This is a genomic window from Gracilibacillus sp. D59 (genome assembly GCF_052246695.1).
Taxonomy (GTDB): domain Bacteria; phylum Bacillota; class Bacilli; order Bacillales; family Amphibacillaceae; genus Gracilibacillus.
On record NZ_JBQQCK010000005.1, the window covers coordinates 230,686 to 288,356 of the forward strand.

Sequence of the window (57,671 nt, forward strand, 5' to 3'; positions counted from 1 at the left end):
TACCGCGTTCATAAATGCAAAGATTAACGGCATTGCTGCCAGAAATATCATCGTTGTACCGTGCATTGTGATTAACTCGTTATAAAAACCTGCACTTACAAAGTCGTTCATCGGTTTTACTAATTGCCATCTAATAGCTAATGCTTCTAAACCACCAACGATAAAGAAGAAACCACCAGCTATTAGGTACATAATAGCAATCTTTTTATGGTCTACTGTTGTTAAGTAATCCCATAAAGTGGCACCGAGGCTTTTTTTGTTTGTAGCTACCATAGTACTCACGTTAAGTTAACCTCCCTTTAGTTATCTTTTGCTTCGTTTTCTCTAAATTGTTGAACACTGTCTACTGGTTTGTCAGTTGCTTTTAATTCCATTAAGAAATCAGCGATTTTTTCCGCTTCTGCTTCACCAATTGAATTATCCTTAAGATATGGTGCATCTAACATACCATTGCCTGGTTTTACTTCTCCAGGATTAACAATCCATCTAACTATTTCTTCTTTACTGAAGTCACTAATTCCAGCAACCTTTGTACGGTTACCAAAATCTGCTAAGTTAGGAGCGATAACTGGATGGTTCGCACTTGCGTCTATCGCGTGACAGCTTAAACAACTATTTTCAAATAATTGTTGCCCTTCTTGAGCAGTAGCAGTCTTAGCTGTGTATTCAGGATCAGTATTTTTCATACCCTCTACCCACTGATCATATTCTTCTTGACTTACTACTACAATTTTAAAGTCCATTAATGAGTGAGAATCACCACAGAACTCTGTACATTTACCCCAGTAAACGCCTTCTTCATAAGCTTCAATGTACATTGTGTTTTCGTTTTCGGGACTAACATCCATTTTACCTGAAATGGACGGTACCCAGAACGAGTGAATTACATCACTGGACATCATGTTTAGATAGATTTTTTCGTCCACAGGAATATAAAGTTCCTGGCTCGTTTGAATTTCCTCATTTGCATATTCGAAATTCCACCAGAATTGCATACCTGTTACATTGACATTAATACTGTCTTCTTTCGCTGATTCATCTGCTAAATCATATGTACTAGCAATAGTCGGAACAGCAATAATAATTAATAGTAATATTGGAATAACTGTCCAAACCACTTCTAACGTTTTATTCCCTTCTGTTTGCTTAGGAATATGATCTTCTTGCCCTTTTCTCTGGCGATATTTTAGAATGACATACACATAAATAGCCATTACGACAACAAAGACCACAATCATTACAAGTATTGAAATGATAATGACATTCAATGATTGCTCTGCCCCATATCCTTTTGGTACTAATGCAGTTAAATTGTCTTTACCGCACGCTGAAAGTATGATTACCAAAAAAGAAAATAATGACAGAGTTCGGATTTTTCCCATCCAATCTTTCATGTTTAACCCTCTCTTTCTTTTTAACTTAATTTATTATTAGAAAAACTTGAATTAAATCAAGTTCTACTTACAAAATTTACATCATTATAACAAATTTCCCGGTAAAGTTATAATAATCATCGAAAAGAAAATAATTGTTAAATAAAGTAACGAATAAATAAACATTTGGTTGGACCACTTTTTATTTTCAATAGTGAATAACCCTTTTATTGCTAAGGCTAACCAACCTATATTTAATATTGTCCCTAACAGGACAAAAATAAATCCTAATTCATGTAATAAAAAAGGGATCGGTAATAAACATACTACATAAACAATCATTTGTCGTTTTGTAATGTCGAATCCATGTACTACTGGTAACATTGGTACGTTAGCATCTCGATAATCATCCACCTTCTTCATCGCTATAGCAAGAAAATGCGGAGTTTGCCATATAAAAATCAGCAAAAACAACATCCAAGCTATAACATGCAAATCAGGGTCAACTGCTGACCATCCGATTAGAGGAGGTATTGCCCCCGATAAACTTCCAATCGCGGTATTGATCGTATATCGACGCTTCGACCACATAGTATATAATACGACATAGCTAAACCAACCGATCAAACCAAAAATTGCTGTTTGAACAGAAGCTAAAGACAATATTAATACACCTACTACTGATAACGAAATACCAATAATTAATATATGTGATAAATCGATAGTTCCAGTTACTGTAGGGCGTTTTTTTGTTCTTTGCATCACCTGATCAATGTCTCTGTCATAATAATTATTAATGACACATCCACCAGCTATTACAAATGCTGTACCTACAAGTGTTACTAATAAAACATGCCAGTATTGAGATAAGGAGGCACCTGTATAGAATAAGGCTAACCAAAATCCTGCAAATGCAGTCATTGTATTCGAATTTATAATACCGACTTTTATCAATGATTTTAGTTCAGACCATTTATACAAATATCCATCTGTATTTGTTGACAAAATCGGTTCATTCGAAGAAAACCCCATTTTATCCATCTTATTTGTTACCTCCTTTCCATCATTTCAAAACATAAAAGTTTGCTAATTTTACACAATACTTATCCATTATAAACTTTCAAACAATGATATTGTACCATGTATTTTAGTGCTTCGCTATTTATGTCGACTATTGATTTTGAAATTTGACATTTCTGTGAACAATCAATTCAAAAAGTACTTAGTCGACACGAATATAGTTTTATTTGTTATAATAAATAAGATTTTGATTTCACTTCATTCTACTATACCCTATTTATTTCTAGCATAATACATAAATACTTTGCAAGAGTTTTTTTCAATAAAGTAAAGTGTTAAGCTTCTTATATTATCTAAGAAAGGATAGGCAGAAAGAATCTTAGTAGAATGATCTAAAGTTTATTGAGGTGTAGTAATGATGAAATTTCTAAAATATTTATCAGTATTATCAACATTAGCGATGATTTTCGTTCTTGTAGGTGGTGCATTAGTAACAAAAACAGAATCTGGAATGGGCTGTGGTGCTAATTGGCCCTTCTGTTATGGTGCTTGGTCAATGGAAATGCTCATTGAGCTAAGTCATCGTATTGTATCATCAGGTGCAGGACTATTAGTTCTGCTATTATCCATTATTTCATGGAAGAAAATCGGACATATTCGCGAAACAAAGTTTTTGGCATTTGTCTCTATCTTTTTTCTTGTCGCACAAGGCTTAATTGGGGCAGCAGCAGTTTTGTGGTCGCAATCTGACTTCATTTTAGCTTTACACTTTGGCATTTCCTTAATATCATTTGCTGCTGTATTACTGTTAACATTGTTAATATTTGAAGTCGACCAAAAGTTTGATGCCGATTCATTGATCATTTCTTCATCATTTCGCAAACAATTTGTCTGGTTAACTATTTACATTATGGTAGTTGTCTATACAGGCGCTCTGGTTAGGCATATGGATTCGAGCCTGGCATGTACTAGTTGGCCCTTTTGTGATGGTGGTCAACCTCTGAGTTTGGACTATCATTTAGGTCAATGGGTACATATGGGACACAGGGTGCTAGCTGGAATCGCATTTGTTTGGACATGGGTGATTTTTTTCAAGATCAGACGGCATTACCGGAATAGTCGAGTAATGAAACAAGGCTGGGGTATCGCAACTACCTTCATTACCATTCAAGTGATGTTAGGTGCACTTGTTATTTTCACAACCGGTAACCTGTTTATCGCACTGTTACATGCATTATTTATTACATTGTTTTTCGGATTATTATGTTACTACTTATTATTATCTTACCGGAGCATAAAAAAAACACTAAAAAAATGAGATAAATCATCAAATTACTCACGATGGATATTTTGAAGATATCTATTTCTGATTGCGGTAAGATTTATATTCCTTGTGTTTCCTTTCACGTTATCAGAACACTATTTCTAAGCTGCAGAACAATACGACACTCCTAGGGAGACTCACGAGATGAAGATCCACTTGGTAAAGTGCTTTTCGTTGCCAAATTAGCTAAAAGCCTGAGTTCCCGTAAAGGGAGTATTTTCGCAGCGACGATCAATCATTCATTCAGTTCTATCAATTCTTTACATATAAAAGAAAAAGCAAAGCCTCATCGGCTTTGCTTTTTTATGATGAATAGTTTTTTCTTAACCTACCTGAAGTTGCAGTTTTTGGAATCTTATTTTCTTCAGTGACTGCTGCTTCCTCATTAAATCGCTGATAATTTACATGTCGAGCAATATTATTTAAAATGCCCACAGAGAAAAGTAATACTATCAAGGACGATCCACCTGCACTCACAAATGGTAAAGGTACACCTGTAATCGGTAATAAGCCACTAATTGCACCTAAATTAATTACCGCTTGAATCCCTACCATGGAAGATATCCCAATTGCTAGAAGACTTCCAAAAGGATTCTCACATTTCCTCGCTATAAATAGCCCTCTTAATACAATAATGCATAAATTCACTAGTACAAATAACACACCAAATAACCCTAGTTCCTCTGAAATAACAGCCATAATAAAATCACTTTCTGCTTGTGTTAAATAACCTAACTTCTGGATACCTTGTCCGATTCCAACCCCAGATAAACCTCCTGTACCAATTGCTATGTATGATTGAATAAGCTGATAACCCCCATCATCAGGATCCTCAAATGGGTGATAAGCCCCCGTAAACCTAGATATTTTTTCATCTGTTACCATATTAAAACCTACCGCAAGTAAAACAATTAAACCTATTAAGATCAATAAAGATAAATGTTTAAACTTTATTCCTGAACTAAAAATAACGGTACAGGCAATAGCAAAAACGATTGCTGCAGTTCCTACATCCGGTTGCTTGATAATTAGTGCTAAAAGAGCACTAGTTATTATTAACGGTGGCAACACCGCCTTAAAAAAATCTTCAATATAAGCCAGTTTTTTTGTATATATAGCAGATAAATAAATAATTAAACCAATTTTAACAAACTCAGATGGCTGAGCTGACATTGAACCTATAGCCAACCAAGATTTTGAATTGTATATAGTCACACCAAATAATTCAACTGCCAGAAGGCCAATAAACATTAAAAGTACAATCCATTTCGTTAACTTTAGATACAAGGTATATCTAAAATAGCTAGCAAACAAAAATACAACTATGCCAATAGCTAACCATGTACCTTGTTTCAAAGCTAATGAATAGGCTGGGTCACCCTGTAATACAGAAGTAACCATACTTGCACTATAAATCATTACTACACCAAAGGCAGATAATAATAAAGGTGATATCATCAATAAGAAGTCGAATGTTTTTGTTTTTTGTTTCATAACGAATACCTCAGAATCTTTAAAATTATTATTCTCATTTTAGCATATTAAAGTCAGCTTTTAACATAGGACCATTTATATAAATCTGCTTTAAATACAAAAACCTTGCCTAACCAGACAAAGTTTTTCGAGTGTTAACCTATTATGCTTTCTGTGATGCCTCATGCAAGACATTCAACTGTCTTTCAAGATTGTCTAATAATGTTTTTCCATCTTCTTCACGTATTAAATTTAACCTTACAGCAAAATCTATTTCTCTGGATAAACCAAACATTTGTGTATCCAGAACTTCCTCATACAATGGGCACTGTGGCATTGTTAAATTATCTATCTGAACTTTAATTAATTGCAATATTTTATCGGCATCTGCCTTTAGAAGGGCATAGGCTTGCTCCTCTTTACTTAAAGCCACTTCAGGTATCAACTTAATCCCCTCCGTATACAAACTTCTACTATTAATATTATCGTGAAACGAACAAAAATGCAAGATTACACTAGATAACAAGACTATTAATTTCTGTTTTTATATGTAATGATTTTCCTGACTAAATGAAAATATAAGAAATAGTGGATGTGGAATGCATTTTCTCCTATTGTTTGCTATCCTAAGAAGTAACGTAAAAATGAAGAGGTGAAGTTAAATGATCATTCAAATTAAGGGTAATGTGAAATATCCAATAACACTAGACCCAAGTGTATGGATTTTTGATGACAGAAAAATAAAATTAGAAGAGGCATTCACACCTTCTACTGTACCAAATGAGGATGTAATCGAATCAAATAGCAAACTAAATAAGCCACCAGTAAATCACAGTATAAAAAAATATAACAAAAAGGAATTGTTAGAGCATTCCTATCTTATGCCGATCAAAGAATTTATAGAAACTGCTGAAGTAGATGAAAATGCCTCAGTAGCTATTTTAAAAACAGAAGATAACGAACATACTCTTTCAATAGATGAATTATTAGCATCCTTATTATTATTTTCCATTGATGGTAAACAAATAAAAGAACATGGACCTGCTTATTTATATTTCGGAGATGGTTCTAATCAGGATGACCCGATAATGGGAATCATTGCTATTGAATTTAAATAATATAAAGTTCTGTCCTTTCTTCTTTCTCGATAGTATATTTTATTAATTTCAACAAAAAATATACAGAGAAGAAGGAGGGATTTTTTATGAAATACATTTATCTGTTGTGCTTTTTTATGTTATTGATTGGTTGTCAGCAAGATGTCCAAGATAATAATTTAGCTCAGAATTCAGATAACTTTGGTGCAGTTCAAGTAAAGAATTCTGATCCAACACCGACTGATGATATGGATAACCAAGAAAAAGCGCAATATCTCGCCAATCTGGCAAGTAATGTACCAAATGTTAATAATGCATCTGCTTTAATCACTAATCGTGGAGTTATTGTCAGTATTGATGTGGATGAAGATTTAGACCGTTCACGTGTGGGATCGATTAAATTTTCTGTGTTGGAAGCATTAGAACATGATCCTTTTGGTAGAAAAGCAATTATTGTAGCTGATGCTGACTTACATGAACGATTACAAGGTATGGGCAAAAAAATACAGGAGGGTCATCCAATAGAGGCTATTACTGAAGAATTAGCAAATATCACGGGTCGTTGGATGCCAGAATTGCCTTTAAATGAAAAGCAGTCGGATAATACAGATCAAAATAAACAAATTATCAATGAAGGTGAACAACAGCAACTTGAAAAAATTAATGAGGAGCAATCCAATCACCAAAAAGATCGTTAAATGCATTCATACATGTTGTGATGTTAATGCATAACATTGCTTTAAAAAGTCTGGGACAAAATGAAGTCCGAACGATTACACAATCTACGATTAGAATTGTTATCGTTCGGATTTTCCCATTGCGTTATAACAAGATATTGACCCAGTAACTCTGGGGCCAATGTTGAAATGGTTTAAAATGCTAAACATTCGCTCCGGCTTCCCGCTTCGACTCTTGTGGGGATCAACGTGATCTGAAGATCCATTTTTGTATAGTAAATTTCTTTACAAAAGTTAGCTAAATACACGCCCCTCGGAAAGCGAATTGGGTAAGCCGGAGCGGTTCTTAAGCATCTTAAACATGTCAACATAACCACTTCAATAGTTACACATCATCAGTTACTTCACATAATCCTTTTTATACATTTTAATTCATTATCTTATTCGGCTTTGATTTGTCCCAGCCCCTTCTCATTGTTTAACTCTATTGTAATAATTAACTCCAAATTGAGATCCCTCAGCTACCATATCGGAATTTTCTAAATTGTCTTTACCAGGATCTCCTGCTTCTTCAATCGGTAAGCTAGTATCATTTTTTTGCACTGATTTTTTCCATTCATTCCATTTATTCATCATTATCTCTCTTTTAGACTTATCCATTAATACAAAGGATAATGTAGTAGCCATACCTGCTGCTCCGATCATCCCAACTACATTTCTTTTACGCATTTTTCTCATCCTTTCATATCTTTTGTTACTATAACTATACCCATACATTAATGGCTAAAACATTAATTTCACAACTATGGTAAATGTGAAATTTGTGTTACAATAATGAGAAATAGGTATTTGTTTATATTGAGGTGAAACAATGCGAGTAAAATGTGTGATTTGCGATAAAATAAATAAAATAGATAATGATTGTACCAAAGCTAAAAAATTGCGTAATCGACTAATACACACATATATGTGTCCCGAGTGTGATAAGCGCATTGAAGATAATACAATTAAAAGGCATAAAACCGGTAATTTTAAACTTTATCGAAAAAAAGAAGTACAAGATCAATATTTATCATAAATATGACGGTTTTTGTTCTCCAATGGGTATTAATAATATGGATTAAACGTACTTTCAACCAGTACATCGTCCTTATTAAAGTGGATTAATAATGAATCACTATTTATTTTGGTATTGAAAAGGCTGAGCAGTTTTTGCTCAGCCTTTTTTGTTATTATTTTGTTTTCGTTCTTGGGACAGCCTTAGTCGATAGACACCCATTACTACTGCGATAATAAATAGACTTTCAGCGAGCGGGAGATTCAGGCCGAAAATTAACGTTAAAAAGAATGTCCCGATAATTAATAAGATATAAATAATGAATGATTTAAGAGGTGGTAACTTTTTGGCAAAACCAAATTTATATGCCAATATTGCGAAAATAACAACTGTTAGGTAAAGCAATACAAACCCTCTAATTAAGGTAGCCATTTCACCTTCGTCTGCTACATTTACTTCCCCGCCTAAACCTTTCATAAAAAAATCAGCCACTGGCCATAGATCGTCAGGTACTTGAATTACTGTTTCTCTTTGCATGTGAAACCTCCAAATTCTACATTCAAACAAATCTATTATACTTTAATCCCTTGATAAATACAATTTCTATTAAAGATATGGTATGCTATGAATGACAACTAATTATTTGAGGTGACAGAATGAGTTTTCAATTATCAAAATTGCTTTTAGCAATATGTGTGATCTTAGCATTTTCTGCTGCCGGTGTCGGTGTAGCACTTAGAAGCATTTGGTTTATCGTCATTGCATTTCTGGTTGGTTTTGCACTAATGGGATACGGTATTTCATTAAAGAAAAGAGAAACCAGTTAAAAATACTAGCAATCACAAGACTGCTAGTATTTTTTAGTTATTTAAATTCAATATATTCATCAAGAAGTTGTTGTTTTATCTTTTGATTACACGTTAAAATGGTGTTATTTTCTAAAAGGTTTACAGGCTTACCATTTGCTTGAATAGTAATTCCACCTACTTCTTCAACAAGGATCAGACCTGCAGCAAAATCCCAAGGCGCTAATCTCATCGTTAGATAAGCGTCAATAATGCCTTCTGCTACAAATGCAAATTCTAATGCCGCAGAACCATATGACCTTGTACCACGACTATCCTTAATTAATTGCTGTACTTTCTTTTCATTAATACGTTTATTCTCACACGCTAATGAACTATTTAATGCTATAATACTTGTTTCCAGGTTAACCTGTTCACCCAATGGTGGGAGCTTGTCCTGATTTCGATACGCGCCTTCACCTTTTTTCCCACTATATAATACATCTTCCATTACATTATAAATCAGACCTATTTCTCCGATCCCTTCATGAAAAATACCAATCGAAATTGCAAAATTTCGTTTTTGATGCACAAAATTCATTGTGCCGTCTATAGGATCAATAATCCAAATCGTACCTTCTAAAGATTCTACCTTATCGCCATAGCCTTCTTCCCCAACTATAGAGTGAGTAGGATATTTTTGTCTGATTTTCTCAGCGAAAAATTGCTCTGTTGACCGATCTACCGCGGTTACCAGGTCATTTGCATCTGATTTAGTATCAATTTGATATTGGTCATCTATTTGATCACGAATTTGTTTACCTGCTTGATAAACCCATTTTTTTGCATCCTCAAAAATTTGTTGCCGAGTGCCTGCATCCATCAACCTTCCTCCATTCTCCTTAGGCTAATTACTATTTTAGCAAATTTTCAGTTAATTTGAAAATGTATACTATTTCTTTGCAATTAGATAATAATTAATATAATATTAAAATGATACTAATTAAATAGAAAGGTGAACATGATGACATTTAATGGATTTCAACAAAAAGATTTCGAAACATTCCAGATTGATGGACTTGATGAACGTATGGAGGCCATTCAAGAACGAATTCAACCAAAATTCAGAAGTATATATGAAGAAATTGCAGCGGATTTAAATGTATTAGCTGGACGTGAAATGTATTTACACATCGCTAAACATGCCAGACGTACAGTGAATCCACCTAACGATACTTGGTCAGCGTATTGCCATAACAAACGCGGATATAAAAAACACCCACATTTCCAAGTTGGTTTATGGGATGATAATCTTTTCATCTGGTTAGCATTTATTTATGAATTACCACACAAAAGTGAAATCGCAGCGAAATTTATAAGCGAGATCAATGATATTAAGGAAACTGTTCCTGAAAACTACCATATATCACTCGATCATATGAAAAATGAAGCTACACCCCTTTCTCAAATAGATCTAGAAAAGGGATTAGAGCGTTTTAAAAAGGTAAAAAAAGCTGAGTTTTTAATCGGCCGGAGATTTGATGCAAAGGATCCTTTATTATGGGATGGAGATAAACTAATACAAACTATTAAAGAGACATTCCAGACATTAGCTCCACTTTATCGTTCATCAATGGATCTTTAATCAAAATGATAAAGTAACTCATTTATTTTTTAAATAATTGCAAATAGTTAAACCTAAATCTTAAAGTGCGCGAAGACAAGCACTTTAAGATTTATATATATATCATACAGTTTCTCAATGGCTACATTACATTTTGATAATATCTTTTGGTGATAAATCTTTTGCCTTTTTGATGACTCGGAAAGGAATATATCCAGATTGTTTTTCGAATTGCTTATCTAGCTGTTTTTCTTCACTTTTAGAAGGTACAATCTCTTTATATCGATTGTATGCTGCCACCAAATCTTGCTTTTCGACTCCTTTTTCATATGCTTTTTCAATTAAGGAAAAATAATTAACGACAGCGATAATTTCTTCAGTCGTCCATGATTCATCAATAGGATAACTATAATTCATTTAAAACACCTCACGATTAGTTTCGCTCGTATTTTACCATGTTCATTTTAGAAAGTATAGCAATATAACTAGCTATTCAACGACGGATTTGCTATAATACCATTTGCTTTATATTTCAAATGATAAAGGAGATCAACAGAAAGCATGAATCAGAATAATACTCCACTGTTTAGTGGTTTACTACAGCATATAAATAAAGATCCTAAGGCATTCCATATTCCAGGACATAAAGCTGGTAAAGGAATGGATCCGATGTTTCAAGAATTTATTGGTTATAATGCACTTGCTATTGATTTAATTAATATAGAACCATTAGATGATTTACACCATCCTAGAGGAATGATCAAAGAAGCTCAACAATTAGCTGCCACAGCTTTCGGAGCTGATCACACCTTTTTTTCTGTGCAAGGAACAAGTGGTGCAATTATGACGATGATTCTTAGCGTATGTAATCCTGGCGATAAAATAATCGTACCGAGAAATATTCATAAATCGGTGTCATCTGCTATTATTTTTTCCGGTGCGATACCTATATTTATTCAGCCTGAATTAGATCATACACTAGGTATTTCACATGGTATAACACCTAAAGCAGTAGCTAATGCATTACAAGCACACCCTGATGCAAAAGCTGTCCTTGTTATCAATCCGACCTATTTCGGTATTGCTGCAGATTTAAAACAGATCGTAAATATTGCTCATCATTATAATGTACCGGTGTTAGTTGATGAAGCTCATGGTGTGCATATTCATTTTCATGATAAACTGCCACTGTCAGCAATGCAGGCAGGTGCAGATATGGCTGCAACTAGCGTTCACAAACTAGGTGGTTCGCTTACCCAAAGTTCTGTACTAAATGTCAGAGAAGGACTCGTAAATCATGATCGTGTCCAAACGGTTATGTCGATGTTAACAACTACATCCACCTCTTATATTCTGCTTGCATCTCTAGATGTTGCGAGAAAATATTTATATCAGCATGGCACAGCTTTGTTATCCAAAACATTAGATTACGCTAAATTGGTCAGACAAGAAATTAATCAAATTCCTCATTTATATAGCCCTGGAGAAGAATTATTAGGAACAGAAGCAACCTTTGATTATGATCCGACAAAAATTATTATCTCTGTAAAAAATCTAGGAATAACTGGACATGATGCTGAAGTCTGGTTAAGGAAAAACTACCAATTAGAAGTTGAATTATCTGACATGTATAACATTTTGTGTATTTTAACACCTGCTGATAACAATGATGATGTATCGTTTTTAATGAATGCCTTGAAACATTTATCCCAGCATTATGAAGGAAATGCAAACCAACAAGAAGTTAAAGTTTCAGTAGCGGATATCCCTATTCTGGCAGTAAGCCCCAGAGATGCTTTTTATGCAGAATATGAAGTGATTCCTTTACAAGATTCTGCGGGTAGAATAAGTGCAGAATCAATAATGGTCTATCCTCCCGGAATTCCTATTTTTATTCCAGGTGAGATCATTTCTGAAGAAAACCTAGAATATATATCTGAAAATATTAATTCAGGTTTACCAGTTCAAGGGTTAGAGGATGAGACATTAGCAACTGTTCGTGTACTGAAAGAACGCGTGGCTTTTAAATGAAAAAATGAAGTAAAATAAAATGAACTGCCCCCTGTCGAGGTAGTTCATTTTAAACTTTGGTTTATCTACTCTGCTGTGTAACAGATGATTGATCTGTTGATAAGTGGTTGTCATGTTTTGGTTTAATAAAAAACACAAATGCACTTATTACTGAACCAAGCCAAATTATACATATTACACTTGCCATGATAGGCAAGATTGTTAACTCAAATACGGAACGACCTAACCCAGTTTGAATCCCTATAAGTAAAATCATGAATAACCAAGCAATACTTCCTAAGTGGAGTACTCTATTTTTGATCTGGTCATTTACCTGAGTGTTCTCTAGAAGCCAAGCGGGCAAAATTAATGTTTGCAGTGCATGGAACCCTATGCCATGAAGTACAATTAGATTACCTGCATCTCCAGTAAGTCGGTCTTGAAGCAAAATCATCCATATTCCAGCAACATTGGCTGCAAATACAGAGAGAAAGGCATAACGAATCCCCAATATGAGCAATGGTCTTTCATAAGGAGATTTTATTCGAAAGAAATGAATCATTAGTATGACCGCTAAAACTACAAGTACTAAAGAAAAAATCCCGAATAAAATTCCTGCAACTATATCGATTTCCGTACCTACGCGAGAAAAGCGTGGATTAATTCCTCTAAAGTTTTGACCGGTTTCAATGGCATACCCATAAATACTTGCCACGATAAAAAACCACCGTATTACCTTCTTTTTTCGATCACTAAATCTTGAAAGGGGTAAAATCGCAGCTATGGATATTATAAAGATACCAATAGCAGCATTAAAGGAAAAAGCATCCTTCATGTTGCCTTCTGGTAACATAATATGCCCTTTAAAAAGGATGAAAAAGGCAATACCTAATGAAAGTATAAATCCAATTAAGCCTGTAATAATAAGCCCACGTTCACCTTCAAACAACTTTACTGACGGTTCATTTTCAATTCGGTTTAACTTCATGAACTTAAACATGAATGATCCCTTCTTTCGAATAGTATTTTTACAACAAAATTTATTGATTAATCAATAAATTTTGTTGTAAAAAAAGGAGACATAAAACTCCTTATTAGTTATGATCATCTTTATCGAATAATTGTGGTAAATCCAACACTTCTGCAACAGTAATTAGTAAACCAGTGCCTATAAATTGAGATGCTGTCTGTTTTGCATTTGAAATACCTGCATTTTCAAATTTTAATGTCAAGGATTCAAAAATAGTAAGAAACAGTTTTTTAACATGATCACGAATTCCCGCCTCTGCAATTGCATGTGCTTGCATGACCATCAACACCTCAGCACGGTGTGTCTGAATAATTTGTTCAAACGCGCAACCCATTGTTTCAATTAACTTATCAGTAGGAGCTTGAACTTCTGAAAACGTATCGTAAATTCTGCTGAAAGCACGATCAATAACAGCTTTAAATAGTTCTTCCTTGTTTGTAAAAAAGTGAAATACATATGGCTGCGTCACTCCTGCAGCTTTTGCAACCATTGCAGTTGTTGCTTTATAATACCCCTTTTCCGCAAATACTGCTACAGCATTATCAATAATGATTTCTTTTTTATCTTCTCTTGGTGCCATTTAATCATCCTTATGTAGATTATTTATTTATTACTCAATAAATGGATCATAAGGTATTTATTGAGTCTTGTCAATAGGCAAATGTCGTGAATTGATTTATTAATATTATATATTGCTCATTCTCACTACTAGCTTTTTCTCGAACATACAAAAACACCTTCGAGATAGTTTTTCAACTATTCGAAGATGTTTTAGGTTAAGGAATGCTTGGGAAATTTCTATTACTCCGGTACTTGTAACGTCATAGGATCTACGAATTCGTAGCCTTTATCTCGCAAACCTTTCACAATATCTTCTAATGCGGCAGCAGTCCATTCTCTGTCATGCATTAATAAATTTGCTCCATCGGTTAAGTATTCTGTATTAACCATTTTATCAGCTAATGCGTCCGCAGATTGATAATCTTTTTCCCAATCATATCCAAAGCTCCAATTCATTAATAGCATCCCTTCTGATTTTACAAGTTCTTTGGAGAAATCTGTATTAACTCCAAACGGCGCTCTAAAAAACTTCGGGCGTTCACCTACAACATCTTCAATAAGATCATTTAATGATAGGATTTCTTCTTTCTGTTCACTCTCATCAATATCTGATAAGTTTGGATGAGTGTATGTATGGTTTCCAATTGCAAATCCCATCTCATGAATTTGGCGTAATTGTTCTTTTTTTTCATCAGTTTCTAAGAAATGTCCATTTACAAAGAAAATTGCAGGAGCTTCTAGTTCCTTTAATGTTTGAGCCATTTCTAAAGCATATTTTTCTGGAGCATCATCGATGGTAATTAACACTACGTTCTCATCCGTGCCTTCTTCTATAGGTACTACACTCCAGTTATCATCGATTTTATATAATGGTTCCGTTATTTTTTGTACTGGTTCTTCTTCTATATTTTCTTGATCAGGCTTATTGTCGTCATTTTCCTCTGTAACCGATGGCTCTTCCTCTACTTCACTCTCTTTTTTTGTTTGATCTGTTGATGTCTCTTCGGTATTAGCGTCTTCACTCTCAGCTACTTCATCGTCGTCATTCATGGTGTCATTACATGCACCCAAAATGAGCAATATCCCTAACAGCAATGTATAAATACTCTTTTTAATCAACGAAAATTCCTCCATTTCAAATTAATTAAACGACCAGACCAGGCCCACTCCCCTAACGCGCAGTAGATACAAACTGCGAAGTAATAAATATTTAAAATTGCTTCCTTCTATCTTAGTTTTTGATGAGTGCAAGCATACGCTACGGCAAGATACTTCGCTTTCCACGGGCACGGCCTCAGTCTCCTCAGAAAACAAAGGGCGTTTTCTTGCGGGGTCTTCGGACACGTGCTGGTCCCGCAGGAGTCTCCGTATCTTACCTCCGCTCTGCGTAGTGTGCTGATTTTTGAAAGAGGTAATACACGGGAATTAGTTTCCGAGTACTTCCACTTTAAAAAGATAGAATAATGTTATTAGTGGAGGCAGAATACGGAGACTCCTATGGGAACTCACGCGAGCTGAAGATCCACTTGGTAAAGCGGTCTTCTTTACCAAGTTAGCTGAAGCCGTGCCCATGGAAAGCGCAGTATTCTGCCGGAGCGGTGCCATGACACTCCATGCAAAAAAAGATTGGGAGAAAGCAAAACTCTGAAAAGGTTATTCCGTAGTTTATGTTTTTTGTGCATTTTCTTTTGTTTTAAAAAGGAGCCTGCCACAGCAGACTCCCCTTTGTTTACTTATTATTTTACAATATGAATTGGTGTACCGATCGCAACTTCTGCTGCTTCCATTGAGATCTCACCTAATGTCGGGTGAGCATGGATTGTTAGCGCTAGGTCTTCTGCTGTCATACCAGCTTCAATTGCAAGCCCAAGTTCAGAAATCATATCACTAGCATTTGGACCAGCAATTTGTGCCCCAATAATTAAACCATCTTCTTTACGTGTAATAAGCTTCATAAATCCGTCAGATGCATTTAATGACAATGCACGACCATTAGCTGCAAATGGGAATTTAGATGCTTTCACATCGTAACCAGCTTCCTTCGCATCCTCTTCAGAATAACCAACAGTAGCTAATTCTGGATCAGAGAATACAACAGCCGGGATGGCATTATAGTCAATTACCGCATTTTCTCCAGCAATTGCTTCAGCAGCAATTTTACCTTCATAAGATGCTTTGTGTGCAAGCGGAGGTCCAGCGACAATGTCACCAATCGCAAAAATGCTATCTACATTAGTACGACATTGTTCATCGATTTTAATAAGACCTTTATCATCCATTTCGATGCCTACTTGCTCTAAGCCAAGCTCATCTGTATTAGGTTTACGTCCAACCGTTACAAGCACGTAATCTGCTTCAACAGTTTCTTTCTTACCATTTGCTTCATATGTTACTTTAACGCCGTCTTTAGTTTCTTCCACACCTTGAGCCATAGCTTCTGTTACAATGGTTGCACCCTTGCTCTTCAATTTCTTCTTAACAAGTGCACTCATTTGTTTTTCAAAGCCACCAAGGATATCTTTTAATCCTTCAAGGATGGTTACTTCAGTACCAAAGTTTGCATATGCTGAACCTAATTCAGTACCAACATATCCACCACCGATTACAACTAGTTTTTTCGGAATTTCTTTTAAATTAAGAGCGCCCGTTGAATCTAGTACACGGTCAGAATATTTAAAATTAGGTAGTTCTATTGGACGTGAACCAGTTGCAATAATACAGTTTTTAAATGTATATGTTTGAGAATTTTTATCATCCATTACTTTAACCGTATTTTTGTCTACAAAGTATACTTCACCAGAAACGATGTCTACTTTGTTTCCTTTTAATAATCCTTCTACACCGCCAGTTAGTTTTTTAACAACTGAGCCTTTCCATTCTTGTACTTTAGAAAAATCTACAGAAACATTTTCTGTTTTAATTCCTAATGTATCATCACCTTGAGCATGTTCTGCGCGGTGACCTGCTTCGATTAAAGCTTTTGACGGGATACATCCAACGTTAAGACATACACCACCGATAGCACCTCTTTCTACGATTGTTACTTTTTGTCCAGTTTGAGCTGCACGAATTGCTGCAACATATCCCCCAGGACCAGCACCAACTACAAGTGTATCTAATTCTACCGGAAAATCTCCTACTACCATTTGTTTACCCCTCCATCATAATAAGTTGTGGGTCTTCTAACAGACGTTTAATTTGATTTAATGCTAATTGTGCTGTAGCACCATCAACAATTCTGTGGTCAAAGCTTAATGATAATGCTAGTACAGGCGCAACAACAATTTCACCATCACGAACAACTGGTTTTTCTGCAATACGTCCAATCCCTAAAATAGCTGCTTCAGGATAATTGATTACAGGTGTAAACCATTGTCCTCCAGCTGAACCGATATTAGAGATAGTACAAGAAGCACCTTTCATTTCGTTAGGAGCAAGCTTTCCATCTCTTGCTTTTCCTGCTAGTTCGTTAATTTCGCTGGAAATAGCAAAAATTGATTTTGAATCTGCATTCTTCACTACAGGTACAAGTAAACCTTTATCTGTGTCAGCTGCAATACCAATATTGTAATAATGCTTATGGATGATTTCATCTGTTTCATCATCAATAGAAGCATTTAAAATTGGGTATTTAGATAATGCAGATGTTAAAGCTTTTACTACATATGGTAAATAAGTAAGCTTAATTTCTTGTTCTGCTGCAATTGGTTTGAATTTTTTACGGTGTGCAACCAATTCTGTAACATCAACTTCATCGTGTAATGTAACGTGTGGTGCTTTATGTTTAGAATTAACCATTGCATTAGCAATTGCTTTACGGATTCCACTCATCTTCTCGCGAGTTTCAGGGAATTCACCTTCAGGAATTGTTTGAGTAGATGCTTGAGCTGGTTCTTCACTAGCTTGATCTCCAGCAGTTGTATCCACTGCTTTTTGATCGCCATTTAAGAAGGCATCAATATCATCTTTTAATACTCGGTTATTTTTTCCTGTTCCTTGTACTTCTGCAATATTAACATTGTTATCTCGTGCATATTTACGAACAGAAGGCATCGCAATTACGCGGTTGTTTGGATCTTTAGCTGCTGGCTCTTGTTTTTCTTCTTTTGCCGCACTGTCATCTTTAGCTTCTTCTTTTTTCTCTTCTTTTGGTTCATCTTTTGCTTCAGCATTGTCACCATCATCTGCTGATCCTTCATCTTCATAACCTTCAGCGTCGATAGTAATAATAGTTTCACCAACTGTCGCAACGGAACCTTCATCAAAATGTACTTCTTTAACCGTCCCCTCAACTGGAGAAGGAATTTCAACAACTGCTTTATCATTTTGCACTTCACAAATTACGTCGTCTTCTTTTATCTCTTCACCAGCTTTTACAAACCATTTTACAATTTCACCTTCATGGATTCCTTCACCAATATCAGGCAGTTTAAATTCAAAAGCCATTCATATGACCTCCCGTCTCAATTTTGTTGCTTAGAAATTAATGACTTTGTTCACTTTCTCGATAATATCGTTATAGTTTGGTAACCAAACTTCTTCAGCTTGAGTAAATGCATATACTGTATCAGGAGCAGCTACAGTCAGGATAGGTGCTTCTAAGTGTAGTATAGCTCGTTCTTGTACATTAGATACAACATAAGAAGCAAGACCTGCTTGACGTTGCGCTTCTTGTACCATAACTACGCGGTTTGTTTTTTCTACTGATTTAACAATCGTATCAAAATCAACAGGCATAACCGTACGTAAGTCAATTACTTCTGCATCAATGCCGTCCTTCTCTAGTTCTTCTGCTGCTTTTAGTGAAGAGTGAACCATTGCACCATAAGCGATTAATGTTACGTCATTACCTTCACGTACTACATTTGCTTTACCTAACTCTAGCGTGTAATCATCTTCAGGTACTTCTTCGCGGAATGAACGGTAAAGTTTCATGTGCTCTAAGAACACTACCGGATCGTTATCACGAATAGATTGAATTAAAAGACCTTTTGCATCATAAGGACCAGATGGAATGACTACTTTCATACCTGGTTGTTGTGCAATAAGTCCTTCTAAAGAGTCAGCATGAAGTTCTGGTGTGTGCACACCACCACCAAATGGTGAACGAATAGTGATTGGAGCAGTTTGCGTATTACCAGAGCGGTAACGTAAACGTGCCATTTGACCGTTAATTGCATCCATTGCTTCATATACGAAACCAAAGAATTGAATCTCAGGTACCGGACGGAATCCTTGAGTTGCAAGACCGATTGAGATACCTGCAATGGCAGATTCAGCTAAAGGAGTGTCGAATACACGATCTTCACCGAATTCATCCTGCAAACCTTCTGTTGCACGGAAAACACCACCGTTTTGGCCAACATCTTCACCGTATACAAGTACATTTTCATCATTTTTTAATTCTACTCTTAAAGCATCAGTAATTGCTTGGATCATTGTCATTTGAGCCATGATTTACTTCGACTCCTTTGCTTTATATTCTTCCATTTGTTCCTGCAAGTGAGCTGGAAGTTCTTCATACATATTACCAATTAAATCAGTAACTTTTTGTTTTGGTTGTTCATCAGTTTTCTTAATCGCTGCTTTAATTTCTTCTTTAGCTTTTTCGATTACTTCATTTTCTTCTTCTTCAGACCATAAACCTTTTTCTTCGAGGAATTTACGGAAACGAACAATTGGATCCTTCTTCTCCCATTCATTATCCATTTCTTCCGTACGATAACGAGTAGGATCGTCACCAGCCATAGTGTGAGGACCATAACGATATGTTAATGTTTCAATTAAAGTAGGACCTTCACCTTTTACAGCACGATCTCTTGCATCTTTAGTAGCTGCATAGACAGCAAGAACATCCATACCATCTACTTGGATTCCTTCAATACCAGCAGCAACCGCTTTTTGAGCTAATGTAGTAGCTGCAGATTGTTTTTCAACTGGTACCGAAATAGCAAAACGGTTATTTTGCACAACAAAAATAGCCGGAGCTTGATAAGCACCTGCAAAGTTAATTCCTTCATAGAAATCACCCTGAGAAGTACCACCATCACCAGTATAAGTAATAGCTACTGATTCTTTACCACGCTTTTTCATACCTAATGCTACACCAGCAGCTTGTGTATATTGTGCACCAATGATTATTTGTGGACTTAAAGCATTAACACCTTCAGGCATTTGGTTACCATGGTAATGACCACGGGAGAATAAGAATGCTTGATATAATGGAAGCCCATGCCAGATTAGCTGTGGTACGTCACGATAACCCGGTAAAATAAAGTCTTCCTTCTCAAGTGCAAACTGTGTTCCTAATTGTGATGCTTCTTGACCTGCAGTTGGTGCATAGAAACCTAAACGTCCTTGACGGTTTAAAGCAATTGAACGTTGATCAAGAATTCTTGTATACACCATGCGATACATCATTTCTTTTAGTTCTTCATCTGAAAGATCAGGTATAGCATCTTCGTTAACGATCTTACCTTCTTCATTCAGAATTTGAAACGTTTCAAACTGATCTTCAATATTTTCTAAAGTACGTTTCAAAAGAATTCACCTCTTCCTTTCTCAATCCCTAATTTAATTTATCAAAATTAGCTTTCCCAAAAGATTAAAAAATCTGTACCAAAGTCATTATTATTGCTATACCCTTCTGGACTAAAAATAATCAACTTATGTAATTAACAAACTGTTACATAAGAATCGACTTATAATAATGGTACAATTTTAACTCATGTATAGTTTAGCTTATTGAAGTCTGTTGGTCAAACACTTTGCAAGATTTAATTATAATTTTATATTATTGATTAAAAATGGGATTCTAACATTAATTAAAGCGCTTTATTTAAAACTGTTTCACTTTCTTTTTTTATCTGTACTATTTTAATTGCCCAAAAAAAATGATAGAAAAAAAGCTTTCGAATAATCGAAAGCTTTACTCATATACGACATTTAAATCAGCTGCTTTATAAAAATCTTCTTTAAGCTGATTGTATGTATCCGTCAATTCATTAAATTGCTTGTTAATTTCCATTATATCATCATATGATTGATTCACAGTATCAATTTGGTTACGAAGTTCTTCTTCTGTGAGTTTTTCATCCATGAATAACTCATATAGTTTTTTATCTTGATCTAAAGATGCTAAGTAGGCATCATTCAATTGTTGATAAACTTTATAGCGTTGCTCCATCGTTTGGATCATTTCTTCAGCTATTTTTTTAGGTTCTTCATCCAAATCATCAATATATTCTTTTACTTGAGAAAATTCTTGTTCTGCTTTTTGCATGCTTTCCAATTCTGTTTGAAGTAATTCTTTGCGATCTTCGATTGTAGTAATGGCTTGTTCTGACAAAGACGTAATTTCATCCATCTGATCAGCTGTTAATTCGATAATTTGATTATAAAGTTCCTGTTCTTCCTTTTCTAGAGCTTGAAATGGTTCTTGTTGTTCAGCAAATGGTTGCTCTAATTCAACTGTTTTCTCTAGATGGTCATACATGTCGTTAGCGGCAGATTCTCCACTACATCCCGCTAATACCAGCGTGAGCAAAAAGCCGAATTGTAATAATCTTCTCATATCCCCTAAATCCTCCTAAAACAACTTCTTTAATAATTATAAGCCAATTTATTATAACATAAAATGACTAAGCATTTGAACAAAAGTGAAAATTGGTTAGTAGAATTCTATATTTTTTGTTCATTTTTCGTTATCATAGATAATACGAATATTTATGAAGAGGTGTATGTTAATGATTACAATGAAAGATATAGTTAGAGAAGGTAACCCTGTTTTAACTCAAGTGGCAAAAGAAGTGGAATTGCCACCGACTGATGAAGAGCAACAAACACTAGAAGAAATGTTACAGTTTTTAAAAAATAGTCAGGATGAGGAAATCGCTGCAAAGTATGAATTACGAGCAGGTGTTGGTTTAGCAGCTCCTCAAATTGGCATTTCCAAAAGAATGATTGCTGTTCACTTTCAAGACTTTGATGAGAAAGAATACAGCTATGGTCTGTTTAATCCTAAAATTATCAGCCATTCAGTGGCAGAAACATATTTGCCTGGTGGTGAAGGGTGTTTATCTGTTGACAGAGAAGTCCCTGGATATGTACCGCGCTACCAAAAGATTACTATAAAAGCTACTGACTTAGATGGTAATGAATTGAAACTAAAATTAAGAGGTTATGCTGCAATTGTGTTCCAACATGAAATTGATCATTTAAATGGTGTGATGTTTTATGACCGTATTAATAAACAGGACCCCTTTGCAGTTCCGGAAAATTCCAAACCTTGTGATCAATAATCTTTAAAAGCAAAATACCTTCAAATATCAGCATCCCGTTTCATCAATGAAACGGGATTATTTATTATTACACCCTATTGCTTCCATTTAAAACCCAAAAGACAAGTCCTCTTCTCAGCATTCCTCACAATTTTATTTAATCAATGATAATTTCTTCATGGCTTTGCTTAAACCGTTTTGATTTACATCATCTGTTACTAGGTCCGCTGCTTCTTTTACTTCTTGTACACTATTCCCCATCGCAATTCCTGTATGAGCCTTTGTGATCATTTCTAAATCGTTGAGCCCGTCACCAAATGCATAGGTATCTTCCCAATTTAAATCGAGTGCTTCTATAAATTTTTCAATTCCATTTGCTTTTGACCCATACCTAGGCATTACATCACAGGAAACAGGATGCCATCTTACAAAGTTTAGCTTTTGAAATTTCTCTTCGTAGATATGTTGTTCTTCTTCCTTGTTAAATAATAAAACTTGAAAGATTTTTTGATTTTTATAATACTCCGAGTCCTCTAACGGATGTCTTCGTTTTAAACTACCCATACTTTCCTCTATATGAAGGTGATTACTTACAGACGATTTCATATCATCAATACTTTGGTAAACAAGTGGGTGATGATGATTAACACTATATTTAGTCAATTCTTCAAGTTGTTCAGAATCAATTGGATTCTGATAAACAACTTCTCCATTAAATACTACATATTGTCCATTAAAACATATATACGATTGAATATTTAATTCTTCTAAAATATCTTGAAACATAAATGGTGCGCGTCCAGTAGCTATTGAGACAATCACACCAGCATCATGCAGTTGTTTCACAGCCACTTTTGATTCATTTGGTATTTGTTTGTCATGATTTAAGATTGTCCCATCAATATCAAGAAATACAACTTTTTGTCCCACTTTCATTCTCCTCTATATTTATATTAAAAATTACCAGTAATGATTATACCATGAAGAAAATGCATAAGTATAATCTTCGTAGTTAAAACTAAGTAAAAGCCACTGAACCAAGACCATAATAAAGGTGATTTAGAAAATAATTCATTTATTTTAGCCTTTTTTGTTTCAAATTTTCGAAATTCATACTATACTATATAGTAATAGGGATTGGATCGGTTCGTTGAATACTTGCTTTTCTTTTCTATATAGGTAGGAGGGAGTTGAGCAGTAATTATGTTAAAACGTTTAAGAGAAAAATTAAAGCGACGCATGCGGGAAGTTTTACGGAGAAAACGTATACCAACTACCATTAATCGTTCTGATGACATTTACAAACAGTCAAAACAAACCATAGAATCGAAAAACAAATAAATAACAGCAAAAGGAGAGATAACATGATCTACAAGGTACTTTACCAAGAAAATGCATTAGAAATACCTGTACGTGAACATACAAAGAGTTTGTATATCGAAGCTTCTTCTGAAAGAGAAGTGCGCGACTCTTTAAAGGAAAAACAAATAAATATTGAATTAATCCAATTGTTAAGTGAGGCACACTTAGAATATGAACAACAATCCCCTTTTTTTAAATTGGAGACTGCTTAGTATATGAAATTTGTGAAAAATGACCAAACAGCGGTTTTTGCTCTGGGTGGTTTAGGTGAAATTGGTAAAAACACATACGGTGTTCAATTCCAAGATGAAATCATACTTATCGATGCAGGAATAAAATTTCCTGAAGATGAGTTATTAGGAATCGATTATGTCATTCCCGATTACACCTACCTTGTGCAAAACCAAGACAAAATAAAAGGCTTATTCATCACACATGGTCACGAAGACCATATTGGTGGGATACCTTATTTACTACGCGAATTAAATGTGCCTATTTATGCTGGTAAATTAGCAGTTGGACTTATTCGAAATAAATTGGATGAACATGGATTATTACGTAAGACTAAGTTACACACCTTCCAAGAGGATGATGTAATCAAGTTTAGAAAAACAGCTGTGTCCTTCTTTAGAACGACACATAGTATTCCCGATTCTTATGGTATTGTTGTAAAAACACCTCCAGGAAATATTGTTCACACTGGTGACTTTAAATTTGATTTTACACCAGTCGGAGAACCTGCCAATTTGGCAAAAATGGCTGAAATCGGTAAAGAAGGCGTTCTTTGTCTATTATCAGACAGTACAAACAGTGAAGTTCCTGGATTTACTTTATCAGAACGAGTAGTTGGTGACAGTATTAATGATATTTTCTCAAGAGTGGATGGCAGATTAATTTTTGCTACTTTCGCTTCAAACATTCACCGCTTGCAACAAGTCGTTGAAGCAGCCGTTAAACATAACCGTAAAGTTGCCGTATTCGGACGAAGCATGGAAGCTTCCATTAAGATTGGACAAGAGCTCGGATATATTCGCGCACCTAAAAATACGTTTATTGATGCACATCAAATAAACCAACTTCCTGCTAACGAAGTGACCATTCTTTGTACCGGTTCACAAGGAGAGCCAATGGCAGCACTATCTAGGGTTGCGAACGGCACACACCGTCAAATCCAGATTATACCTGGTGACACAGTAGTATTCTCTTCTTCACCAATCCCTGGGAATACATTAAGTGTTAGCAGAATTATTAATCAATTATACCGCGCCGGTGCTGAAGTTATTCATGGACCACTTAACGATATCCATACATCTGGTCATGGTGGGCAACAAGAGCAAAAATTAATGTTGCGATTAATACAACCTAAATATTTTATGCCAATCCATGGGGAATATCGTATGTTAAATGAACATACGAAATTAGCAGATAGCTGTGGTATTTCACCTAAGAATAGTTTTATTATGGATAATGGTGAAGTATTGGCATTAGGCAAAGATAGTGCTGCGATAGCTGGTAAGATTCCTTCTGGTTCAGTATATGTGGACGGTAGTGGAATTGGAGATATTGGTAATATTGTATTACGTGATCGTCGTATCCTTTCCGAGGAAGGACTAGTTATCGTTGTCGTAAGTATCAATATGAAAGAATTCCAAATCGCATCTGGTCCAGATATTATATCACGTGGTTTTGTCTATATGCGTGAATCTGAAGACTTAATTAACGAGGCCCAAAAGCTTGTTTCCAAACACTTAAATAAGGTAATGGAACGCCGAACTACACAATGGTCTGAAATCAAAAATGAAATAACCGATACAATCGCACCATTCCTATATGACAAAACAAAACGTCGTCCAATGATCCTACCAATCATTATGGAAGTATAAAAAAAGCTAAACAAAACCCGTTTCAAATTGAAACGGGTTTTGTAGTGGTTTAAATAGTAATGACAGTTTCAACAATGCTGCACCAATAAGTACTTAATCTTCTACAACCAATTGTTTTTCGAATCGGGAAATGTCTTTATCTGCTCCAATAACGATAAGGATATCATCTTGCTCGATTTTTTGTGTTGCCATCGGTGAGACATTAATACCTTTCTCATCTGCTTCTTTAATTGCCACAACGTTACAGCCATACTGAGCACGAATATCTAATTCCAGCAACGTTTTTCCATCCATTTTCTCCCCTACTTTTACCTCTACTATACTATGATCATCAGATAACTCAAGATGATCCAAAATATTGGTGGAAATGATACTATGCGCAATACGCTTTCCCATATCACGCTCAGGATGTACAACATGATCTGCACCAATTTTATTTAAAACCTTTTCATGATAATCATTCTGAGCTTTAACAGTTATTTTTTTAATTCCCAGTTCCTTTAACATTAAAGTGGAAAGAATACTTGCTTGGATATCATCACCAATTGCGACAATAACATGATCAATGTTGCGGATACCTAGTTCTTTTAACACATTTTCATCCGTTGTATCAGCGATTACCGCATGTGCTGCAATATTTTTGAATTCTTTTACTTTATCCTCCTGTATATCGATCGCCAGTACATCCATCCCGTCTGCACTTAGCTCCCGACAAATACTTCCTCCAAATCTACCTAAACCAATAACTGCAAATTCACGTTTCATATAAACTCCTCCAACACTTATAATCATAATCATTTTATCACATTGCAACAAAAAAGAAACCAGATTTAATACCTGGTTTCCATGTAATTTATACTATCAGAAAGTATAAACAGCAATGTCTACGAAAGTGCCCTGAAACTAGGCGACTTCACGAATTAACGTAAACTTGTCGATTGGTGATAACCAGCGAAAGTCTTCATCACGTCACTTGCTCACCGTGATTCCTTTATCTCAGTTGATTCTGAAGTGCCTACGTTTTAAGTGGGGACACTAAGCTTTTCTTATAAAGCATCTAACATTTCAAATTGCGATTTAACAAGATCATAATACTCGCCTTTTTTGGTCATTAGTTCATCATGATTACCTTGTTCCAAAATACGACCATGCTCTAACACGATAATATTATCTGCTTCTCTAATAGTAGACAAACGGTGAGCAATCATAATTGCTGTACGTCCTTCAAGCAATTTTTTTAGTGCTTTTTGAATCTTCATTTCTGTTTCCGTATCAATACTAGCTGTCGCTTCATCTAATATTAAAATCCTTGGATCAGCTAATAACGCTCGAGCGAAAGATAACAACTGTCTTTCACCAGCAGACAAGATATTCCCCCGTTCTTCTACTTCAGTATGATATCCATTGGACAATCTATTAATAAAGTCATCTGCTCCAACAACTTTTGCAGCTTCTATCACTTCTTCATCCATTGCTTCTGGACGACCGAAACGAATATTTTCCATAATGGTTCCTGAGAAAATAAAAGTATCCTGCAATACAACTGAAATGTTCGTACGTAAACTGTCCAATCGCATATCGCGAAGGTCATGTCCGTCAATCTTGACTGTACCACTGGTTGGATCATAAAAACGACTGATTAAATTAGCAATCGTCGACTTACCAGAACCAGTATGACCAACTAACGCTACCGTCTGACCTTGTTTCATTTCTAATGAAATTTCATGTAATGCTACGCGATCTTCATCATAAGAAAATTGTACTTTATCAAATACGATATGACCCTTCATATCATTAAAAGCTTTTGCATTCTTTTTCTCTTCGACATTTGGTTGTTCATCTAAAAACTCAAAAATACGTTCTGAAGAAGCCATTGCTACCAATAATTGATTATAAATCTGTCCTAAACGAGAAATTGGTTCCCAGAACATACCTAAATAGAAAGCAAAGGCAACAAACACACCAATTTCAATATTTCCTGTAATAATGAGGTGTGCACCATATGAAATTAGAATCACTGTACCAATCGCGTTACTCATCTCTACGAAAGGACCGAAATATGCACTCTTTTTCATGGCAATTCGTTCTTTTTCATAGTTATCTGTGTTCACACCATTAAAGAATTCTGTATTTTCTTTTTCCTGTGAGAAAGATTGGGTAATACGGATCCCTTGCATACTTTCGTTCAAGTGTGAATTCAGACGTGATTTTTGAATACGTACATCCTGCCACGTACGGCGTATCTTTCTTCTTAATTTAGTAGAAATAAAGAACATAATTGGTAAAATTAGCAGAACGGCTAGTGCTAATGGTGGACTTAAAGCAAACAGGATGACAATAATACCTGACAGCATAACAACATCCATTAGCAAATTGATAATCCCGTTCGTAAATAATTCTTGTAAAGAGTTAACATCATTCAATATTCGTACAAGAATAGATCCTGCTGATCTTTTATCAAAAAAATTGTGAGATAAACGTTGAATATGAGAGAATAAACTTTTACGTAAATCATGAATAACTCGTTGACCTAAAATATTTACCCATCTTATTCGATACGTGTTTGCCACAAAACTTAATAGATATAATACAGAAATTCCTATAATCAGATACGTAAGTAAGTTAATGTCTTGGTCTGCAATCGCCCTATCGATAACCCATGTACCAATAATTACGGGGACAACTAATCTGACAATAGTAGATACTAGCATTACCGCTATTGCAGCTGGCATTAACGTTTTTGCATATGGCTTTAAATATATAAGCAGCCGCCACATCTGTTTCCAGTTAAAAGGCTTTTCCACCGCTTGATCTAGTTTATAATAAAAACGATTCAAATGGGGACTGTCTTTTTTCATTTCTTTTGCTGTCATCGACTTAGCCATCTCAATTCCCTCCTTCTATTCAACAGATTGCATAATACTGTCACGATCTTGATATTGTATATCGTAGATGCGACGGTATGCTCCATTCTGTTTAACCAATTGTTCATGTGTACCTCGTTCTTTGATTACTCCTTCTTCTAATACAAGAATCTCATCAGCATGCTTTAATGAAGAGATACGATGCGCAATAATAAATGTTGTCCGACCATCCATAACTTCTTTAAGCGCTTTTTGAATCTGAAATTCAGTTTCCATATCTACTGCTGACGTTGCATCATCTAACACTAAAATACTAGGGTCAATTAAAATCGCACGAGCTATTGCAATTCTTTGCTTTTGCCCTCCGGAAAGTCCCATACCACGTTCCCCAAGTAATGTATCGTAACCATTCGGCATTTCCATGATAAAATCATGTGCCTGCGCTCGTTTAGCAGCAGCTATAATCTCATCCATGGTTGCGCCTGGATTACCATAGGAAATATTCTCCTTAATTGTTGTAGAGAATAAAAACGACTCTTGTAATACAAAGCCAATGTGTTTACGTAACCATTTTAAAGAGTAGGAGCTAGTTGGTTTACCATCGACTAAAACTTCTCCTTCTTCTGGTTCATAAAATCTCGTGATTAATTGTGTAATACTCGTTTTACCTGCACCAGTAGGTCCAATTAAACCTACTACTTTTCCTGGTGGCGCATCAAACGAAATATTTTTTAGTGCAGAATCATCATCTTCCGTATACGTTAAAGAAACGTTGTTAAAAGTAACATGACCTTTAATGCGTTCCGGAATAATCGGGTCTTCTTCTTCCATTATATCTTCTTTTGCTTCAAGAATTTCCAACAGTCGTTCACCAGATGCCTTTGCCTGTGAAAATTGGTTCACAATAAAGCCTAAATGCATTAAAGGCCCTAAAATATATGTTACCAAACTGAAGAAAGCTACAAGTTCACCTAGCTGTATGGAACCATTAATCACTAAGTAACCACCATAAATTAATAATGCTACCATACTAATATTTCCGATAAACTCCATTAACGGAAAATATCTCGACCAAATGTTAGACGTGAAAATATTAACTTCTTTATAGTTAGCATTATTTGATGTAAATCTTTCAATCTCAAAATCTTCTTTTGATAAAGATTTAACCGTATTCATACCACTTACATTCTCTTGAATACGAGTATTTAATCGACCTAATGATTTCCTAACATTTCGGAATGCTGGGTGTACCTTTTTATCAAATCGGTAAACAACAACAGCTAAGAATGGCATAGCAGCCATTGTTACTAATGCTAATGGTATAGAATAATAAAACATTACCCCTAAACTGATCAGAATTAATAATGATACTCTGATTAATTCACGAAAACCGGCTGCTAAGAAAAAACGGAACCCTTCTACATCCATTGTTAATCTTGACATTAAATCACCAGTACGAGCATTGTCATAATAAGTAAAAGAAAGCCTTTGCAATTTCTTGTACAACTCATCTCGTAAAGTGTAAACAGATTTTACTCCAAATAAGTCACCTAAGTATTGCTGTAAAAAGTTAGAAACCCCTTTTACAACCATAATCAATAAAAAACCAACTGCAAGAAATGGGACAAGTCGATAGTTTCCAGGTATAACCACATCATCAATCGTTATCTGTAAAATGATAGGATATACTACCGTAATACCGGCTACAATCATTACAAAAAACACTGATAAGAAAAAGTACTTTTTAAAAGGCCAATAAAAGTTTTTCAGTTTTTGAAATGTTTCCATCTTGTTTGCACCCCCTATTTTTTTACGTATGTATAAATATAACGGCATCCGAAATAAATTTCCACCTTTTCGACTTATTTTCTAAAAATTTTTTTAGATTATTTAAAAAGGGGCATTTATACAAGGAATTTGTTTTTTTGTTTGCTTGTAGCAAAGCATTTTTATATCATAGTATTATCACCATTTAGAGGAGGATTCATATGTTCGAAGACGGATTACAAATTGATTGGGGTTACATATTAGAGAATGTGATCAATTACGGTATCCAAATTGTAATACTTATCATTGCATTACTTGTTATATCTCCAATCGGAAAAAAGTTAATATCCGCAGCTCTTAATAAATCGAGTTCAAAACAAAACGTTTCGGAAGCAAGGATTCAAACATTAGAAAAATTATTATTAAACGTTTTTTCTTATGTATTAATTTTTGTGTTTGTTGTTATGTTTTTCGGGATTATTGAACAACCTATTGGCCCGCTTCTTGCTGGTGCAGGTGTTGTAGGTTTAGCGATTGGTTTCGGGGCGCAAGGCTTAGTAAGTGATATCGTAACAGGATTTTTCATTTTATTAGAAAAACAAATTGATGTAGGCGACTATGTGACAGCTGCTGGATACAACGGAATTGTGGAAGAAGTTGGGTTGCGAACTACAAAAATTCGTGGTTTCGATGGCACCCTTCACTATGTGCCTAACAGAGAGATTGCTGGAGTTAGTAACCACTCTAGAGGAAATATGCGTGCACTAGTTGATATCGGAATTAGTTATGATGACAATATTGATCAGGCAGTGGCTGTATTAAAAAGTGTTTGTGAAGAGTTCACGTCAGATCCTCGCTTTGCGGAAGGTCCAGATGTATTAGGTGTACAAGCATTTGGGTCAAGCGAGGTTGTGTTACGAATCATCGGAAAAACCGAGAATATGGAACAATGGGGTGCGGAAAGAGATATTCGTAAACGGATAAAAGAAGCGTTTGATGAAAACAATATCGAAATCCCATTCCCACATCAAGTAAACATACAAAAAAATAACTAAGAAAAGCGCAGAGCGCCCGCTTAGAATCGTAGCGACTTCAGAATCAACTGAGATAATGAAATCACGGTGAGCTTGCGAACGTTGAGCGATTCGTGAAGTCGCCTAGTTTTTGGGCGCTTGCGTAGACATTCGCGCCAATTTTATACTACTTGTCTTATAAACTAAAAACTCACTCTCAAAGAGTGAGTTTTTCTATTTCAATATAATGAGGCTGAAACAAAAGTGATTTGATAAAAAATAAACTCCGAACGATTATGTGAATTGCGTGTCTTCTGCTAACTTTTGATAAGTTTAGGGATATCAGACACTAACACCCTGAATAAGTTTCGCTAATCTTTTCCAAAGTTCAAAAAGCTAACGGTCATAAACGTTGTAGAACTTTTTTAGCGGAGGCGCACGCTTTCACTCCTGTGGGAATGTTTTCTCTGAAGATCCACTTTTCCAAGCGGTCTTTGCTTGGAAAAGTTAGCTGAAGATAAAACCCCACGGAAAGGGAAGTGGGCAGCCGGAGCGGATGTTTAGCATTTCAAATCATATTAAAATAGGCACCAGAGTTAGGGGGCGTTACCACTACGAACGATAACACATTAAAATCGTAAATGGGCAAGCCGTAGCATTTTTTAAGCATTTTAACATTGTCAAAGTTACCACTTTGATCAATAGTTACACATCATCAGTTAATGCGCATATGAATGATGTAAATCATATTATCATTCAATACAACCTATCCTTCTTTCATCATTGCGGTTACTGCTTTGATCCCTACTTCTATTGCATCTTCACTCGGATTTAGTTTGCTGTGGTGTAAGCCATAGGGAGAGTCTACTCCTAACCAAAACATGAAACCTGGTATTTCCTTTAAGAAATATCCAAAATCTTCACCGGTCATCGCCGCATTTGCTTCAATAAACTGTATCCCTTCCTTTTGAACAGCTTCTGCAAATTTATCGACATATAGTTTATCATTGCTCACCTGATAATACATCGCACCATAATCCACTTCAATAGTACAATCATAGGCAATTTCAAATCCTTTGATGATTTTTTCCAGCTCTGTTTTTATAATCTTCATTGTTTCAGGTTGTAATGTACGGATGGTACCCTCTAAGCGAGCAGTTTCTGCTATAATATTTTGCACAGTACCAGCTGTCATTTTTCCAACCGTAATCACACCACTATCTAATGGGTCTACTTTTCTTGATATGATTTGTTGTAATTGTGTAACAAAGCTACTAGCCGTAACGATCATATCTTTTGTTAGGTGCGGATATGCTGCATGTCCTCCCTTTCCAGTAAAATCAAGAAATAATTCACTTGTATTAGCAAATAGTATCCCTGCTTTGCTTGAAACCGTTCCGACCGGTAGTTCAGGTGCGATATGTAATGCAAAAATACTATCCACTTTCCATTGTTTAAACGTATCCGAAGAAAGCATAGGCTCTGCTCCACCTGGTCCCTCTTCGGCTGGCTGAAAAATAAATAAAACATTATCAGCAATCGGATTAGCACTTATTTCATCGAGTACTCCGAGAGCAATTGTCATATGTAAATCATGTCCACATGCGTGCATTTGACCAGGATGTTGTGACTCAAATGAGAATTTTGTTGCTTCTGTAATTGGTAATCCGTCGATATCAGCACGGTATCCAATTGTTTTTTTCGGATTATTTCCTTTTACATAAACGAATAACCCTGTTTCCCATTTAGTAATTTCAATGTTCGGCCGATTCATCTTTTCAATTGTTTCTAATAAGAAAGATTGGGTTTTATATTCTCGAAAACCAAGCTCAGGTATCTGGTGCAGTGAACGTCTAATTGTTACTAATTCATTCTTATTCATGTAGAACTCCTTTCTGATCCATTTTATCACGGTGATAATCGTGTCCGTAAAACCACCACCGATGGAAGTCTCACTTTATAGTTAAAACAAGACAGGATCGATATGACCCTGCCTCATTACTTTTTATTAATCATCTAATTTTCGTAATGCTTCCATAATTTCTGTTTTTGATTTTGTCTGGTCATCAATTTCTTTAATAACTTTTGCCGGTGTACCAGCTACTACTGTATTTGGTGGTACATCCTTTGTAACAACTGCTCCCGCTGCAACAACTGCTCCTTCACCAACACGAACACCTTCAAGTACGACTGCGTTCGCACCGATTACAACACCGTCTTCAATAATTACTGGTTGGGCAGATGGTGGCTCAATTACTCCTGCTAATACTGCACCAGCTCCAACGTGACAATTCTTACCTACTGTTGCACGGCCACCTAATGATGCGTTCATATCGATCATTGTTCCCTCACCAATTACAGAACCGATATTTATCATAGCACCAAACATAACAACTGCACCATCACCGATTTCTACTTGTTCACGAATAATCGCACCAGGCTCGATACGTGCATTAATGTCTTTCATATTTAATAGTGGTATGGCTGAATTACGGCGGTCATTTTCCACTACATGATCAGTAATTTTATCTTTATATGTATCAAGTAATTCTTTTACTTCTTTCCATTCACCGAAAATAACTCCGTTTGTTTCATTTAAGAAAGTCTGGATGGAGCCTGTTTCTGCAATTTTATCCAAATCCTCACCTTTTACATATACTTTTACGGGTGTGGATTTTTTACTGTTTGAAATAAATGAAATAATCTCATGTGCGTCCATTTGCTTCATTGTTTACTTCCTCCAATAATTGTTGTTTTTATAAATGTAACAAAAAATAATTTACTTTTACAAGTATTATTAATTTGTCGTATACATTGATTTGTTAACTTCTTTTAAAATAGCACGTCTCGTTAAAATACCCAGAAAATATCCATCTTCATCTACAACACATGCAAATGCATGATTGATTACTACCTTTAGACAAGTTAGAAAATCAGTATCTTTTGTTAAAGTTGGTAGTTCTGCTTGCATAACAGCTTCTACTTTTGTCTCTGCTAATTTCTCCATTTCAAACCGTTCCATTCCCATGACACTTTTTAAGATCGGTGTTTTGGCAATCGTGCCTTTGAATTTATATTCCAAGTCTAAAACAGGAACAGATGAATAACCTGACTCAACTAGTACGAGTAAAGCATGTTCTACAGGGTTACCTACTTGAACGTGTGCTACCTTTTCTGCGGGTATCATTAAATCCTCTACAGTCATTTCAGTTAACGATTTTTTAAGTACACTAGACATATGGGCCACTCCTTTTTCCTTTGGTGAAGGAGCTATTATGATATCAGCATATATATTTTAACATAAATTTTAAAAATTTGTGTAATCTATCGCTTGGATATCATAAATACTTAACAGCATGCTATAATGAAACAGATATATTAAGGTTTTTAATAGAAAGGGCTTTTAAACTGTATGAACCGTAGAACTTTTTTGAAAAGATTATTTGGTGGTATCATTACTGCTTTCGGGCTTAGTGGTGGTACATATTATTATGCGAGAGAAATAGAACCAAGTATGTTAGATATACATTATGTTGATATTCATTCAAGCAAAACCCCTAACTCTTTTGAAGGATATAAAATACTTCAGTTTACTGATACTCATATAGGTTTTCAATATACAATCGATCAACTGGCTGAATTAGTAGATAAAATGAATCAATTAGAACCGGACATGATCGTATTCACTGGTGATTTAATAGATAATCCTCGTACATATCAAATTGATGATAGATTAATATCTATATTAGGTAAACTACGAGCTAAAGGCGGCAAGTTTTGGATATATGGTAACCATGACCATGGTGGATATGGAACGGAAATTTTAAAGGATGTTTTTCAACAGGGTGGTTTTGAATTGTTACAAAATGGACACAGACAGATTAATAAAAATGGTGATATGATTTATCTTGCAGGTATTGATGATGTGTTATTAGGTAAGCCTGATATAAAGCAAACTATCGATGGAATTAATAACGATCAGTTGACAATATTACTGGCACATGAACCTGATTTTGCAGACATTGCAAAAGACTATCCGATTGATATACAATTATCGGGTCACAGTCATGGTGGGCAAGTTCAACTACCTTTTATAGGGTATATCTATACGCCACACTTGGCTGAAAAGTATGTTGAAGGGACCTATGTAATCGGTAGCCACCCATTACAATTGTTCGTTAGTCGTGGTGTTGGTACTACAAGATTACCGTATCGATTTTTCTGCAAACCTGAAATTACGATGTATCAATTAAAAAAATCATAAACGAGGTGAAACTATGAAATTAAATACAGTTCTAATGTTATTTATTGTATTCCTTTTAGCCGGTTGTTCAGGTAATATACTGAGTGGGGATTCTTCAAATGAATATGAAGGTGACTTTTCATATGAAGTAAAAGATTTCACATTTACTAATCAAGACGGTGAAAAACTATCAAAAAGTGATTTAGACGGAAAGTTTTGGATTGCCGACATGATATTCACTAATTGTGAAACGGTCTGTCCACCAATGACCGCAAATATGGCACGACTGCAAAGCCTTTTAGAAGAAGAAAATATTGATGCCGAATTGGTTTCATTTAGTGTTGATCCAACTAATGACACTCCTGAGATTTTAAAGAAATATATTAAAGAACGTGGAGGAACATTTGATAATTGGCACGCACTTACAGGTTACACTGATGAAGAGATCAAAGAATTTGTTAATAAGTCCTTTAAAGAATTGGTAGAAAACCCAGAGAATAGTGATCAAGTTATTCATGGCACAAGCTTTTATTTAGTTTCACCAGATGGCAATGCTATAAAAAGATATAATGGACAAAAAGCAGACAATATGCAAAAAATAGTTGAAGATATTAAATCAATGAATTAAAGTAGCAAGTAGAAGGATTTAGCCTCCTTCTACTTTTATTATAGTATTTAATATTATGGAAAGAAGGTGAATAAATGAACAATTCAAATGACACAATGGAAAAAATTGGACAAGCTTTATTTATTGTCAATCGTCATGCGAAAACCGCGCCTGACCCCACTCAATTATATCGACTAAAAAACGAAACAATGAAAAAGCTTATTAAGGAGAATAAAGCAGTAAAAGTTGGTTTGCACTATTCCAAAAACCCAAAGCAAAGCCGACAACATTCTGTTTTACTAGTTCAGGTTGGAAATTATTACTTTCACACTCCACCTAATAAAGAAGATATGGAAACATTACCCCATCTTGGTCAATTAGATGAAAGTTATCGTAATCAAAAGCCTACCCTTTCGCTGAATAAGGCAAAAACAATCCTTTATCAATATTTAAACTGGTCTATTTCGAAGTCAACAAACAAGCGCCATTCTAACTATCAACCCTTTTTACAACAAACCTCTTCTCTATCTCCTTTCTACCACAAAAGAAAACATCGGTAATTTTCACTATAAAAAAGAGGCTGTCCCTAAATTCTTAGAGATGGCCCCTTTTATTTGGTCAAATGACTAGTCAATATTTTAACTTGAGTAAGGTTGATCTTTTCTAATGATAGAGAAACTTCTTTTTATACTGATGATAATAGAAAAGATCAACACACCATAAAGGACATATCTCCAATCTGGTACATCCATAAATGCAGAAATGATCAGGATCATGATTAAAACAGCAAACATATACGTTATTAGAGTATTCCATTCCAAGGCCATCACGAACTTAACCAAGGGATGGAATAAATAATACATAATAATTAATCCGCTCACTATATACAGTATAAAAAATATTTCAGTTTGCATGGTTAAGAAAAGTAAATCACTTAATCTTATCATTTCTTTCCAAAGCTCTTCAGCCATAATGTGTCCCTCCTATTCATTTTATGATAAAATAATGCTAGCTTTTTATGATTAGTACTATTATTTCCAATTTTTGTACTAGTTATAAGAGGAAATGAAGGAGGCATACATTTTGGAGTCATTCATAAATGAGCAAGTTAAAAAAATTGAAATTTCTGGAATTAGGCAATTCTTTAATATGGTAGGAAATAAACCAGATATCCTATCATTAACAATTGGCCAACCGGATTTTCCTACCCCTTCCCACGTTAAGGAAAAAACAAAGGAAGCAATAGATCACAATCAAACAACGTATACACATAATGCAGGTATTCTGTCTTTAAGAAAGGCGATAGCTTCATTTATAAAAACAAACTATCAACTAGAGTATGATCCCAACAATGAAATTATTGTTACAGTTGGTGCGTCACAAGCCATTGATATTACATTAAGAACTATTTTAATGAAAGGTGATGAAGTACTCTTACCTGGTCCTGTTTATCCTGGTTATGAACCATTAGTAAAATTAGCGGGAGGGACACCGTCATTTATTGATACTTGTCAAACAAATTTCAAATTAACAGCTGATTTGATCGAGCAGTCCATAACACCTAATACAAAAGCTATTATTATTCCTTACCCTTCTAACCCAACAGGGGTGACACTCACAAAGGAAGAATTAACAGAAATTGCATCAGTTGTTGAAAAGCATAATATCTTTTTGATTGCAGATGAAATATATAGTGAATTAGTTTATGATAAAAGTCACTATTCAATTGGGCGTTTTCAGGAAATTCGCGATAAGCTAATCATCATTAATGGTGTTTCCAAGTCACATTCTATGACTGGTTTCAGAATTGGTTATATTCTTACTTCTGAGTGGTTAGCCAAACATATACTGAAAGTCCATCAATATAATGTATCTTGTGCTTCTTCCATTAGTCAACATGGGGCAATAGAAGCTATTAAAAACGGTCAAGATGATCCAATAAAAATGAAAAAAGTTTACCAAGAACGTAGAGATTATGTATTCGAAAGGCTAAAAGGAATGCAAATTAACACTTACTTACCTGACGGAGGATTCTATTTTTTTGTTGATATAAGTCATTTAAATAAAGATTCTTTCTCAGTTGCACTACAATTAGTGGAAGAAGCTAAAGTAGCGTTAGTACCAGGTAGCGCATTTTCTCAATTCGGAGAAGGTTACTTACGTTTATCTTATGCTTACGATATAGATACGCTAAAAGAAGGCTTGGATCGTATTGAACCAATAATCTCAAAAGTCTAAATTAGCAAATAAAAGTCTAATAAACCCGTTTCAAATTATAATCATAACGGGTTTATTAGGCTTTAAAACTATCATTATGCATAGTTACTTAGTTTTCTTTATTTTGTTTTTGTTTGTAATGCTCATAATCATTTAATAGCTCATCCAACTCTTGACTAATATGGAGAGATTCTTTGCTGGTAATACCTTTTTTGAGAGCAACGTCGGTCATTTCTTTTCGTAATTCCTCAATCTTACTTATTAACTTTATTGGATATAGTGACATTTACCGAGTTACCCCCTAATATAGATTTGTCTAAAAGTGTGCATTTGGTAAACGCTATTGATTATCCCAAAAAAATGTTTTATTGTAAAGCAAACCGCAAAAATAGACAATTCTTTTAAATAACAAAATATTATTCTTTATAGCTTGCGAAAATTCGACATGTTTTTTCATAAAATATGATATCGTATTATTTAATAATTGTTTTAGTGAGGATGAATTTTTGCCATGCAATATAAACGAAATGAAGCATTTCGATATACATTCCATCATACTGTTTCAGGTGAATTAATATATAATGACTGTAATTCTCAATCTATTACTTTAATAGATATTAGTCCCAAAGGAATGAAATTTAATAGTTTTGAAAAATTGGATTTAAATTCAAATATATGTATTAAATATAAAATATTTGAATTAATTTTACAAGTGAATGGACGTATCGTCTGGTGTAAAGATTATGGTGATTTTTATCAATACGGAGCTTCACTAGATGTAAGTGAAGATTATAAGTCTACTCTAATCAGTGAATTAAAAAAACTAGCTAAAACAAAACCTCAATAGAGTCATACCCTATTGAGGTTTTTTATTCCTGCATTTATTTAACACGATCAAAAATACTAAAGCCTATACAGCCAATTAAAATCACAACACATAATATACCAAAAACATCCACGTTCTACACCTCATTTTCTTGATTCTTCTTATTTTATTATACCTAATTTTCTGATTTTAATAAAGAATATTTTACTTTTTTCTCGTACAATCATATAAAGAAATTCATGTATTCATGCTATAATAATCTTATCCTACTTAGTTAAACTAGAAGGTGAGGTATTACTTTGTCCTTTTGTCCCAATTGTGGTGGTCAAGTTCAAGATATTGAAACATTCTGTGTTTCTTGCGGAAAAAAATTACCAGAAGATATAAAGAAAAGAATATTACCAGTGAAACCGTCAAAAAAATGGTGGTTCCTCCCTGCTTTATCATTAATAATCGCTTGTTCCGTTGTGGGTTCGGCATATTTTTTTACAAACTATCAATCTAATAAAGCTTTATCTTACTATGATGAAGCAACTGAGATGGCTCTAATTGGAGATTATGATCAAGCAAAAGCTTTACTCGAACAAGCACTAGAATATAAAGAAAATTTCCCTGCTGCAGAAGAAGTTTTAGCCTTTTTAAATGTTGCTACTGAAATTGAACAAAACTTTGATCAGATTACTAAATTAATGGAGGAAAATAAATTTACGGAAGCCTTTAATATAATAAGGCAATCTGAGGATGATATACAGAAGTTCACCGGTGACTTAACCGACCAAATAATGGAGCAAAACATAGCTGTAAAAAACCAAATTTTATTAAAACAAGCAACATATAAATTAAATAATAATCCAACTACAGACGAATTAAAGGCTTTAATATGGGAAATAGAAGATATTACACATGATCAGGCAGCTAAATTACAACAAGAAGTACAGCAAAAGTTAGTATCCATGACTTATCAAGAGGCAACAGCTTTATTAGAAGATTTCCAATTCTCTCAAGCAATACGTGTAATTGAAGATACGCTGAAAGTAGTGGAAAGCTCTGAACAATTAGAAAGCTTGAAAACAACCGTCAACAAAGAAAAGACGGCCTTCGAGTCTGCTCAGGAGCAACGAATTGAACAAGCACTTTCTGCATTCGAGGATGAACAAGAATTAAATGAGAGCCATGCCATTGAATTAATAGATATTCAATTAAAGGAAGAAAAAGGTGATTGGATTATTACCGGGCAACTAAAAAGTGTAGCTACCGTCCCTATACACTCTATTTTAGTCAGTTATTCAGTCAAGGATAAAGAGGATAATACAGTATTAGAAAATGATGTCTATGTATTTCCAGAGACATTATATCCTGATGAAGTAGGTAATTTTGAATTTACTCATTTCGATGTTGATACTGAATATGAGAGATTAAAGCCAAAAGTAGAGGAAATTACTTGGTACTTAGAATAAACTGCGGGGGATTATCATGTATAAGAAAAGAAAATATATTCCAATATTTTTAACTGTAATCATACTATTAATAGCAATCGTTGCTGCAGTTAGTGTTTTTTTTAGTAGGAGTAATCAGCCATTAGAAATAAATAATACGATCGCTACAAATATTGCTAGTGAAAATGAAATTAATTTAAAAAATATTATTCATCAAGCACAAAAAGCAGTTGTCCAAATTGAAAGCACGAATGATTTAAGTACAAAAACAGGTTCAGGCTTTTTGATAAATAATAAAGGTGATATCATTACAAACGCACATGTGATCGAAGATGCAGACACCATCGTTGTGAAATTAACAAATGCTAGAGAATATCCGGCGGCAATTGTTGGAATTGGAGAGAATCAAGATTTTGCAGTAATTCGTGTCCCAGAGCTAAATCAATTAGAGCCGATAGCTCTTGAAACAGAGAAACAAGTAGATATTGGTGATGAGATTATTGCTGTCGGTAGCCCAATGGGGATTCAGAATAGTGTATCTCTTGGATTGATTGTTGGAACTGATCGATCATTTTCTATTAATGATTACCAATATGATGAAGTTTATCAAATCTCAGCTAACATCACACATGGGAATAGCGGTGGCCCCCTTATTTCAAGAAATAGTGGTAAAGTAGTTGGGATTAATTCTGCTGGAATTTCTGACACAGACATTGGATTCAGTATCCCTATTACCCAAGTAACGGAAATTGTTTCAGAATGGACGGAAAATGTGAATGAAGAGGAATTAACTTATTTGTCACCCACAAAACAGCAAATTAATGAAGAAAAACTTAAAGAAGAAGCTCTATATATAGCCAAATACTTTTTTGATAACATTACATTAAGAGATTATGTAAACGCCTATTCTTTGATGGGAAGTCAATATCAAAACAGCAAAAGTTATACAGACTTCCGTCAATCATTTCAATCTCTCATAGATTTAACAGTTCAAGATAAAAAAATTGTAGCTACACAAAATGATGAAGTACAAATGGAAATAAATGTCGAAATAACGGTTAGAAATGAGAAATATAAGGAAATCAAAAATGCGCGGAAGTATGTGTTAGTTGTTGGGTACGAAAATGACCAATTGAAAATACTAAAATTGCAACAATCCACATAAAGATGGAAGGGGTGATGTATTGAAGAAAATATTTATTGTTTCACTCATACTACTGTTCGCATGTAGCAACCAAGATGAAGAACAGATGATCGTCAAAGAAGAGACCAAGCAACCGATAGATGATTTATTAGATCAGGAAGTAGTGCAAGAAACACCACAAGAGAAAGAAAACCTAGATGTAGAATTTGTATTAGAAGATGAAATCATAACGTTGAATACAAAGAATATTACCATACTCGGTGCATATCTCAGCACAGTGAACAATAGAAAAAAAGCAATATCAAATATGAAGCTTGAAAAACTTGATCTCAACAGACTGTACTTGCTATCTTTTAATTGTTCTCAAAATACTTGTTCTTATCTTTTACTAGACAGAAACGAGCCTAATCGCTCTTTTCTTGTAGATGATTTAATTCATTTGAAGGAAATGATCCCCTCTCCTGATCAATCGAAGTTATTATTCATTATAGATAACTATAAAACAGATTCATGGAAAGTATTCAATCTTGAAGACTGGACTACAATTAAATTTGAGCCACCTCCACCAGAGGAAATACGGATTCAAACGGCAACTTGGCTCGATGAAGAAACGATTAATATCGAATATCAACAATCCCCTGATAATACGGTACAGGAAATGACTATTACGACACAACAAGAGCAATTATTTGAGGAAGATTAATTAATTACATTTCACCTTCCATTATCTGTTTCTAATACTTTAACTAAATACGTTAAGATATACCTCCCCCTTGGAGTGTGTCGCATTTTTCCACCGCGTAGAATAGCGTTTTGGTAAAGGTAAAAGCGCAGTAATCTGCCGAAGCAGTGGCACCTTAACACTCCATCAAGAAAGAATGGAAGAAAGCAAATCCATATGAGAATTATGATCAAATAATGTGCAGTAACTCTGGTGCCGATTTTGACATGGTTTGAATAGCTAAACATCCGCTCCAGCTGCCCGCTTCCCTTTCCGTGGGGTTTTATCTTCAGCTAACTTTTCCAAGCAAAGGCCGCTCGGAAAAGTGGATCTTCAGAGAAAACATTCCCACAGAAGTGGAAGTAGGCAAGCCGTAGTGGTTGTTAAGCATTTGATACATGTCAAAATTACCACTGTACCTATTACGCAATTAAAAACCTAATGATAACAATTTCTAAGTGTAGAATTTGCAAAATCGTTCGGTCTTTATTTTTATCAAATCACTTTTGTCCCCTCCTCATTTTTGGCTTCCTGATCAGTATCAGCATCCTATTTATTGAAAAGAAATCGTTTTTTCTGTTTTAATATCAATCCTCTCCCCATTTATGAAGAACTGGGTATGGACGAACAGCTTATGATCCCCTTTTTCCAGATTAGCAAAAGTCAATGGTTCTTGTGGATGATAGTGAAAGCCCGGTTTCATCTGTTTTGATATTGGACTTCCGGTAAAAGTTGCATTATCTACGTTGACTGTAATTTGTGTTAATGGTGTTCTGTGCTGGATCATAATATTTTCTTCCCCAATATACTGAACAGATCGCAATACTTGAAAACCATCGTTTATTCCTTCGATCCGTATATGTACGATAAAATCCTCATATTGTTCTTCAATCTTGACTGTTTCAACTAAAGATGTTTTCTGGAAATCCTTAATAATAAACAGTAGGAATGTCCCAATACAAGCGATTATAGCTATGACAATGGTGTTTCTTTTCCACACATGCCACTCCTCCTCGCTATTTTTTCTCTATATTTATATAGACGAACTCCCTAATAGTTTGGTTTCATTTTTGACTTATTTAAATGTATACTTTTTTCAAAATTCTACAAAATATGTATAAGGCTATTCCATTCAAGGAGGAAGAAAAGATGAAAGTCCTACATATACTCATTGTCATGTGTATTTTAATACTTGTTTCGTGTAACAATCAGAACAATTCCTCTACCCATCAAGAGGATACGTCTGATATTGTCATGTTAAATTCAGAAACACCAAACGCACATGAAGAAAATTCTATTCCGAGCATAGCACAATCATATTTGGACGACCAGACTAATGATATTGCATCTTACAAAGCAATTCATATTGATGATCAATTATTTGTTGCTTTTAATGCAACACCGCTTAAGCAAGCAGTTGAACAAAAAATAGAAAAGAGAGTAAAAAAAGACTTAGAGACACTGACTAAGATTAAAGATATACAAGTTACTTCTGATCAAAAATTTTATATAGAATTAACTAAGCTGGAAAATCAACAGTTATCAAAAGATCAAGTATTAAAAAAATTAAAAGAACTGAAAAAACTTTCGAAAGAACAAACATAACGGAGGAAAAGCAATGAAAGATCACCAAGCAAACTATAAAGATTATGAAAAAACACAAGAACCTAAACGACCATTACTAAAAAATTGTTTAAAAGCATTTTTAATTGGTGGACTAATTTGTGTCATTGGCCAAGTTATTTCAACCATTTATATGTATTTTTTTGATTTCACCGAGCAAACTGTTGGCAATCCGACAGTTGCCACTTTAATTTTCATTACCATGTTACTTACTGGATTTGGGGTTTATGATCGTATTGCTCAATTTGCAGGGGCAGGTACAGCTGTTCCAGTTACAGGTTTTGGTAATGCAGTGATTTCTGCTGCGATAGAACATCGTACAGAAGGATTTGTGCAAGGTGTTGGTGGAAATATGTTTAAACTAGCTGGATCCGTCATTTTATTTGGTGTTTTTTCTGCTTTTATTGTAGCTTTCATTAAAACTATTTTCTCTTATTGGAGTGGCGCATAATGATGACAGGTAAACAAACATGGGTATTTGATACCCCTCCATCCATTATTTCGACAGGAGTTGTAGGAGGACCTTTTGAAGAAAAAGGCAATATTCCGAATGACTTTGATTATTTTTATACGGATCAATGGATGGATGAAAAATCGTTTGAAATAGCACATCAACATATGATCGAAGATGCTTGTCATTATGCTATTGAAAAAGCAAATTTGGAAACCAATGACATTCAGTTTTTCCTACATGGAGATCTTATTAATCAATTAACGCCATCTAACTTTGCAGCACGAAATTTAGCAATTCCCTATTTAGGTGTTTTTAATGCCTGTGCAACCTCAATGGAAGGATTAGCTATGTCAGCATTAATTATCAACCAAATGAAAGCTGATTATGTAATGACAGGTGCTGCAAGTCATAATTCAGCAGTTGAAAGACAATTCCGTTATCCAAACGAGTATGGCAGTCAAAAGCCTGACACTGCTCAGTGGACGGTGACAGGAGCAGGTATTGCGATACTTTCACAGAATGGGGCGGGGCCAAAAGTAACATCAGCTACGATTGGTAAAGTTGTAGACAGAGGTCTAGAAGATCCTTTTAACATGGGTGGTGCTATGGCCCCCGCTGCTTATGATACGATAACCAGACATTTAAAAGATCGCAATCTTAGACCAGATTATTATGATTACATCATTACAGGCGATCTTGCGAAATTTGGCAGGGAAATGTGTTTAGATTTACTCCATCAAAATAATTATCAGATCACTGACGAGCAATTTATCGATTGTGGATTAACAATTTATAAGCCTGACCAGCCTATATTCGCAGGTGCCAGTGGACCTGCATGTTCTGCAATTGTTACGTACGGTCATTTTATAAATAAGCTCTCTCAAGGGGAATGCAACCGAATTTTGGTTGTTGCTACAGGGGCATTATTATCCCCACTCACTGTCCAACAAAAACAAACAATTCCATGTATTGCACACGCAGTATCTATTGAAAATGTTTAATAAAGAGGTGATCTAGTATGGTTTTTTTATGGTCCTTTATTGTAGGTGGTCTTATTTGTGTAGTAGGTCAACTGCTATTAGATATAGCAAAACTCACTCCTGGTCATACATTAAGTACATTGGTTGTTGCCGGTGCTATTTTGGATGGATTTGGATTATACGAGCCATTAATTGACTTCGCTGGTGCTGGTGCTACCGTTCCAATAACAAGCTTTGGTAATTCTCTTGTTCATGGTGCACTAGAAGAAGCAGAAAAACACGGGCTGATAGGTGTTGTTACAGGGATGTTTGAGGTAACGAGTTCAGGGATATCTGCTGCAATAATATTCGGCATGATCGGTGCTATATTCTTCAAAGCTAAAGGATAAAAATGAGAATAACCCATCCCTGCCAATTTATTAGATGCGAAAATGATACAACGCTAACTAGTGAACATTCTGTTTAGTGTAGCTTTCTTCCATTCTTCTGAAGTTGAGTGCTAATTCATCGCTACGGAAAAAACTGCTTCAGCTTACTCGAGATGCGCAAAAATCGCTTTCCTGTGGGATTTTCAGCTCGCGCTGGTCCCAAAGGAGTTTCACATTTTCTCCTCAGCTTAGAATGGCTTTCCAAAAAATTGATAAGAAAGCCAATGTATTTAGTTCTATAAGATCTGCTCTATCACTAATCAAAACACTAGGCAGGATCCAGAGACTCCTCTAAGACAGCTCGTCTCAGCTGAAGTGTGACATAACACTCTCAAAAGAAAGAACGGAAGAAAGCAAATCAAAAAGTACAACTTCGTATTGTTTGTTTTTTGTGCTCAACATTGCTTTTTAAATATGAATATATATTTTCCCTACCTGTTTTTGTGACTCTAGGTGAGAAAAGGCTTTTTCAATATTATCCAATGGATAACCTGTGTCTAGAAGAGGTTTAATATTGTGTTTTTCAATGAATGGAATTAATTCATGTAACTCTTCCCTACTCCCCATTGTCGAGCCAATTAATTTATATTGACCATAGAAAAACGCACGTAAATTAAAAGTAAACTCATCGTTGGTAGATGATCCAAAGGTAACTATTCTGCCACCTTTTTTTAGTACTTCTAATGACCTATTAAATGTAGCACCACCTATACTTTCAATTACGAGATCTACTTGTTCATCTGCTAATGCAATCTTCCAATCTTCATCGGTTACGATTCCACGATCATATCCCAATTCTTCCGCTTGTTTCAATTTATCATAATTTCTTGAAGTAGTAATAACCCTTGCGCCAATAGCTTTAGCCATTTGAATGATAAAGGATGTTACTCCCCCTCCTACTCCAGGAATAAATAAAGTTTCCCCTTCTTTTATTTTTCCTTGAGTAAATAATGCACGGTAACCTGTAAGGGCAGATAAGGCAAACACCCCTGCTTCCTCTCTGCTCAAGTGGGTTGGCTTTCTTTCAACAAAGTCTTCCGAAATGAGTATTTTCTCAGCAAATGTACCATTAAATGGTACACCAACTATCTCAAAATCTTCTGGTGGTGCTGCTGTATTGTCATACCAATTTAAACTAGGGTTAATAATCACTTCCTCCCCTAATTCAAAGCGAGAAGCTTCATCCCCTATTTTTTCGATCACACCAGCACCATCCGACCCAAGAATATATGGGTCTGCTTTATTTCCTACTCGATCTTTAATTTTTAAATCCCGGTGATTTAACCCTGCAGTTTTTAAATGTATTAAAACTTGACGTCCTTTCGGCAGTTGTTCAGGCATATCTACTAATTGGTATGTCCCGTTTTGAATTACGTATGCTTTCATTTTAGGACTCCTTTCTTTCTATATGTAAAGGTTTTTTGTTATCAATGCTATTCTTTAAGAGTGCTTGCATTTCACCAATCCCTTTTGTTCCTAGTAAGGGATATTGTAAGCTATATACGTCATGAAATGTCTTATTAAGAATCGGTTGATATTTTTTCCCTGTCAATACAACAATATCATCAAAAAGATCCAATTTCTTGTCACTTACTTGATTACGTAACACCTCAACAGTTATTACATTGGGGTCATTTGGGCGAAAAGTGACATCATAATTTTCAGATACAATATCATCTGGTAACAATAATCCGTGCTTTCCAGAGATAATAACCCAATTATCGAAATACATTTCTACATATTGGCGACATAAACGATGCAATACGCCTATGTAAGTATTTTTTGCTTTTGTTGGACCTGCTCCAGGGATTTTATCCCATATTTTCTTTTTTCCACATGGTAAAATACATAACTGTGTCATTACTCTCTCCCCATTCTAATAATTCTATTATATATAACTAGCTAGCAACCTGTAAAATACAAAAAAATATTTTCAGTTTAAAACGAGATAACAACAACATTGTAATCGCTTACGGTTATTTAACCTCAGAAGAAATGTCAGAAAATTATTAAAAAACGGTTGACCAAAAGGCTTTTTGGTTGTATTATTGTCGTCAATCAGATATTTCTGAAAATAATCATTTTTTAAAAATATCTGTGGACAGTATAGAATCAATCGTATAGTATAAATTATAGAAGACAATATATAAAACGTTGACGGGAACAAAGGATTAGGATCATGTATTAAAAGAGAGCCGAGGATGGTGGAAGCTCGGTAGTACACCCTACTCCGAATACTCATCCCCGAGTGCTATGTTGAACAGAGTTTCTTAGTAAGCATAGCCAGGTGTCTATCACCTGTTACCAAAATGAAGCTATCGAAATATTATAGCTTCACAAGGCAATATTTGAGAGAATATTGCGAATCAGGGTGGTACCGTGAAAAGAAAGGCCTTTTCTCCCTTGTTATTTGCTATTTGATTAGCAAGAACAAGTTAGAAATGGCCTTTTTTCTATATATAAAGAAAATGAAATTATTATATAATATTTGAGTTTTCACATTTTAACATTTAGGAGGGATTATAATGGAAAGAACACAAAAACAAGTACATTCAGCTACAGAATACAATGAGCCAAAAACAGGTGCTGATCTACTTGTCGAATCGTTAATCAACGAAGGTGTAGATACATTATTTGGATACCCCGGTGGAGCTGCTTTACCTATTTTTGATGCTCTTTATAAAGCTCAGGATTCTTTCGATCAAATCCTGGCTCGACACGAACAAGGATCTATTCATGCTGCAGAAGGTTATGCAAGAATTTCTGGAAAGCCTGGCGTTGTCGTGGCAACATCAGGACCAGGTGCGACAAACTTAGTGACTGGAATTGCTGATGCAATGATTGATTCCTTGCCGATGATTATCATTACAGGTCAAGTTGCACAAGGTGTGATTGGAACAGATGCATTTCAAGAAGTAGATGTGATGGGTGTTACTACACCAATTACAAAGCATAACTATCAAGTTCGCGATGTTAAAGATTTGCCTAGAATCGTCAAAGAGGCGTTTCATATCGCGACAACAGGACGTCCTGGTCCAGTATTAATTGATATGCCAAAGGACATTTCTGGAGAAGTGATCGAAGCAGAATTCAAACCAAATGTGGAATTAGATTTACCAGGATATCAACCAACAACCAAACCAAACCCTTTGCAAACCAAAAAGCTTGCTGAAGCAATCGGGAAAGCAAAAAAACCAGTTCTATTAACTGGCGCAGGTATCTTATTTGCAAAAGCTTCCGAGGAAGTACAAGAGTTTGCTGAACGATACTCCATACCTGTAGCCTCTACTCTGCTAGGTTTAGGAGCATTCCCTGGTGATCATCCTTTATTTATGGGAATGGCAGGCATGCACGGAACATATTCATCCAACACTGCTTTGTATGAATGTGACTTACTAATCAATATTGGAGCTAGGTTTGATGACCGTTTAACTGGTAAATTAACATCCTTTGCACCGAATGCAACAGTAGCTCACATCGATATTGATCCAGCAGAAATCGGCAAAAATGTTGCAACTGATATACCAATTGTTGGAGATGCCAAGGCAGCATTAAAGAAGCTACTATCGCATGATATCAAACAACCAGAGCATGATGAATGGCTTGTTCGTATTCATGAAAATAAAGAAAATTATCCATTATGGTTCAACAACCCAGATCAAGAAATGATCGGGCAATGGGTTATTAAAAAAGTTCATGAAGCAACCAAAGGAAATGCTATTGTAACAACGGATGTTGGTCAGCATCAAATGTGGACAGCACAATATTATACCTTCACAAAACCTGACAAATGGGTTTCATCAGGTGGATTGGGAACAATGGGATTCGGTTTCCCTTCCGCAATAGGTGCACAACTTGCTAAGCCAGATGAAACAGTTGTTGCAATCGTTGGTGATGGTGGTTTTCAAATGACGCTTCAGGAATTATCAATCCTACAAGAAAAAGGCTTGCCTGTTAAAGTAATTATTGTAAACAATCAAGCATTGGGAATGGTTAGACAATGGCAGGAAAAATTCTATGCAGAGCGTTATTCACAATCAATCTTTAGTATACAGCCGGATTTTGTTAAATTAGCAGAATCCTACAACGTTAAGGGAATACAAGTAAAAACACAAGATGAGTTTATGAAAGCAATACCTGAAATCTTTGATTATGAAGGTCCAGTAGTAGTAGATGCTCGCGTTTTACAGCAAGAAAATGTATTCCCAATGATAGCACCTGGTACAGGATTAAATGAAATGATTGGGGTGAAACCATGAAACGAATTATAACCGCAACGGTTAGAAATCGCAGTGGTGTATTAAACCGCATAACAAGTCTCTTACAACGGCGTCAATTCAACATCGAAAGTATTTCTGTCGGCAGAACAGAAACAGAAGGTATGAGTAAAATGACCTTTGTTGTTGATGTCGAAGATTCACAAAAGCTAGAACAAGTGACCAAACAGCTAAATAAACAAATAGATGTTATAAAAGTTTCTGATATTACGGATAAAGCTATTGTCGCACGAGAGCTTGCACTGATTAAGATTGTAAGCAACAGCCAATTACGTGCTGAGATTCAAGGGATAATTGAACCGTTTCGTGCAACGATTATCGATGTAAGTAAAGATAGCTTATCTATCCAAGTTACTGGTAAACCCGATAAGGTCGAAGCATTAATTGATCTGCTCAGACCTTATGGCATTAAAGAATTAGCGCGTACAGGCTTAACTGCTTTTGTTCGTGGACAGCAACCAAATACAGATGGCAGTTTTCAATCACTATTAGGCTAATAATAATAACATTATTATAAAAAAAATTATTTGAGAGGATGTAGTTTTTTATGACTAAAGTACTTTACAACAACAATATTAACGAAGAGGTATTACAATCTAAAAAAATCGCAATTATCGGTTATGGTTCTCAAGGGCATGCACATGCATTAAACCTGAAAGAAAGTGGTTTTGATGTAGTAGTAGGTCTTCGTAAAGGTCGATCTTGGGATAAAGCTGTAGAAGATGGTGTAGATGTAAAATCTGTAGCAGAAGCATCTAAAGAAGCAGATGTCATTATGATCCTTCTTCCTGATGAATATCAGCCATCCATTTATAAAGATGCAATTGAACCAAACTTAGAAGCTGGAAATGCTCTTGTATTCGCTCATGGATTTAATATTCACTTTAATCAAATCGTACCTCCAACAGATGTAGATGTATTCCTTGTAGCACCTAAAGGACCTGGTCACTTAGTACGCAGAACTTATGAAGAAGGTGCTGGTGTACCTGCGCTTTACGGTATTTTCCAAGATGCAACAGGTCAAGCAACAGATGTTGCCCTTGCTTATGCGAAAGGGATCGGTGCTGGCCGTGCTGGTATCCTTGAAACTAGTTTCCAAGAAGAAACAGAAACAGATCTTTTCGGTGAGCAAGCTGTACTTTGCGGTGGTACTTCTGCTCTTGTCAAAGCAGGTTTTGAAACACTTGTAGAAGCCGGATATCAACCTGAAGTTGCTTATTTCGAGTGTTTACACGAATTAAAACTCATCGTTGACTTGTTATATGAAGGTGGACTAGAGAACATGCGCCACTCTATTTCTGATACGGCTGAATGGGGTGACTTCATGTCAGGTCCACGCATTGTTGACGAAGATACAAAAGCACGTATGAAAGATGTACTATCCGATATCCAAACAGGTAAATTTGCACAAGGATGGATTCTGGAAAATCAAGCTAACCGTCCTCGTTATGCAGCTATTAAGAAAGCAGAAAGTGAACACCAAATTGAAAAGGTAGGTAGAGAACTGCGTGAATTAATGCCATTTGTTAAGCAAAAGGCAATTAATAAAAAGGAAGTGGTCTCTAATGACTCAAATTAAGATTTTTGATACGACACTACGTGATGGGGAACAATCGCCTGGTGTCAATCTAAATCAACTAGAAAAATTAGAGCTTGCTAAACAATTAGAACGCTTTGGGGTAGATATAATGGAAGCAGGATTTCCTGCTTCCTCCAAAGGTGATTTTGAAGCAGTGAAAAAAATCGCTGAAACGGTGAAGAACGTATCCGTAGCCGGTCTAGCTCGTGCAGTTAAATCCGATATCGATGCATGTCGTGATGCTTTAAAAAATGCAGCTGATCCCAGGCTTCACGTTTTTATCGCTACCTCCCCTATTCATATGGAATATAAATTAAAGAAAACTCCCGAAGAAGTTATAGAAACAGCTGTTGAGATGGTCGAATACGGTAAGCAATTTTTTGATCATGTCGAATGGTCTGCAGAAGATGCCTCTCGCACAGACTTAAATTTCCTGGCAAAAATTATTGAGAAAGTAATTGATGCTGGAGCAACCGTTATTAACCTACCTGATACAGTTGGCTACACGATGCCGCGAGAATATGGTGCTATGTTTAAATATATTAAAGAAAATGTACCGAATATTGATAAAGTCGATCTTTCCTGTCACTGTCATGATGACTTAGGAATGGCTTTAGCTAACTCTGTTGCCGCAGTGGAAAATGGTGCTACTCAAGTCGAAGGTACGATTAACGGTATAGGAGAACGTGCAGGAAATGCATCTTTAGAAGAATTTGCCGTAGCATTGAAAATTCGCAATGATTATTATCCTTATTATACTAATTTAGTTTTAAATGAAATTAAACGCACTAGTGACATGGTAAGTAAATTCACTGGTATGACGGTGCCTGGAAACAAGGCTGTTGTTGGTCGTAATGCTTTTGCACATGAATCGGGTATCCATCAAGATGGTGTATTAAAGAATGCTCAAACATATGAAATTATAACACCAGAATTAGTTGGTGTTCATTCTAACAACCTTGTATTAGGTAAGCATTCTGGTCGTCATGCTTTTACAGATAAAATTAAACAGCTCGGCTATGACCTACCAGAAGGTAAGGTAAAAGAAGCATTTAAAGCATTTAAATTATTAACTGACCGAAAAAAAGAAGTCACGGATGATGATTTATTTGCGATCCTTACCGACATTCAAACAGATACTTCGAATGTGAAACGTTATAAACTGGAAAACTTCCAAGTACAATATGGATCCAATGATCAGCCTAGTGCAACGGTATCACTGACTACTCCTACTAATGAAAAAGTAGAAGATACAAGTACAGGATCAGGAAGTGTTGAAGCACTTTATAATACATTAGATCAAATTATTTCGGAAGAAACACACCTTACTGATTTTCAACTAAATTCAATCGGTCAAGGACGTGATGCACTTGCAGAAGTTCATGTCAGCTTAACCGTCGATGGAAAGACAGTAAGTGGACGCGGTTCCGCACAAGATGTATTAGAAGCGGCTGTTCAGGCATATCTAAACGGTGTAAACCGAGCTATTTATCAAAAAAAAGCAATATAAGTCGGTATGTAGGAGGTCAATGAATTGACAGGTAAAATTGTACTGCTTCCGGGTGATGGAATTGGAGCAGAAGTTATCTATGCTGCCAAAGACGTCCTAGAAGCAATCACCAAAAAATATAACAAACCTTTTGAATTTTCTTCATACGACATCGGTGGAGTTGCCATTGATAATCATGGTACCCCCCTTCCCGATGAAACGGTTGAAGCTTGTAAAAATGCAGATGCTGTTTTATTAGGCGCTGTCGGTGGTCCTAAGTGGGATAATAATCCTTCTGACTTAAGACCTGAACGTGGTTTACTAGGCATTCGCAAAGCACTTGATTTATATGCGAACCTTCGTCCCGTTAAAGGCTTTAAGAAACTATTGCATGCATCTCCATTAAAGGGAGATATTATACAAGGCAGTGATTTATTAATTGTCCGCGAACTGACAGGTGGTCTATACTTTGGCCAACCAAGTGAACGCCTTGATAATGGAAATGCTGTTGTTGATACATTATCCTACACAAGAAAAGAGATGGAACGTATTATCGATAAAGCCTTTCAAAGTGCGGAGTTACGCAATAAACACCTCACTTCCGTAGATAAAGCAAACGTATTAGAATCTAGTAAACTATGGAGAGAAATAGTTGAAGAGAAAAAGGCAGAATATCCAAATGTCACTGTCGATCATGTGTTAGTCGATGCTGCGGCAATGAAACTAATTACAAACCCAACACAATTTGATGTCATTGTTACAGAGAATATGTTTGGTGATATTTTAAGTGATGAAGCTTCTGTTCTAACTGGATCACTCGGGATGCTCCCTTCTGCCAGCCTTGCAGAAGATGGTGTTGGTTTATATGAACCTGCACATGGCTCTGCACCAGATATCGCTGGTAAAGGTATTGCCAATCCAATTGCAATGATCCTCTCTGCTGCTATGATGCTCCGTTATTCTTTTGATATGAATGAAGAAGCACAAGCAATAGAAGATGCAGTAGAAGAAGTAGTAAATCAAAACTATCACACCGCAGATTTAAATAATGACAACGGAAAACTAGTCAACACAACCGAAATGACACAATTAATCGTTGACGCAATCCAATAATAAGACGGAAAACTTCGGCGTACCTATTCCAAATAGATAAACGCCGATCTTTTTCTAAATGAACCACTACTTTTCAGTAAATGGATAAATATCCATAAAGTATATATCTTTCAGCTCTTACAATATGAGCAACGCCGTTTTAAGTTGATTTGCAAAATCATTATTAACGTAAGGAGTGAAACAGATGAGAAAACCAAAGACAATCGTTGAGAAGATTTGGGATAAGCACGTCGTTCATCATGAAGAAGGAAAACCGGATCTTTTATATATTGACTTACATTTAGTTCATGAGGTTACTTCCCCTCAAGCATTTGAAGGACTTAGAATTAATAATAGAAAAGTACGTCGTCCAGATCGTACCTTTGCAACTATGGATCACAATGTACCTACGATCCACCGTAATGTAATCAAAGATGAAGTATCCAAAACACAAATGGAGACATTAAAAACAAACTGTGATGAGTTTGGAGTACCTTTGGCAGATATCCATCATCCAGATCAAGGTATCGTACACGTAATCGGACCAGAATTAGGTTTAACACAACCAGGTAAAACCATTGTTTGTGGTGACAGCCACACCTCTACTCACGGGGCTTTCGGTGCATTAGCATTCGGTATTGGTACTAGCGAGGTGGAACACGTATTAGCTACTCAAACAATCTGGCAACAAAAACCTAAGACTCTGAATGTAAAAGTCAACGGCAAATTAGGTACAGGAGTAACCGCTAAAGACTTAATCTTAGCAATTATCGGAAAATTCGGTGTGAAATTCGGTACTGGATATGTTATCGAATATACAGGAGAAGCAATCCAAGACTTATCAATGGAAGGTCGTATGACGGTATGTAACATGTCAATCGAAGCAGGTGCTCGGGCAGGTTTAATCAGTCCAGATGAGACAACAGTTGAATTTTTACGTGGAAAACGTCATGTGCCTGAGGGCGAAGCATTTGATGAGCTTGCAAAGGAATGGAAAGCACTAGCGACAGATCAAGGCGCTGTGTATGATGAACAAGTCGAAATCGATGCAAACGAAATTGAACCACAGGTTACCTGGGGAACAAACCCTGGTATGTGTATTCCAGTTAGTGCAGATGTACCAACTGTTGAAGATGCGAATAATGATAGTGACCGCGAGGAAATTAAGCGCGCCTTAGAATACATGGGACTTAAAGGTGGCGAACCTATCTCTTCTGTAGAAATTGAGCATGTGTTCATCGGATCTTGTACCAACTCTCGCCTTGCAGACTTACGCAGAGCATCTGAAATTGTCAAAGGATATCAAGTTAATCCTAATGTTACTGCTATTGTTGTACCTGGTTCTCACAGTGTCAAAACCCAGGCAGAAAAAGAAGGCCTTGATGTCATCTTTAAAGATGCTGGATTTGAATGGCGTGATGCTGGTTGCAGTATGTGTCTAGCAATGAACGATGACGTGGTACCAGAAGGAGAACGATGTGCTTCTACTTCTAACCGTAACTTTGAAGGTCGTCAAGGAACTGGAGCTCGTACACACTTAGTGAGTCCGGAAATGGCTGCAGCCGCCGCAATTAAAGGCCATTTTGTAGATGTACGTCATTTAGGTGTCCCAACACCAAGCTAAAATTATAAAGGGGGTTACAAGAAAATGGAACCAATACGTAAGCATGAAGGGCTTGTCTACCCTTTAAATAGAGCAAATGTTGATACAGATCAAATTATTCCTAAGCAATTTTTAAAAAGAATATCCCGCCAAGGCTTTGGACAATTCGTTTTCTATAACTGGCGTTTTGATTCAAAAGGTGAATTACGTGAAGATTTCTCTTTAAATCAGCCGAAATATGAAGGAACATCTATCTTAGTAGCTGGTGAAAACTTCGGTTGCGGGTCTTCACGAGAACACGCTCCATGGGCGTTACAAGATTATGGATTTAGAGTAATTATTGCTCCAAGCTATGCTGATATTTTTTATAATAATTGTACGAAAAATGGTATTCTTCCTGTAAAATTAACCAACGAAGAAGTCCAGACATTAATTAAAAATGCAGAAGGTGATCAATACCATCTAACCGTTGACCTTGAAACAAAAAAAGTGTTTGACAATCAAGGTTTTGAAGCTTCTTTTGATTTAGATAATTACAAAAGAGAAATGCTTTTAAACGGTTGGGATGAAATCGCAGTTACCTTAACACATGCTGATAAAATTTCCGAATTTGAAGAAGCACATGGTTAAAATGATCGCTGATTTCCTTACTATAAGGAAGTCAGCTTTTTTGTGACTACATTTTATATACTCTCCTCTCTCCTTTCCTTTATCCATTTAATTTTCCAAAATCATCTTTAGTGGGATAGCAAGTTTCGGACATACTAACAGGTATAAGGAGGTGTGAAATTTGCTACATCCCATTGACTTACAACAATGCAAACAAGAATTATTAGAGCGACAAATAATAATAAAACAGCATCTAAAAGATCATTTCGGCTTAGAACAAGCTCTCAATAAAGAATCCGTTTCAGAATTATCCAATTACGATAACCATCCAGCTGATACAGGCTCAGAATTATTTGAACGAGAAAAAGACATTGCCCTCAATGAGCACGAGGAAAAAGAATTAAAGGATATCGAACAGGCATTACAAGCAATCGAAAAAGGAACCTATGGAAAATGTGAGATCTGTCATAAAGAGATACCTGCTGAACGTATCATGGTAATGCCCACCACTACTCGATGTATAACACACGCTGAACATGCTATAGATAAACAACGACCAATAGAAGAAGACATTCTTCACTCAAATATCGATGAACAAGAATTAGAAGGTGACGATCATACGATGTTTGATGGTGAAGACGCTTGGCAAAGCGTTGAACAATATGGTTCTTCCGATGGTCCTTCTGACTTTTATGACACAGAAAAAGACTATGATGATATGTACTACAATTCTGAAGAACAAGTCGGAAGTGTTGAAGAACTGGAAGGATTTTTATTAGCTGGAATGGATGGAAAATATATTGGCGTCAATGAAGCACATGAGAAATATGAAGATTATTTAGATGAAAATGATATCAAGTCTATTTTATATGATGATTAAAATTTGCGTAGGACCACCAATTGATACAGGTTGGTCCTACAATAATCTTTTTATTCTAAATGTTTTGGTGGAGGAGTTGGATGTTTCTTCTTCGCCACCTCCTGAAATATATCACCTTGTTCTGTTGAATTTGGTGTATAATTTTCATTATTCTTTTGCAAAGCATTTATGGCCGTTTGAAGTTGCTTTAATTGATTATTAACTTGTTGAAAATCACCTTTTGTCATTGGCTGGGCATCAGATTTTAACATAAAACCTAACCGT

General features: G+C 35.5%; 61 protein-coding genes (2 of these 61 only partly in view). 31 read left to right on the top strand and 30 right to left on the bottom strand.

Annotation, left to right across the window (positions count from 1 at the left end):
- The 3 genes from ctaD to cyoE all read right to left on the bottom strand — a co-directional run.
- Nucleotides 1-273 carry the start of a cytochrome c oxidase subunit I gene (gene ctaD, locus ACTWP4_RS11130; protein WP_443128908.1) on the bottom strand. Its footprint begins 1,578 nt before the window's first position, so only the first 273 of its 1,851 coding nucleotides appear in the window; the start codon lies at nucleotides 271-273; the stop codon falls past the left edge of the window.
- Between the two features lie 26 nt (nucleotides 274-299).
- Nucleotides 300-1,394: a cytochrome c oxidase subunit II gene (coxB, locus tag ACTWP4_RS11135; RefSeq protein WP_443128831.1), complete on the bottom strand. Its 1,095-nt coding sequence runs from the start codon at nucleotides 1,392-1,394 to the stop codon at nucleotides 300-302.
- Nucleotides 1,395-1,478: 84 nt separating this feature from the next.
- The gene (gene cyoE, locus ACTWP4_RS11140) at nucleotides 1,479-2,414 is read right to left on the bottom strand and encodes a heme o synthase (RefSeq protein ID WP_443128832.1); all 936 of its coding nucleotides are present in this window, start codon (nucleotides 2,412-2,414) and stop codon (nucleotides 1,479-1,481) included.
- 397 nt (nucleotides 2,415-2,811) lie between these two features.
- Between cyoE and ACTWP4_RS11145 the strand changes: the two genes are divergently transcribed.
- Complete coding sequence (locus ACTWP4_RS11145) at nucleotides 2,812-3,711, top strand: COX15/CtaA family protein (protein WP_443128833.1); 900 nt, start codon at nucleotides 2,812-2,814, stop codon at nucleotides 3,709-3,711.
- 309 nt (nucleotides 3,712-4,020) lie between these two features.
- On the opposite strand, the gene ACTWP4_RS11150 is transcribed toward ACTWP4_RS11145, so the two are convergent.
- Nucleotides 4,021-5,211, bottom strand: coding sequence for an FtsW/RodA/SpoVE family cell cycle protein (locus ACTWP4_RS11150; protein ID WP_443128834.1), 1,191 nt, complete (start codon nucleotides 5,209-5,211; stop codon nucleotides 4,021-4,023).
- Between the two features lie 142 nt (nucleotides 5,212-5,353).
- Nucleotides 5,354-5,635, bottom strand: coding sequence for a YlaN family protein (locus tag ACTWP4_RS11155; protein WP_443128835.1), 282 nt, complete (start codon nucleotides 5,633-5,635; stop codon nucleotides 5,354-5,356).
- 217 nt (nucleotides 5,636-5,852) lie between these two features.
- On the opposite strand from ACTWP4_RS11155, the gene ACTWP4_RS11160 reads away from it, so the two are divergent.
- Nucleotides 5,853-6,308, top strand: coding sequence for a hypothetical protein (locus ACTWP4_RS11160; protein ID WP_443128836.1), 456 nt, complete (start codon nucleotides 5,853-5,855; stop codon nucleotides 6,306-6,308).
- Between the two features lie 86 nt (nucleotides 6,309-6,394).
- Nucleotides 6,395-6,985, top strand: coding sequence for a YhcN/YlaJ family sporulation lipoprotein (locus tag ACTWP4_RS11165; RefSeq protein ID WP_443128837.1), 591 nt, complete (start codon nucleotides 6,395-6,397; stop codon nucleotides 6,983-6,985).
- Nucleotides 6,986-7,435: 450 nt separating this feature from the next.
- Here ACTWP4_RS11165 and ACTWP4_RS11170 read toward each other — a convergent pair whose 3' ends face one another.
- A complete protein-coding gene (locus ACTWP4_RS11170; protein ID WP_443128838.1) occupies nucleotides 7,436-7,693 on the bottom strand; it encodes a hypothetical protein in 258 nt (85 codons plus the stop codon).
- A 142-nt stretch (nucleotides 7,694-7,835) separates the two neighbouring features.
- Here ACTWP4_RS11170 and ACTWP4_RS11175 point away from each other — a divergent pair, with 142 nt between their 5' ends.
- Nucleotides 7,836-8,042 carry a YlaI family protein gene (locus tag ACTWP4_RS11175; protein WP_443128839.1) on the top strand — a complete coding sequence of 69 codons (207 nt, stop codon included), beginning with the start codon at nucleotides 7,836-7,838 and terminating at the stop codon, nucleotides 8,040-8,042.
- A 138-nt stretch (nucleotides 8,043-8,180) separates the two neighbouring features.
- On the opposite strand, the gene ACTWP4_RS11180 is transcribed toward ACTWP4_RS11175, so the two are convergent.
- Complete coding sequence (locus ACTWP4_RS11180) at nucleotides 8,181-8,558, bottom strand: YlaH-like family protein (RefSeq protein ID WP_443128840.1); 378 nt, start codon at nucleotides 8,556-8,558, stop codon at nucleotides 8,181-8,183.
- Nucleotides 8,559-8,677: 119 nt separating this feature from the next.
- On the opposite strand from ACTWP4_RS11180, the gene ACTWP4_RS11185 reads away from it, so the two are divergent.
- The gene (locus ACTWP4_RS11185; RefSeq protein ID WP_443128841.1) at nucleotides 8,678-8,848 is read left to right on the top strand and encodes a DUF5325 family protein; all 171 of its coding nucleotides are present in this window, start codon (nucleotides 8,678-8,680) and stop codon (nucleotides 8,846-8,848) included.
- Between the two features lie 37 nt (nucleotides 8,849-8,885).
- Here ACTWP4_RS11185 and ACTWP4_RS11190 read toward each other — a convergent pair whose 3' ends face one another.
- Nucleotides 8,886-9,689 (bottom strand): inositol monophosphatase family protein, encoded by an 804-nt coding sequence (locus ACTWP4_RS11190; protein ID WP_443128842.1) that lies wholly within the window; start codon nucleotides 9,687-9,689, stop codon nucleotides 8,886-8,888.
- Between the two features lie 141 nt (nucleotides 9,690-9,830).
- Here ACTWP4_RS11190 and ACTWP4_RS11195 point away from each other — a divergent pair, with 141 nt between their 5' ends.
- A complete protein-coding gene (locus tag ACTWP4_RS11195; RefSeq protein WP_443128843.1) occupies nucleotides 9,831-10,451 on the top strand; it encodes a YktB family protein in 621 nt (206 codons plus the stop codon).
- 126 nt (nucleotides 10,452-10,577) lie between these two features.
- Here the strand turns inward: ACTWP4_RS11195 and ACTWP4_RS11200 are convergent, their stop codons facing one another.
- A complete protein-coding gene (locus ACTWP4_RS11200) occupies nucleotides 10,578-10,847 on the bottom strand; it encodes a UPF0223 family protein (protein ID WP_443128844.1) in 270 nt (89 codons plus the stop codon).
- 144 nt (nucleotides 10,848-10,991) lie between these two features.
- Between ACTWP4_RS11200 and ACTWP4_RS11205 the strand changes: the two genes are divergently transcribed.
- Nucleotides 10,992-12,461: an aminotransferase class I/II-fold pyridoxal phosphate-dependent enzyme gene (locus ACTWP4_RS11205; RefSeq protein ID WP_443128845.1), complete on the top strand. Its 1,470-nt coding sequence runs from the start codon at nucleotides 10,992-10,994 to the stop codon at nucleotides 12,459-12,461.
- Nucleotides 12,462-12,522: 61 nt separating this feature from the next.
- On the opposite strand, the gene ACTWP4_RS11210 is transcribed toward ACTWP4_RS11205, so the two are convergent.
- The 8 genes from ACTWP4_RS11210 to ACTWP4_RS11245 form a co-directional block, all read right to left on the bottom strand.
- On the bottom strand, nucleotides 12,523-13,440 hold the full coding sequence (locus ACTWP4_RS11210) for a hypothetical protein (RefSeq protein ID WP_443128846.1): 918 nt from the start codon (nucleotides 13,438-13,440) through the stop codon (nucleotides 12,523-12,525).
- A 94-nt stretch (nucleotides 13,441-13,534) separates the two neighbouring features.
- A complete protein-coding gene (locus ACTWP4_RS11215; RefSeq protein WP_443128847.1) occupies nucleotides 13,535-14,050 on the bottom strand; it encodes a TetR/AcrR family transcriptional regulator in 516 nt (171 codons plus the stop codon).
- Between the two features lie 221 nt (nucleotides 14,051-14,271).
- Nucleotides 14,272-15,150 (bottom strand): polysaccharide deacetylase family protein, encoded by an 879-nt coding sequence (locus ACTWP4_RS11220; protein WP_443128848.1) that lies wholly within the window; start codon nucleotides 15,148-15,150, stop codon nucleotides 14,272-14,274.
- 617 nt (nucleotides 15,151-15,767) lie between these two features.
- Nucleotides 15,768-17,177, bottom strand: coding sequence for a dihydrolipoyl dehydrogenase (gene lpdA, locus ACTWP4_RS11225; RefSeq protein ID WP_443128849.1), 1,410 nt, complete (start codon nucleotides 17,175-17,177; stop codon nucleotides 15,768-15,770).
- A gap of 4 nt (nucleotides 17,178-17,181) precedes the next feature.
- Nucleotides 17,182-18,477 (bottom strand): dihydrolipoamide acetyltransferase family protein, encoded by a 1,296-nt coding sequence (locus ACTWP4_RS11230; RefSeq protein ID WP_443128850.1) that lies wholly within the window; start codon nucleotides 18,475-18,477, stop codon nucleotides 17,182-17,184.
- Nucleotides 18,478-18,507: 30 nt separating this feature from the next.
- Nucleotides 18,508-19,485 (bottom strand): alpha-ketoacid dehydrogenase subunit beta, encoded by a 978-nt coding sequence (locus tag ACTWP4_RS11235; RefSeq protein ID WP_443128851.1) that lies wholly within the window; start codon nucleotides 19,483-19,485, stop codon nucleotides 18,508-18,510.
- Between the two features lie 3 nt (nucleotides 19,486-19,488).
- Nucleotides 19,489-20,571 (bottom strand): pyruvate dehydrogenase (acetyl-transferring) E1 component subunit alpha, encoded by a 1,083-nt coding sequence (pdhA, locus tag ACTWP4_RS11240; protein ID WP_443128852.1) that lies wholly within the window; start codon nucleotides 20,569-20,571, stop codon nucleotides 19,489-19,491.
- Between the two features lie 388 nt (nucleotides 20,572-20,959).
- A complete protein-coding gene (locus ACTWP4_RS11245) occupies nucleotides 20,960-21,604 on the bottom strand; it encodes a YkyA family protein (RefSeq protein WP_443128853.1) in 645 nt (214 codons plus the stop codon).
- 172 nt (nucleotides 21,605-21,776) lie between these two features.
- Here ACTWP4_RS11245 and def point away from each other — a divergent pair, with 172 nt between their 5' ends.
- Entirely contained in the window at nucleotides 21,777-22,331 is a 555-nt protein-coding gene (gene def / locus ACTWP4_RS11250; protein ID WP_443128854.1) for a peptide deformylase, read from the top strand.
- Nucleotides 22,332-22,463: 132 nt separating this feature from the next.
- On the opposite strand, the gene ACTWP4_RS11255 is transcribed toward def, so the two are convergent.
- Nucleotides 22,464-23,246, bottom strand: a complete 783-nt coding sequence (locus ACTWP4_RS11255; RefSeq protein ID WP_443128855.1) for a Cof-type HAD-IIB family hydrolase — start codon at nucleotides 23,244-23,246, stop codon at nucleotides 22,464-22,466.
- A gap of 428 nt (nucleotides 23,247-23,674) precedes the next feature.
- Between ACTWP4_RS11255 and ACTWP4_RS11260 the strand changes: the two genes are divergently transcribed.
- Nucleotides 23,675-23,884 (top strand): DNA-dependent RNA polymerase subunit epsilon, encoded by a 210-nt coding sequence (locus ACTWP4_RS11260; protein WP_443128856.1) that lies wholly within the window; start codon nucleotides 23,675-23,677, stop codon nucleotides 23,882-23,884.
- Nucleotides 23,885-23,887: 3 nt separating this feature from the next.
- A complete protein-coding gene (gene rnjA / locus ACTWP4_RS11265; protein WP_443128857.1) occupies nucleotides 23,888-25,555 on the top strand; it encodes a ribonuclease J1 in 1,668 nt (555 codons plus the stop codon).
- Between the two features lie 93 nt (nucleotides 25,556-25,648).
- Here the strand turns inward: rnjA and ACTWP4_RS11270 are convergent, their stop codons facing one another.
- The 3 genes from ACTWP4_RS11270 to ACTWP4_RS11280 form a co-directional block, all read right to left on the bottom strand.
- A complete protein-coding gene (locus tag ACTWP4_RS11270) occupies nucleotides 25,649-26,320 on the bottom strand; it encodes a potassium channel family protein (RefSeq protein ID WP_443128858.1) in 672 nt (223 codons plus the stop codon).
- Between the two features lie 281 nt (nucleotides 26,321-26,601).
- Nucleotides 26,602-28,440 carry an ABC transporter ATP-binding protein gene (locus ACTWP4_RS11275; RefSeq protein ID WP_443128859.1) on the bottom strand — a complete coding sequence of 613 codons (1,839 nt, stop codon included), beginning with the start codon at nucleotides 28,438-28,440 and terminating at the stop codon, nucleotides 26,602-26,604.
- 15 nt (nucleotides 28,441-28,455) lie between these two features.
- Nucleotides 28,456-30,207, bottom strand: a complete 1,752-nt coding sequence (locus ACTWP4_RS11280; protein ID WP_443128860.1) for an ABC transporter ATP-binding protein — start codon at nucleotides 30,205-30,207, stop codon at nucleotides 28,456-28,458.
- A 200-nt stretch (nucleotides 30,208-30,407) separates the two neighbouring features.
- Here ACTWP4_RS11280 and ACTWP4_RS11285 point away from each other — a divergent pair, with 200 nt between their 5' ends.
- Nucleotides 30,408-31,241, top strand: coding sequence for a mechanosensitive ion channel family protein (locus ACTWP4_RS11285; RefSeq protein ID WP_443128861.1), 834 nt, complete (start codon nucleotides 30,408-30,410; stop codon nucleotides 31,239-31,241).
- A 724-nt stretch (nucleotides 31,242-31,965) separates the two neighbouring features.
- Here the strand turns inward: ACTWP4_RS11285 and ACTWP4_RS11290 are convergent.
- The 3 genes from ACTWP4_RS11290 to cbpB form a co-directional block, all read right to left on the bottom strand.
- Nucleotides 31,966-33,081 carry an N-acetyldiaminopimelate deacetylase gene (locus ACTWP4_RS11290; protein WP_443128862.1) on the bottom strand — a complete coding sequence of 372 codons (1,116 nt, stop codon included), beginning with the start codon at nucleotides 33,079-33,081 and terminating at the stop codon, nucleotides 31,966-31,968.
- 126 nt (nucleotides 33,082-33,207) lie between these two features.
- Nucleotides 33,208-33,927, bottom strand: a complete 720-nt coding sequence (gene dapD, locus ACTWP4_RS11295) for a 2,3,4,5-tetrahydropyridine-2,6-dicarboxylate N-acetyltransferase (protein ID WP_443128863.1) — start codon at nucleotides 33,925-33,927, stop codon at nucleotides 33,208-33,210.
- Between the two features lie 69 nt (nucleotides 33,928-33,996).
- Entirely contained in the window at nucleotides 33,997-34,437 is a 441-nt protein-coding gene (gene cbpB, locus ACTWP4_RS11300) for a cyclic-di-AMP-binding protein CbpB (RefSeq protein ID WP_443128864.1), read from the bottom strand.
- A gap of 174 nt (nucleotides 34,438-34,611) precedes the next feature.
- Between cbpB and ACTWP4_RS11305 the strand changes: the two genes are divergently transcribed.
- The 3 genes from ACTWP4_RS11305 to ACTWP4_RS11315 all read left to right on the top strand — a co-directional run bounded on the left by ACTWP4_RS11305 (nucleotide 34,612) and on the right by ACTWP4_RS11315 (nucleotide 36,609).
- Complete coding sequence (locus tag ACTWP4_RS11305; RefSeq protein WP_443128865.1) at nucleotides 34,612-35,463, top strand: metallophosphoesterase; 852 nt, start codon at nucleotides 34,612-34,614, stop codon at nucleotides 35,461-35,463.
- 13 nt (nucleotides 35,464-35,476) lie between these two features.
- A complete protein-coding gene (locus tag ACTWP4_RS11310; protein WP_443128866.1) occupies nucleotides 35,477-36,070 on the top strand; it encodes an SCO family protein in 594 nt (197 codons plus the stop codon).
- A gap of 74 nt (nucleotides 36,071-36,144) precedes the next feature.
- The gene (locus ACTWP4_RS11315; protein WP_443128867.1) at nucleotides 36,145-36,609 is read left to right on the top strand and encodes a YkyB family protein; all 465 of its coding nucleotides are present in this window, start codon (nucleotides 36,145-36,147) and stop codon (nucleotides 36,607-36,609) included.
- Nucleotides 36,610-36,687: 78 nt separating this feature from the next.
- Here ACTWP4_RS11315 and ACTWP4_RS11320 read toward each other — a convergent pair whose 3' ends face one another.
- Nucleotides 36,688-37,020: a hypothetical protein gene (locus ACTWP4_RS11320; RefSeq protein WP_443128868.1), complete on the bottom strand. Its 333-nt coding sequence runs from the start codon at nucleotides 37,018-37,020 to the stop codon at nucleotides 36,688-36,690.
- Nucleotides 37,021-37,132: 112 nt separating this feature from the next.
- Here ACTWP4_RS11320 and ACTWP4_RS11325 point away from each other — a divergent pair, with 112 nt between their 5' ends.
- The gene (locus ACTWP4_RS11325) at nucleotides 37,133-38,287 is read left to right on the top strand and encodes an aminotransferase A (RefSeq protein ID WP_443128869.1); all 1,155 of its coding nucleotides are present in this window, start codon (nucleotides 37,133-37,135) and stop codon (nucleotides 38,285-38,287) included.
- 88 nt (nucleotides 38,288-38,375) lie between these two features.
- Here the strand turns inward: ACTWP4_RS11325 and ACTWP4_RS11330 are convergent, their stop codons facing one another.
- Nucleotides 38,376-38,552: a Spo0E family sporulation regulatory protein-aspartic acid phosphatase gene (locus ACTWP4_RS11330; RefSeq protein ID WP_443128870.1), complete on the bottom strand. Its 177-nt coding sequence runs from the start codon at nucleotides 38,550-38,552 to the stop codon at nucleotides 38,376-38,378.
- Nucleotides 38,553-38,777: 225 nt separating this feature from the next.
- Here ACTWP4_RS11330 and ACTWP4_RS11335 point away from each other — a divergent pair, with 225 nt between their 5' ends.
- The 4 genes from ACTWP4_RS11335 (at nucleotide 38,778) to ACTWP4_RS11350 (ending at nucleotide 42,375) form a co-directional block, all read left to right on the top strand.
- Nucleotides 38,778-39,113 (top strand): PilZ domain-containing protein, encoded by a 336-nt coding sequence (locus tag ACTWP4_RS11335; RefSeq protein ID WP_443128871.1) that lies wholly within the window; start codon nucleotides 38,778-38,780, stop codon nucleotides 39,111-39,113.
- Nucleotides 39,114-39,391: 278 nt separating this feature from the next.
- Nucleotides 39,392-40,549 (top strand): hypothetical protein, encoded by a 1,158-nt coding sequence (locus ACTWP4_RS11340; protein WP_443128872.1) that lies wholly within the window; start codon nucleotides 39,392-39,394, stop codon nucleotides 40,547-40,549.
- 16 nt (nucleotides 40,550-40,565) lie between these two features.
- Nucleotides 40,566-41,693: a S1C family serine protease gene (locus ACTWP4_RS11345; RefSeq protein WP_443128873.1), complete on the top strand. Its 1,128-nt coding sequence runs from the start codon at nucleotides 40,566-40,568 to the stop codon at nucleotides 41,691-41,693.
- A 19-nt stretch (nucleotides 41,694-41,712) separates the two neighbouring features.
- Nucleotides 41,713-42,375, top strand: a complete 663-nt coding sequence (locus ACTWP4_RS11350) for a hypothetical protein (protein ID WP_443128874.1) — start codon at nucleotides 41,713-41,715, stop codon at nucleotides 42,373-42,375.
- A 571-nt stretch (nucleotides 42,376-42,946) separates the two neighbouring features.
- Here ACTWP4_RS11350 and ACTWP4_RS11355 read toward each other — a convergent pair.
- The gene (locus ACTWP4_RS11355; RefSeq protein WP_443128875.1) at nucleotides 42,947-43,393 is read right to left on the bottom strand and encodes a hypothetical protein; all 447 of its coding nucleotides are present in this window, start codon (nucleotides 43,391-43,393) and stop codon (nucleotides 42,947-42,949) included.
- Nucleotides 43,394-43,542: 149 nt separating this feature from the next.
- Here ACTWP4_RS11355 and ACTWP4_RS11360 point away from each other — a divergent pair, with 149 nt between their 5' ends.
- The 4 genes from ACTWP4_RS11360 to spoVAE are packed head-to-tail and all read left to right on the top strand — an operon-like array spanning nucleotide 43,543 to nucleotide 45,839.
- Nucleotides 43,543-43,998, top strand: coding sequence for a hypothetical protein (locus ACTWP4_RS11360; protein ID WP_443128876.1), 456 nt, complete (start codon nucleotides 43,543-43,545; stop codon nucleotides 43,996-43,998).
- A 13-nt stretch (nucleotides 43,999-44,011) separates the two neighbouring features.
- Nucleotides 44,012-44,467, top strand: coding sequence for a stage V sporulation protein AC (gene spoVAC / locus ACTWP4_RS11365; protein WP_443128877.1), 456 nt, complete (start codon nucleotides 44,012-44,014; stop codon nucleotides 44,465-44,467).
- On the top strand, nucleotides 44,467-45,471 hold the full coding sequence (gene spoVAD / locus ACTWP4_RS11370) for a stage V sporulation protein AD (RefSeq protein ID WP_443128878.1): 1,005 nt from the start codon (nucleotides 44,467-44,469) through the stop codon (nucleotides 45,469-45,471). Before spoVAC ends, spoVAD begins: the two co-directional genes overlap by 1 nt.
- Before the next feature lie 17 nt (nucleotides 45,472-45,488).
- A complete protein-coding gene (gene spoVAE / locus ACTWP4_RS11375) occupies nucleotides 45,489-45,839 on the top strand; it encodes a stage V sporulation protein AE (protein ID WP_443128879.1) in 351 nt (116 codons plus the stop codon).
- 447 nt (nucleotides 45,840-46,286) lie between these two features.
- Here spoVAE and ACTWP4_RS11380 read toward each other — a convergent pair whose 3' ends face one another.
- Both ACTWP4_RS11380 and ACTWP4_RS11385 read right to left on the bottom strand, forming a co-directional pair.
- The gene (locus ACTWP4_RS11380; RefSeq protein ID WP_443128880.1) at nucleotides 46,287-47,264 is read right to left on the bottom strand and encodes a zinc-binding dehydrogenase; all 978 of its coding nucleotides are present in this window, start codon (nucleotides 47,262-47,264) and stop codon (nucleotides 46,287-46,289) included.
- Between the two features lies 1 nt (nucleotide 47,265).
- Nucleotides 47,266-47,739, bottom strand: a complete 474-nt coding sequence (locus ACTWP4_RS11385) for a DUF6884 domain-containing protein (RefSeq protein ID WP_443128881.1) — start codon at nucleotides 47,737-47,739, stop codon at nucleotides 47,266-47,268.
- A 664-nt stretch (nucleotides 47,740-48,403) separates the two neighbouring features.
- Between ACTWP4_RS11385 and ilvB the strand changes: the two genes are divergently transcribed.
- From ilvB to ACTWP4_RS11425, 8 genes are all read left to right on the top strand, one after another.
- Nucleotides 48,404-50,137: a biosynthetic-type acetolactate synthase large subunit gene (ilvB, locus tag ACTWP4_RS11390; protein WP_443128882.1), complete on the top strand. Its 1,734-nt coding sequence runs from the start codon at nucleotides 48,404-48,406 to the stop codon at nucleotides 50,135-50,137.
- Nucleotides 50,134-50,652: an acetolactate synthase small subunit gene (gene ilvN / locus ACTWP4_RS11395; protein ID WP_443128883.1), complete on the top strand. Its 519-nt coding sequence runs from the start codon at nucleotides 50,134-50,136 to the stop codon at nucleotides 50,650-50,652. Before ilvB ends, ilvN begins: the two co-directional genes overlap by 4 nt.
- Nucleotides 50,653-50,702: 50 nt before the next feature.
- Nucleotides 50,703-51,734: a ketol-acid reductoisomerase gene (gene ilvC, locus ACTWP4_RS11400; protein WP_443128884.1), complete on the top strand. Its 1,032-nt coding sequence runs from the start codon at nucleotides 50,703-50,705 to the stop codon at nucleotides 51,732-51,734.
- A complete protein-coding gene (locus tag ACTWP4_RS11405) occupies nucleotides 51,721-53,244 on the top strand; it encodes a 2-isopropylmalate synthase (protein ID WP_443128885.1) in 1,524 nt (507 codons plus the stop codon). Before ilvC ends, ACTWP4_RS11405 begins: the two co-directional genes overlap by 14 nt.
- Nucleotides 53,245-53,268: 24 nt before the next feature.
- Nucleotides 53,269-54,336, top strand: a complete 1,068-nt coding sequence (gene leuB / locus ACTWP4_RS11410; RefSeq protein WP_443128886.1) for a 3-isopropylmalate dehydrogenase — start codon at nucleotides 53,269-53,271, stop codon at nucleotides 54,334-54,336.
- Between the two features lie 184 nt (nucleotides 54,337-54,520).
- Nucleotides 54,521-55,939 (top strand): 3-isopropylmalate dehydratase large subunit, encoded by a 1,419-nt coding sequence (gene leuC, locus ACTWP4_RS11415; protein WP_443128887.1) that lies wholly within the window; start codon nucleotides 54,521-54,523, stop codon nucleotides 55,937-55,939.
- A gap of 24 nt (nucleotides 55,940-55,963) precedes the next feature.
- Complete coding sequence (gene leuD / locus ACTWP4_RS11420; RefSeq protein ID WP_443128888.1) at nucleotides 55,964-56,548, top strand: 3-isopropylmalate dehydratase small subunit; 585 nt, start codon at nucleotides 55,964-55,966, stop codon at nucleotides 56,546-56,548.
- Nucleotides 56,549-56,708: 160 nt separating this feature from the next.
- Nucleotides 56,709-57,407 carry a TraR/DksA C4-type zinc finger protein gene (locus tag ACTWP4_RS11425; protein ID WP_443128889.1) on the top strand — a complete coding sequence of 233 codons (699 nt, stop codon included), beginning with the start codon at nucleotides 56,709-56,711 and terminating at the stop codon, nucleotides 57,405-57,407.
- Between the two features lie 50 nt (nucleotides 57,408-57,457).
- Here the strand turns inward: ACTWP4_RS11425 and ACTWP4_RS11430 are convergent, their stop codons facing one another.
- Nucleotides 57,458-57,671, bottom strand: the 3' end of a protein-coding gene (locus ACTWP4_RS11430; protein ID WP_443128890.1) for a DUF421 domain-containing protein. Its footprint extends 413 nt past the window's final position; only the last 214 of its 627 coding nucleotides appear in the window; its start codon lies off the right edge, out of view — the gene reads right to left on this strand; the stop codon is at nucleotides 57,458-57,460.

Coding starts and splice junctions, on each gene's coding strand:
- lpdA (WP_443128849.1), bottom strand. CDS start 17,177: ATGGTAGTAGGAGATTTTCCGGTAGAATTAGATACACTTGTAGTTGGT.
- leuC (WP_443128887.1), top strand. CDS start 54,521: ATGAGAAAACCAAAGACAATCGTTGAGAAGATTTGGGATAAGCACGTC.
- ACTWP4_RS11405 (WP_443128885.1), top strand. CDS start 51,721: ATGACTCAAATTAAGATTTTTGATACGACACTACGTGATGGGGAACAA.
- ACTWP4_RS11360 (WP_443128876.1), top strand. CDS start 43,543: ATGAAAGTCCTACATATACTCATTGTCATGTGTATTTTAATACTTGTT.
- ACTWP4_RS11210 (WP_443128846.1), bottom strand. CDS start 13,440: ATGTTTAAGTTCATGAAGTTAAACCGAATTGAAAATGAACCGTCAGTA.
- ACTWP4_RS11200 (WP_443128844.1), bottom strand. CDS start 10,847: ATGAATTATAGTTATCCTATTGATGAATCATGGACGACTGAAGAAATT.
- ACTWP4_RS11150 (WP_443128834.1), bottom strand. CDS start 5,211: ATGAAACAAAAAACAAAAACATTCGACTTCTTATTGATGATATCACCT.
- ACTWP4_RS11385 (WP_443128881.1), bottom strand. CDS start 47,739: ATGACACAGTTATGTATTTTACCATGTGGAAAAAAGAAAATATGGGAT.
- ACTWP4_RS11195 (WP_443128843.1), top strand. CDS start 9,831: ATGACATTTAATGGATTTCAACAAAAAGATTTCGAAACATTCCAGATT.
- ACTWP4_RS11230 (WP_443128850.1), bottom strand. CDS start 18,477: ATGGCTTTTGAATTTAAACTGCCTGATATTGGTGAAGGAATCCATGAA.
- ACTWP4_RS11215 (WP_443128847.1), bottom strand. CDS start 14,050: ATGGCACCAAGAGAAGATAAAAAAGAAATCATTATTGATAATGCTGTA.
- rnjA (WP_443128857.1), top strand. CDS start 23,888: ATGAAATTTGTGAAAAATGACCAAACAGCGGTTTTTGCTCTGGGTGGT.
- ACTWP4_RS11205 (WP_443128845.1), top strand. CDS start 10,992: ATGAATCAGAATAATACTCCACTGTTTAGTGGTTTACTACAGCATATA.
- ilvC (WP_443128884.1), top strand. CDS start 50,703: ATGACTAAAGTACTTTACAACAACAATATTAACGAAGAGGTATTACAA.
- ACTWP4_RS11255 (WP_443128855.1), bottom strand. CDS start 23,246: ATGAAAGTGGGACAAAAAGTTGTATTTCTTGATATTGATGGGACAATC.
- ACTWP4_RS11315 (WP_443128867.1), top strand. CDS start 36,145: ATGAACAATTCAAATGACACAATGGAAAAAATTGGACAAGCTTTATTT.
- ACTWP4_RS11290 (WP_443128862.1), bottom strand. CDS start 33,081: ATGAATAAGAATGAATTAGTAACAATTAGACGTTCACTGCACCAGATA.
- ACTWP4_RS11330 (WP_443128870.1), bottom strand. CDS start 38,552: ATGTCACTATATCCAATAAAGTTAATAAGTAAGATTGAGGAATTACGA.
- coxB (WP_443128831.1), bottom strand. CDS start 1,394: ATGAAAGATTGGATGGGAAAAATCCGAACTCTGTCATTATTTTCTTTT.
- ACTWP4_RS11380 (WP_443128880.1), bottom strand. CDS start 47,264: ATGAAAGCATACGTAATTCAAAACGGGACATACCAATTAGTAGATATG.
- def (WP_443128854.1), top strand. CDS start 21,777: ATGATTACAATGAAAGATATAGTTAGAGAAGGTAACCCTGTTTTAACT.
- ACTWP4_RS11185 (WP_443128841.1), top strand. CDS start 8,678: ATGAGTTTTCAATTATCAAAATTGCTTTTAGCAATATGTGTGATCTTA.
- ACTWP4_RS11285 (WP_443128861.1), top strand. CDS start 30,408: ATGTTCGAAGACGGATTACAAATTGATTGGGGTTACATATTAGAGAAT.
- ACTWP4_RS11345 (WP_443128873.1), top strand. CDS start 40,566: ATGTATAAGAAAAGAAAATATATTCCAATATTTTTAACTGTAATCATA.
- ACTWP4_RS11305 (WP_443128865.1), top strand. CDS start 34,612: ATGAACCGTAGAACTTTTTTGAAAAGATTATTTGGTGGTATCATTACT.
- ACTWP4_RS11235 (WP_443128851.1), bottom strand. CDS start 19,485: ATGGCTCAAATGACAATGATCCAAGCAATTACTGATGCTTTAAGAGTA.
- spoVAE (WP_443128879.1), top strand. CDS start 45,489: ATGGTTTTTTTATGGTCCTTTATTGTAGGTGGTCTTATTTGTGTAGTA.
- ACTWP4_RS11270 (WP_443128858.1), bottom strand. CDS start 26,320: ATGAAACGTGAATTTGCAGTTATTGGTTTAGGTAGATTTGGAGGAAGT.
- ilvB (WP_443128882.1), top strand. CDS start 48,404: ATGGAAAGAACACAAAAACAAGTACATTCAGCTACAGAATACAATGAG.
- ACTWP4_RS11170 (WP_443128838.1), bottom strand. CDS start 7,693: ATGCGTAAAAGAAATGTAGTTGGGATGATCGGAGCAGCAGGTATGGCT.
- spoVAD (WP_443128878.1), top strand. CDS start 44,467: ATGATGACAGGTAAACAAACATGGGTATTTGATACCCCTCCATCCATT.
- dapD (WP_443128863.1), bottom strand. CDS start 33,927: ATGAAGCAAATGGACGCACATGAGATTATTTCATTTATTTCAAACAGT.
- ACTWP4_RS11310 (WP_443128866.1), top strand. CDS start 35,477: ATGAAATTAAATACAGTTCTAATGTTATTTATTGTATTCCTTTTAGCC.
- ACTWP4_RS11160 (WP_443128836.1), top strand. CDS start 5,853: ATGATCATTCAAATTAAGGGTAATGTGAAATATCCAATAACACTAGAC.
- ACTWP4_RS11145 (WP_443128833.1), top strand. CDS start 2,812: ATGAAATTTCTAAAATATTTATCAGTATTATCAACATTAGCGATGATT.
- leuD (WP_443128888.1), top strand. CDS start 55,964: ATGGAACCAATACGTAAGCATGAAGGGCTTGTCTACCCTTTAAATAGA.
- ACTWP4_RS11280 (WP_443128860.1), bottom strand. CDS start 30,207: ATGGAAACATTTCAAAAACTGAAAAACTTTTATTGGCCTTTTAAAAAG.
- ACTWP4_RS11275 (WP_443128859.1), bottom strand. CDS start 28,440: ATGGCTAAGTCGATGACAGCAAAAGAAATGAAAAAAGACAGTCCCCAT.
- ACTWP4_RS11260 (WP_443128856.1), top strand. CDS start 23,675: ATGATCTACAAGGTACTTTACCAAGAAAATGCATTAGAAATACCTGTA.
- cbpB (WP_443128864.1), bottom strand. CDS start 34,437: ATGTCTAGTGTACTTAAAAAATCGTTAACTGAAATGACTGTAGAGGAT.
- ACTWP4_RS11335 (WP_443128871.1), top strand. CDS start 38,778: ATGCAATATAAACGAAATGAAGCATTTCGATATACATTCCATCATACT.
- ACTWP4_RS11175 (WP_443128839.1), top strand. CDS start 7,836: ATGCGAGTAAAATGTGTGATTTGCGATAAAATAAATAAAATAGATAAT.
- ilvN (WP_443128883.1), top strand. CDS start 50,134: ATGAAACGAATTATAACCGCAACGGTTAGAAATCGCAGTGGTGTATTA.
- ACTWP4_RS11190 (WP_443128842.1), bottom strand. CDS start 9,689: ATGGATGCAGGCACTCGGCAACAAATTTTTGAGGATGCAAAAAAATGG.
- cyoE (WP_443128832.1), bottom strand. CDS start 2,414: ATGGATAAAATGGGGTTTTCTTCGAATGAACCGATTTTGTCAACAAAT.
- ACTWP4_RS11165 (WP_443128837.1), top strand. CDS start 6,395: ATGAAATACATTTATCTGTTGTGCTTTTTTATGTTATTGATTGGTTGT.
- ACTWP4_RS11320 (WP_443128868.1), bottom strand. CDS start 37,020: ATGGCTGAAGAGCTTTGGAAAGAAATGATAAGATTAAGTGATTTACTT.
- ACTWP4_RS11180 (WP_443128840.1), bottom strand. CDS start 8,558: ATGCAAAGAGAAACAGTAATTCAAGTACCTGACGATCTATGGCCAGTG.
- ACTWP4_RS11245 (WP_443128853.1), bottom strand. CDS start 21,604: ATGAGAAGATTATTACAATTCGGCTTTTTGCTCACGCTGGTATTAGCG.
- spoVAC (WP_443128877.1), top strand. CDS start 44,012: ATGAAAGATCACCAAGCAAACTATAAAGATTATGAAAAAACACAAGAA.